Source organism: Bradyrhizobium sp. USDA 3397, assembly GCF_054060965.1.
Genome location: NZ_JBSSDS010000001.1, coordinates 4,340,821 through 4,397,551 on the forward strand (window position 1 = coordinate 4,340,821; position 56,731 = coordinate 4,397,551).

49 protein-coding genes, 1 other RNA gene and 1 pseudogene (2 of these 51 running past the window's edge) are annotated in these 56,731 nt (G+C 65.2%); 26 read left to right on the forward strand and 25 right to left on the reverse strand.

The genetic code is table 11. The features are described from left to right. Positions 1-194 carry the 3' end of a DUF805 domain-containing protein gene (locus tag ACVWYQ_RS20035; protein WP_404544319.1) on the forward strand. Its footprint begins 412 nt before the window's first position, so 194 of the gene's 606 nt are visible here — the last part of the coding sequence; its start codon lies beyond the left edge, outside the window; it ends in the stop codon at positions 192-194. Beyond that, positions 191-1,357 (forward strand): succinyl-diaminopimelate desuccinylase, encoded by a 1,167-nt coding sequence (dapE, locus tag ACVWYQ_RS20040; protein ID WP_271539470.1) that lies wholly within the window; start codon positions 191-193, stop codon positions 1,355-1,357. The genes ACVWYQ_RS20035 and dapE overlap by 4 nt, the downstream gene beginning before the upstream one ends. 173 nt (positions 1,358-1,530) lie before the next feature. Here dapE and truA read toward each other — a convergent pair whose 3' ends face one another. The 3 genes from truA to def all read right to left on the reverse strand — a co-directional run bounded on the left by truA (position 1,531) and on the right by def (position 3,980). Continuing rightward, the gene (gene truA / locus ACVWYQ_RS20045) at positions 1,531-2,268 is read right to left on the reverse strand and encodes a tRNA pseudouridine(38-40) synthase TruA (RefSeq protein WP_198399719.1); all 738 of its coding nucleotides are present in this window, start codon (positions 2,266-2,268) and stop codon (positions 1,531-1,533) included. A 119-nt stretch (positions 2,269-2,387) separates the two neighbouring features. Beyond that, positions 2,388-3,311 carry a methionyl-tRNA formyltransferase gene (gene fmt, locus ACVWYQ_RS20050; protein WP_404544322.1) on the reverse strand — a complete coding sequence of 308 codons (924 nt, stop codon included), beginning with the start codon at positions 3,309-3,311 and terminating at the stop codon, positions 2,388-2,390. 141 nt (positions 3,312-3,452) lie between these two features. After that, a complete protein-coding gene (gene def / locus ACVWYQ_RS20055; protein ID WP_404544324.1) occupies positions 3,453-3,980 on the reverse strand; it encodes a peptide deformylase in 528 nt (175 codons plus the stop codon). A gap of 169 nt (positions 3,981-4,149) precedes the next feature. On the opposite strand from def, the gene ACVWYQ_RS20060 reads away from it, so the two are divergent. The 3 genes from ACVWYQ_RS20060 to ACVWYQ_RS20070 all read left to right on the forward strand — a co-directional run bounded on the left by ACVWYQ_RS20060 (position 4,150) and on the right by ACVWYQ_RS20070 (position 7,341). Continuing rightward, entirely contained in the window at positions 4,150-5,349 is a 1,200-nt protein-coding gene (locus ACVWYQ_RS20060) for a DNA recombination protein RmuC (RefSeq protein WP_157283370.1), read from the forward strand. Positions 5,350-5,494: 145 nt separating this feature from the next. Continuing rightward, complete coding sequence (locus ACVWYQ_RS20065; RefSeq protein WP_271539478.1) at positions 5,495-5,797, forward strand: GIY-YIG nuclease family protein; 303 nt, start codon at positions 5,495-5,497, stop codon at positions 5,795-5,797. A gap of 182 nt (positions 5,798-5,979) precedes the next feature. Beyond that, a complete protein-coding gene (locus tag ACVWYQ_RS20070; RefSeq protein WP_275498334.1) occupies positions 5,980-7,341 on the forward strand; it encodes an AmpG family muropeptide MFS transporter in 1,362 nt (453 codons plus the stop codon). Between the two features lie 123 nt (positions 7,342-7,464). Here the strand turns inward: ACVWYQ_RS20070 and ACVWYQ_RS20075 are convergent, their stop codons facing one another. The 5 genes from ACVWYQ_RS20075 to ffs all read right to left on the reverse strand — a co-directional run bounded on the left by ACVWYQ_RS20075 (position 7,465) and on the right by ffs (position 10,905). Further along, positions 7,465-7,899 carry a hypothetical protein gene (locus ACVWYQ_RS20075; RefSeq protein ID WP_157283373.1) on the reverse strand — a complete coding sequence of 145 codons (435 nt, stop codon included), beginning with the start codon at positions 7,897-7,899 and terminating at the stop codon, positions 7,465-7,467. Positions 7,900-7,926: 27 nt separating this feature from the next. Beyond that, positions 7,927-8,529 (reverse strand): recombination mediator RecR, encoded by a 603-nt coding sequence (gene recR, locus ACVWYQ_RS20080; protein WP_036026497.1) that lies wholly within the window; start codon positions 8,527-8,529, stop codon positions 7,927-7,929. 1 nt (position 8,530) lies between these two features. Further along, entirely contained in the window at positions 8,531-8,851 is a 321-nt protein-coding gene (locus ACVWYQ_RS20085; protein ID WP_157283374.1) for a YbaB/EbfC family nucleoid-associated protein, read from the reverse strand. A 26-nt stretch (positions 8,852-8,877) separates the two neighbouring features. Then, entirely contained in the window at positions 8,878-10,713 is a 1,836-nt protein-coding gene (locus tag ACVWYQ_RS20090; protein WP_456726304.1) for a DNA polymerase III subunit gamma/tau, read from the reverse strand. 95 nt (positions 10,714-10,808) lie between these two features. Next, positions 10,809-10,905: signal recognition particle sRNA small type (gene ffs / locus ACVWYQ_RS20095), an RNA gene on the reverse strand. Between the two features lie 200 nt (positions 10,906-11,105). Between ffs and ACVWYQ_RS20100 the strand changes: the two genes are divergently transcribed. The 4 genes from ACVWYQ_RS20100 to ACVWYQ_RS20115 all read left to right on the forward strand — a co-directional run bounded on the left by ACVWYQ_RS20100 (position 11,106) and on the right by ACVWYQ_RS20115 (position 14,013). Further along, positions 11,106-11,525 (forward strand): HIT domain-containing protein, encoded by a 420-nt coding sequence (locus ACVWYQ_RS20100; protein ID WP_036041788.1) that lies wholly within the window; start codon positions 11,106-11,108, stop codon positions 11,523-11,525. A gap of 10 nt (positions 11,526-11,535) precedes the next feature. Next, the gene (gene nudC, locus ACVWYQ_RS20105) at positions 11,536-12,477 is read left to right on the forward strand and encodes an NAD(+) diphosphatase (protein WP_109145459.1); all 942 of its coding nucleotides are present in this window, start codon (positions 11,536-11,538) and stop codon (positions 12,475-12,477) included. 11 nt (positions 12,478-12,488) lie between these two features. Beyond that, positions 12,489-13,406 (forward strand): sugar kinase, encoded by a 918-nt coding sequence (locus ACVWYQ_RS20110; RefSeq protein ID WP_456726305.1) that lies wholly within the window; start codon positions 12,489-12,491, stop codon positions 13,404-13,406. 97 nt (positions 13,407-13,503) lie between these two features. Beyond that, positions 13,504-14,013 (forward strand): Lrp/AsnC family transcriptional regulator, encoded by a 510-nt coding sequence (locus ACVWYQ_RS20115; protein ID WP_025032510.1) that lies wholly within the window; start codon positions 13,504-13,506, stop codon positions 14,011-14,013. A gap of 168 nt (positions 14,014-14,181) precedes the next feature. Here ACVWYQ_RS20115 and ACVWYQ_RS20120 read toward each other — a convergent pair whose 3' ends face one another. The 4 genes from ACVWYQ_RS20120 to ACVWYQ_RS20135 form a co-directional block, all read right to left on the reverse strand. After that, positions 14,182-15,681 (reverse strand): phosphomannomutase/phosphoglucomutase, encoded by a 1,500-nt coding sequence (locus tag ACVWYQ_RS20120; RefSeq protein WP_456726306.1) that lies wholly within the window; start codon positions 15,679-15,681, stop codon positions 14,182-14,184. A 191-nt stretch (positions 15,682-15,872) separates the two neighbouring features. Further along, positions 15,873-16,385: a TIGR02281 family clan AA aspartic protease gene (locus ACVWYQ_RS20125; protein WP_456726307.1), complete on the reverse strand. Its 513-nt coding sequence runs from the start codon at positions 16,383-16,385 to the stop codon at positions 15,873-15,875. A 250-nt stretch (positions 16,386-16,635) separates the two neighbouring features. Next, positions 16,636-19,110 carry an ATP-dependent helicase HrpB gene (hrpB, locus tag ACVWYQ_RS20130; protein ID WP_456726308.1) on the reverse strand — a complete coding sequence of 825 codons (2,475 nt, stop codon included), beginning with the start codon at positions 19,108-19,110 and terminating at the stop codon, positions 16,636-16,638. A gap of 128 nt (positions 19,111-19,238) precedes the next feature. Beyond that, the gene (locus ACVWYQ_RS20135; RefSeq protein ID WP_404544341.1) at positions 19,239-20,555 is read right to left on the reverse strand and encodes a UDP-glucose dehydrogenase family protein; all 1,317 of its coding nucleotides are present in this window, start codon (positions 20,553-20,555) and stop codon (positions 19,239-19,241) included. A gap of 203 nt (positions 20,556-20,758) precedes the next feature. On the opposite strand from ACVWYQ_RS20135, the gene ACVWYQ_RS20140 reads away from it, so the two are divergent. The 3 genes from ACVWYQ_RS20140 (at position 20,759) to ACVWYQ_RS20150 (ending at position 26,019) form a co-directional block, all read left to right on the forward strand. After that, the gene (locus ACVWYQ_RS20140; protein WP_456726309.1) at positions 20,759-21,826 is read left to right on the forward strand and encodes an acyltransferase family protein; all 1,068 of its coding nucleotides are present in this window, start codon (positions 20,759-20,761) and stop codon (positions 21,824-21,826) included. A 182-nt stretch (positions 21,827-22,008) separates the two neighbouring features. Continuing rightward, positions 22,009-25,101, forward strand: coding sequence for a DNA polymerase I (polA, locus tag ACVWYQ_RS20145; protein WP_456726310.1), 3,093 nt, complete (start codon positions 22,009-22,011; stop codon positions 25,099-25,101). A 282-nt stretch (positions 25,102-25,383) separates the two neighbouring features. Next, positions 25,384-26,019 (forward strand): LysE family translocator, encoded by a 636-nt coding sequence (locus ACVWYQ_RS20150; RefSeq protein ID WP_404654006.1) that lies wholly within the window; start codon positions 25,384-25,386, stop codon positions 26,017-26,019. Between the two features lie 159 nt (positions 26,020-26,178). On the opposite strand, the gene ACVWYQ_RS20155 is transcribed toward ACVWYQ_RS20150, so the two are convergent. Further along, positions 26,179-26,805, reverse strand: coding sequence for a glutathione S-transferase family protein (locus tag ACVWYQ_RS20155; protein WP_404544349.1), 627 nt, complete (start codon positions 26,803-26,805; stop codon positions 26,179-26,181). 184 nt (positions 26,806-26,989) lie between these two features. On the opposite strand from ACVWYQ_RS20155, the gene pyrE reads away from it, so the two are divergent. After that, positions 26,990-27,553, forward strand: a complete 564-nt coding sequence (pyrE, locus tag ACVWYQ_RS20160; RefSeq protein WP_036014130.1) for an orotate phosphoribosyltransferase — start codon at positions 26,990-26,992, stop codon at positions 27,551-27,553. A 247-nt stretch (positions 27,554-27,800) separates the two neighbouring features. Further along, the gene (locus ACVWYQ_RS20165; protein ID WP_198399709.1) at positions 27,801-28,577 is read left to right on the forward strand and encodes a DUF2865 domain-containing protein; all 777 of its coding nucleotides are present in this window, start codon (positions 27,801-27,803) and stop codon (positions 28,575-28,577) included. A 133-nt stretch (positions 28,578-28,710) separates the two neighbouring features. On the opposite strand, the gene ACVWYQ_RS20170 is transcribed toward ACVWYQ_RS20165, so the two are convergent. The 6 genes from ACVWYQ_RS20170 to ACVWYQ_RS20195 all read right to left on the reverse strand — a co-directional run bounded on the left by ACVWYQ_RS20170 (position 28,711) and on the right by ACVWYQ_RS20195 (position 34,822). Continuing rightward, the gene (locus ACVWYQ_RS20170; protein WP_036041807.1) at positions 28,711-29,142 is read right to left on the reverse strand and encodes a hypothetical protein; all 432 of its coding nucleotides are present in this window, start codon (positions 29,140-29,142) and stop codon (positions 28,711-28,713) included. A 270-nt stretch (positions 29,143-29,412) separates the two neighbouring features. Next, positions 29,413-30,084, reverse strand: coding sequence for a ligase-associated DNA damage response endonuclease PdeM (gene pdeM, locus ACVWYQ_RS20175; RefSeq protein WP_271539511.1), 672 nt, complete (start codon positions 30,082-30,084; stop codon positions 29,413-29,415). A 42-nt stretch (positions 30,085-30,126) separates the two neighbouring features. Then, positions 30,127-32,718 (reverse strand): ligase-associated DNA damage response DEXH box helicase, encoded by a 2,592-nt coding sequence (locus ACVWYQ_RS20180; protein WP_456726311.1) that lies wholly within the window; start codon positions 32,716-32,718, stop codon positions 30,127-30,129. 211 nt (positions 32,719-32,929) lie between these two features. After that, positions 32,930-33,295 carry a nuclear transport factor 2 family protein gene (locus ACVWYQ_RS20185; protein ID WP_404544354.1) on the reverse strand — a complete coding sequence of 122 codons (366 nt, stop codon included), beginning with the start codon at positions 33,293-33,295 and terminating at the stop codon, positions 32,930-32,932. A gap of 113 nt (positions 33,296-33,408) precedes the next feature. Next, a complete protein-coding gene (locus tag ACVWYQ_RS20190) occupies positions 33,409-33,759 on the reverse strand; it encodes a RidA family protein (RefSeq protein ID WP_027575148.1) in 351 nt (116 codons plus the stop codon). Positions 33,760-33,889: 130 nt separating this feature from the next. Next, positions 33,890-34,822, reverse strand: a complete 933-nt coding sequence (locus ACVWYQ_RS20195) for an alpha/beta hydrolase family esterase (RefSeq protein ID WP_404654018.1) — start codon at positions 34,820-34,822, stop codon at positions 33,890-33,892. Positions 34,823-35,003: 181 nt separating this feature from the next. On the opposite strand from ACVWYQ_RS20195, the gene ACVWYQ_RS20200 reads away from it, so the two are divergent. From ACVWYQ_RS20200 to ACVWYQ_RS20210, 3 genes are all read left to right on the forward strand, one after another. Further along, on the forward strand, positions 35,004-36,011 hold the full coding sequence (locus tag ACVWYQ_RS20200; protein ID WP_271539519.1) for a PAS domain-containing protein: 1,008 nt from the start codon (positions 35,004-35,006) through the stop codon (positions 36,009-36,011). Positions 36,012-36,499: 488 nt separating this feature from the next. Next, positions 36,500-38,605: a HAMP domain-containing methyl-accepting chemotaxis protein gene (locus tag ACVWYQ_RS20205; RefSeq protein ID WP_404544361.1), complete on the forward strand. Its 2,106-nt coding sequence runs from the start codon at positions 36,500-36,502 to the stop codon at positions 38,603-38,605. 41 nt (positions 38,606-38,646) lie between these two features. Further along, positions 38,647-38,952 carry a hypothetical protein gene (locus ACVWYQ_RS20210; RefSeq protein WP_271539523.1) on the forward strand — a complete coding sequence of 102 codons (306 nt, stop codon included), beginning with the start codon at positions 38,647-38,649 and terminating at the stop codon, positions 38,950-38,952. 36 nt (positions 38,953-38,988) lie between these two features. On the opposite strand, the gene ACVWYQ_RS20215 is transcribed toward ACVWYQ_RS20210, so the two are convergent. After that, the gene (locus tag ACVWYQ_RS20215; RefSeq protein WP_404544364.1) at positions 38,989-40,647 is read right to left on the reverse strand and encodes an FAD-binding dehydrogenase; all 1,659 of its coding nucleotides are present in this window, start codon (positions 40,645-40,647) and stop codon (positions 38,989-38,991) included. 282 nt (positions 40,648-40,929) lie between these two features. Between ACVWYQ_RS20215 and ACVWYQ_RS20220 the strand changes: the two genes are divergently transcribed. From ACVWYQ_RS20220 to ACVWYQ_RS20245, 6 genes are all read left to right on the forward strand, one after another. Next, a complete protein-coding gene (locus ACVWYQ_RS20220) occupies positions 40,930-41,451 on the forward strand; it encodes a Clp protease/crotonase-like domain-containing protein (protein ID WP_198399710.1) in 522 nt (173 codons plus the stop codon). Positions 41,452-41,578: 127 nt separating this feature from the next. Beyond that, positions 41,579-41,773 (forward strand): hypothetical protein, encoded by a 195-nt coding sequence (locus ACVWYQ_RS20225; protein ID WP_404544367.1) that lies wholly within the window; start codon positions 41,579-41,581, stop codon positions 41,771-41,773. Between the two features lie 24 nt (positions 41,774-41,797). Continuing rightward, positions 41,798-42,388, forward strand: coding sequence for an SCO family protein (locus ACVWYQ_RS20230; RefSeq protein ID WP_036014156.1), 591 nt, complete (start codon positions 41,798-41,800; stop codon positions 42,386-42,388). Positions 42,389-42,477: 89 nt separating this feature from the next. Then, positions 42,478-43,413 carry a transporter substrate-binding domain-containing protein gene (locus ACVWYQ_RS20235; protein ID WP_404544370.1) on the forward strand — a complete coding sequence of 312 codons (936 nt, stop codon included), beginning with the start codon at positions 42,478-42,480 and terminating at the stop codon, positions 43,411-43,413. A gap of 197 nt (positions 43,414-43,610) precedes the next feature. After that, a complete protein-coding gene (locus ACVWYQ_RS20240; protein ID WP_057027507.1) occupies positions 43,611-44,528 on the forward strand; it encodes a sulfite exporter TauE/SafE family protein in 918 nt (305 codons plus the stop codon). Beyond that, positions 44,525-45,295, forward strand: a complete 771-nt coding sequence (locus ACVWYQ_RS20245) for a TIGR02186 family protein (protein ID WP_036014162.1) — start codon at positions 44,525-44,527, stop codon at positions 45,293-45,295. Before ACVWYQ_RS20240 ends, ACVWYQ_RS20245 begins: the two co-directional genes overlap by 4 nt. 113 nt (positions 45,296-45,408) lie before the next feature. Here ACVWYQ_RS20245 and ACVWYQ_RS20250 read toward each other — a convergent pair whose 3' ends face one another. Next, entirely contained in the window at positions 45,409-46,320 is a 912-nt protein-coding gene (locus tag ACVWYQ_RS20250; protein ID WP_404544372.1) for a DMT family transporter, read from the reverse strand. Positions 46,321-46,428: 108 nt separating this feature from the next. Here ACVWYQ_RS20250 and ACVWYQ_RS20255 point away from each other — a divergent pair, with 108 nt between their 5' ends. After that, entirely contained in the window at positions 46,429-47,292 is an 864-nt protein-coding gene (locus ACVWYQ_RS20255) for a LysR family transcriptional regulator (protein ID WP_036041864.1), read from the forward strand. A 23-nt stretch (positions 47,293-47,315) separates the two neighbouring features. On the opposite strand, the gene ACVWYQ_RS20260 is transcribed toward ACVWYQ_RS20255, so the two are convergent. After that, entirely contained in the window at positions 47,316-47,549 is a 234-nt protein-coding gene (locus ACVWYQ_RS20260; RefSeq protein ID WP_036014169.1) for a hypothetical protein, read from the reverse strand. Between the two features lie 203 nt (positions 47,550-47,752). Here ACVWYQ_RS20260 and ACVWYQ_RS20265 point away from each other — a divergent pair. Then, positions 47,753-50,270: pseudogene (locus tag ACVWYQ_RS20265) on the forward strand (glycogen/starch/alpha-glucan phosphorylase). A 224-nt stretch (positions 50,271-50,494) separates the two neighbouring features. Further along, the gene (locus ACVWYQ_RS20270; RefSeq protein WP_036041827.1) at positions 50,495-51,310 is read left to right on the forward strand and encodes an acyl-CoA thioesterase; all 816 of its coding nucleotides are present in this window, start codon (positions 50,495-50,497) and stop codon (positions 51,308-51,310) included. Positions 51,311-51,537: 227 nt separating this feature from the next. Here the strand turns inward: ACVWYQ_RS20270 and ACVWYQ_RS20275 are convergent, their stop codons facing one another. The 3 genes from ACVWYQ_RS20275 to ACVWYQ_RS20285 all read right to left on the reverse strand — a co-directional run. Next, positions 51,538-53,154 (reverse strand): phosphoenolpyruvate carboxykinase, encoded by a 1,617-nt coding sequence (locus tag ACVWYQ_RS20275; protein WP_404544374.1) that lies wholly within the window; start codon positions 53,152-53,154, stop codon positions 51,538-51,540. 286 nt (positions 53,155-53,440) lie between these two features. Next, positions 53,441-56,029, reverse strand: a complete 2,589-nt coding sequence (locus ACVWYQ_RS20280) for a CHAT domain-containing tetratricopeptide repeat protein (protein ID WP_404544375.1) — start codon at positions 56,027-56,029, stop codon at positions 53,441-53,443. A 64-nt stretch (positions 56,030-56,093) separates the two neighbouring features. Next, positions 56,094-56,731: the 3' portion of a HugZ family pyridoxamine 5'-phosphate oxidase gene (locus ACVWYQ_RS20285; protein WP_404544377.1), read on the reverse strand. 112 nt of this gene lie beyond the right edge of the window; 638 of the gene's 750 nt are visible here — the last part of the coding sequence; its start codon lies beyond the right edge, outside the window — the gene reads right to left on this strand; the stop codon is at positions 56,094-56,096.

Here is a 56,731-nt window from a genome sequence, read left to right on the forward strand (position 1 = left end):
CCCTAGCCGGCTTCGTCGAGACCGGCTTCCTGCGCGGCACCCGGGGGCCCAATCGGTTCGGTCCGGATCCGTTGGCCCAGAACGACTCCTCGCTGACCCCGCCTGCGAGACGCTGGGACCAGGGCCGCGAGATCGAAATTGTCCCGCTCCATGCTAGCCCACCCGGCGGCATGCATGTTAAGCGGGGCGCATGACCGATGCTCTCTCCATTGCCCGCGACCTGATCCGTTGCCCTTCAGTCACTCCGGCCGATGCCGGCGCGCTCGGGGTGCTCGAAAAAATCCTGGGCGCTGCCGGTTTCACCTGTCACCGCGTGACCTTCAGCGAGCCTGGTACCGCCGACGTCGACAATCTCTATGCGCGGATCGGCACGGAAAGTCCGCACATCACCTTTGCCGGCCACACCGATGTGGTGCCGCCCGGCGACGAGAGCGCCTGGAGCGTCGGGGCGTTCTCCGGAGAGGTGAAAGAGGGCGTGCTGCATGGCCGCGGCGCGGTCGATATGAAGGGCGGCATCGCCTGCTCGGTCGCGGCGGTGCTGGAGCATCTCGCCGCCAACGGCGGCAAGCCGCGCAGCGACGGTAAGGGCTCGATCTCGTTCCTGATCACCGGCGACGAGGAAGACGTCTCGATCAACGGCACCATCAAATTGCTCAAATGGGCCGCCGAGCGCGGCGAGAAATTCGACCACTGCGTGCTCGGCGAGCCTTCCAACGTCGAGACGCTCGGCGACACCATCAAGATCGGCCGGCGCGGCTCGCAATCCGGCACGCTCGTCGTCGACGGCGTGCAGGGCCACGTCGCCTATCCGCACCGCGCCTCCAATCCGGTGCCGGACATCTCGCGGCTGATCGTCGCGATCTCCGACGAGCCGCTCGACCATGGCAGCGCGCAATTCCAGGCGTCCAATCTCGAATTCGTCTCGGTCGACGTCGGCAACAAGGCCTTCAACGTCATCCCCGGCGAGGCCCGCGCAAGATTCAACATCCGCTACAACGACAACCACACCCAGGCGAGCTTGCGTGAATTGGTCGAGACGCGTCTCGCCAAAGCCTGCGGCAACCGCATCAAGGCCCGCATCGTGTGGGAGCCCTCCAACTCGAACGTGTTCGTGACCAAGCCGGGGCCGTTCACCGATCTCGCGGTCTCCGCGATCGAGGAGGTGACGGGGCGCAAGCCCGAGCTGTCGACCTCAGGCGGCACGTCGGATGCGCGGTTTATTTCCTTCTATTGCCCCGTGATCGAGTTCGGTCTGGTCGGGCAGACCATGCACCAGGTCGACGAACGCGTGCCGGTGGCGGATTTGGAGAGGTTGACGAAGGTGTATCGCGGGATCTTGGCGCGGTATTTTGCTTGAGGCACTGTTGCCTCCACAAACACGACCGTCATCGCCCGGCTTGACCGGGCGATCCAGTATTCCAGAGACGGCAGTGATTGAGCCGAGAGGCCGCGGCGTACTGGATGCCCCGGTCAAGCCGGGGCATGACACCGAGGTTTGGCGAGAGCATGCCCGCTCTCTGCGCCGCTCGCCTAATAATCCACCTTCATCAAATACAGGCCCTCGGGCGGGGCGACGATGCCGCAGGCGGCGCGGTTGCGGGCTTTGAGCGCGGCGGAGAGATCGTCGGCGGTCCAGCGGCCCTCGCCGACCCAGACCAGGGATCCCACCATCGAGCGCACCTGGCTGTGCAGGAACGAGCGTGCCGAGGTGATGACGTTGATCTCGCGACCATCGCGGATCACGTCGAGCTGGTCGAGCGTCTTCTCCGGCGACTTGGCCTGGCACTCGGTGTCGCGGAACGTGGTGAAATCGTGCTTGCCGAGCAGGCGCTGCGCCGCCGCATGCATCGCCTCAGTGTCGAGCTTGCGCGGCACGCGCCAGGCGTGGCCGACATCGAGCGCGAGATTGGCGCGGGTGTTGACGATGCGATAGCGGTAGTGGCGCTTAACCGCCGAGAAGCGCGCCTCGAAATCGTCGGGCACGATCTCGGCCTCGAGCACCGCGATCGGATGCGGGCGCAGATGCGCGTTGAGCCCGTCGCGAAAACGGCCCGGCGGAAACTGCTTGTCGACGTCGACATGCGCGACCTGGCCGCGCGCATGCACGCCGGCATCGGTGCGGCCGGCACCGTGCACGCGCAGATCCGCCCCGGTCATCGCCTTCACGGCCGCCTCGAGCGCGCCCTGCACCGACGGCAGCGTGTCCTGCACCTGCCAGCCGAAAAACGGCGCGCCGTCATATTCGATGGTGAGCTTGTAGCGGGGCATCGTGTCCAGTTTCGTCGTCATTGCCCGCGAAGGCGGGCAATCCAGCACTCCGCAGCTTATCCGATTGACCGAGAAGCCTCGGCGTACTGGATACCCCGCCTTCGCGGGGTATGACAGTGTCAGGTGAATTTGGATCCCGCCTTTAACGGCACGCCGCGCAGGAAGTCCGCGGCCTGCATGCGGGCCTTGCCCTCGCGCTGCAGCTCGATGATGCGGATGGCGCCGTCGCCGCAGGCGACGGTAAGCTGATCGTCGAGCACCTCGCCAGGCGCGCCGGAGCCTTGCGCCAATTCGCAACGCAGGATTTTGACGCGCGCATCGTCAAGCTCGCTCCAGGCGCCGGGGAAGGGCGAGAGGCCATGGACGTGGCGCAGCACCGCGCGCGCGGACCTGGTCCAGTCGATCCGCGCCTCGGCCTTCTCGATCTTGGCGGCATAGGTGACCCCGTCCTCGCTCTGCGCCTTGAGCTGGAGCCCGCCGCGTTCGAGCGCGGCCATCGCGCGCACCATCAGGTCGGCCCCCAACCGGGACAGGCGATCGTGCAGGTCGAGCGCGGTCATGTTGTCGGTGATCGCGATGCGCTCGGCCATGGCGACGTCGCCGGTATCTAAGCCGACATCCATCTTCATCACCATCACGCCGCTCTCGGCATCATCAGCCATGATGGCGCGGTTGATCGGCGCGGCGCCGCGCCAGCGCGGCAACAGCGAGGCATGCAGATTGTAGCAGCCGAGTTTTGGCGCATCGAGGATCGCCTTCGGCAGGATCATGCCGTAGGCGACGACGACGGCCGCATCCGCATCAAACGCGCGGAACTCCGCCAGCGCCTGCTCGGTCTTCAACGTCTTCGGCGTCAGCACGGGGATACCCAGCTTTCGCGCGGCTTCCTCGACCGGCGTCGGCTGCAATTGCAGGCCGCGCCGTCCACCCGGCTTCGGCGCGCGGGTGTAGACCGCCGCGATCTCGTGGCCATGAGCGATCAGCTCGAGCAGCGTTGGCACAGAGAAATCGGGCGTGCCCATGAAGATGAGGCGGAGGGGCATGTAGCTGCGTTCGGTGAGAGTTCTGGTTCTCCGTCATGCCCGGGCGTGTCCCGGGCATCCACGGTCTTGGCGACAAAGCAAGCAAGGCGTGGATGGCCGGGTCAAGCCCGGCCATGACGAGGAGAGAGAGCCGAGCCCAGCCTACTCCGCCGCGCGCTTGGCGGCTTTCTCGAACTTCTTCATGACGCGGTCGCGCTTGAGCTTCGACAGATAGTCGACGAACAGGACACCGTTGAGATGGTCGATCTCGTGCTGGATGCAGGTGGCGTAGAGGCCCTCGGCATCCTCCTCATGCACCTTGCCGTCGAGATCGGTGAAGCGCACGCGCACCTTCGCGGGCCGTTCGACCTCCTCGTAATATTCGGGGATCGAGAGGCAGCCTTCCTCGTAGACCGACAATTCCTCGGACGAGGCGATAATCTCAGGATTGATGAAGACGCGCGGCGCGTGCTTGGTCTCGCCGTTCCCGTCGCGCTTGGCGAGGTCCATGGTGATCAGGCGCAGCGGCTGCGCGACCTGGATCGCCGCGAGCCCAATGCCGGGCGCGTCGTACATGGTCTCGAACATGTCGTCGGCAAGCTTGCGGATCTCCGCCGTGACCTTCTCGATCGGCTTGGAGACCAGGCGCAGCTGCTTGTCGGGCAGGATGATGATTTCTCTGAGGGCCATGGCCGCGATTTAAGCCGCGCGCCGGATGCGGTCAATGCGGCCCGGAACCCGTTAACCCCTCGCTAACCATAAAACTTCACCTTTCATTAACCATGAAAATTAAGGGCCGGTTAACCCAGAATGTTCCCTCTTCGTTCGCGAGAGTGCAGCGAATCGGCTACAAGGCGGCATGAACGAGATCATTGTCATGCTGGGCGACTGGCCGGTGCGCATCGTCGATGCGCTGATCGGCTTCGGTGCGCTCGTCCTCATCCTGCTGGTTGTGATTGCGGTCGTGATCGCGCGCTCGGGGCGGCGTGGCGCGGAACTCGCCATGGCGAACGCGATCCGGGCCGACGAGCTCGAGGAGCGCCTCGCCCAGGTGCTGCGCGCCCAGAGCGAGGCCTCGGGGCGGGTTGACGCCATGACCCAGGCGCTCGCGGGACGCCAGGCCGAGATGGCGCGGGCGGTCAACGAGCGGCTTGATTCGGTGACGCATCGGGTCGGCCAGTCCATGGAACATTCGACCCGCAACACCATGGAGAGCCTGCGCGCGCTGCATGAACGGCTCGGCATCATCGACAACGCGCACAAGAACCTCACCGACCTCACCACGCAGGTGACCACTCTGCGCGACGTGCTCGCCAACAAGCAGTCGCGCGGCGCCTTCGGCCAGGCGCGCATGGAGGCGATCGTCCAGGACGGTCTGCCCAAGGGCTCCTACGAGTTCCAGTTCACGCTCTCGACCGGAAAACGGCCGGACTGCGTCGTGTTCCTGCCCGACCAGCGCCCGCTCTGCATCGACGCGAAGTTTCCGCTGGAGGCGATGACGGCGCTGCACGATGCCCGCACCGACGAGGAGCGACGCGTCGCCACGCAGCGGCTGCGCAGCGACGTGATGAAGCATGTCAGCGACATCGCCGAAAAATATCTCGTCGCCGGCGAGACCCAGGAAATGGCGCTGATGTTCGTGCCGTCGGAATCGGTCTACGCCGAGATCCACGACGGCTTCGACGACGTGATCCAGAAAGCCTATCGCGCCCGCGTCGTGCTGGTGTCTCCCTCGCTGTTGATGCTCGCGATCCAAGTGATGCAGCAGATCATGAAGGACGCGCGCATGCGCGATGCCGCCGACCAGATCCGCACGGAGGTGATCAAGCTCGGCGACGATTTGGGGCGACTGCGCGACCGCGTGCTCAAGCTGCAAAAGCATTTTGCCGACGTGAACGAGGACGTCCGCCAGGTGCTGATCTCCGCCGACAAGATCGAGAAGCGCGCAGGGCGAATCGAGGAGCTCGATTTCAGCAAGAGCGATGCGCCGGAGGCACCGCGCCTGGTGGCGACGGGAGCGGCAGAGCTGTTTCCGCGCAAGCTCCAGGCGGGGGAGTGAGATTGGGGCACACTGTCATGCCCCGCGAAGGCGGGGCATCCCGTACGCCGCGGCGGTTGTGATCGAACCGAGACGCTGGTGGTTACTGGATCGTCCGCCCCCCTGCGCAATTGCGCGCGGACGATAAGGGCGGTGAGATGGTCACATGGGTGCACGCCTTTACTACGTCTACATTCTCGCCAGCCGAATTGGCGGCACGCTCTATATCGGCGTGACGAACGATCTCGTCCGCCGAGTGGCGCAGCACAAGTTGAAGGTCATCGAAAGCTTCACCGAAAAGTATGATGTCGTTCGGCTGGTCTACTTCGAGCAATTCGATGATCCCGAGAACGCGATCAGGCGGGAGAAGCGGCTGAAGAAGTGGAACAGGGCCTGGAAGGTCCGCTTGATCGAGCAGCATAACCCAAACTGGGATGATCTCTATCCTGGCATAGCCGGACCACCGTAAGGCGGTCATACCCCGCGAAGGCGGGGTATCTAGTACGCCGCAGCAGTTGTGATTGAACCGAGACGCCGCGGAATACTGGATCGTCCGCCTTCGCGGACGATGACACCGAGAGGGTGGAGAGAGCATCCGCCCCACTGAGCTCGCAAGAGTCATTTCCCCCAGAATCTGCTAACACCCCCTCCATGACCGCACCCGACGCGACCTCCCCCGCCGCGACTTCCGCCGCCTCGCCCTCCTGGCGCGACAGCCTTGCCGTTTACCTGCAGCCGCGGGTGCTGATCGTGCTGTTTCTCGGCTTCTCCTCGGGGCTGCCGCTGGCGCTGTCGGGATCGACGCTGCTGGTGTGGATGGCCGAAGCCGGGGTCGATCTTGGAACGATCGGGCTGTTTGCACTGGTTGGAACACCATACACGCTCAAATTCCTGTGGGCGCCGCTGGTGGATGCGCTGCATGTGCCGTTGTTCACGCAGTCCTTTGGACGTCGCCGCGGGTGGCTGGTGTTTTCGCAACTGCTGCTGATCGGCGCGATTCTGCTGTTGGCGCTGACCGATCCGGCACGTTCGCCGCTACTGGTTGCGCTTGGCGCGCTGCTGGTCGCGACGATGTCCTCGACGCAGGACATTGTGGTCGATGCTTTCCGCGTCGAGAGCCTGCCCGAAAGCGAGCAGGCCGCCGGCATGGCCGCCTATGTCGCCGCGTATCGCATCGGCATGTTGGTATCGACCGCAGGCGCCCTGTTCATCGTCACCGGCTTCGAGGCGATCGTTCCTCGTGGCGCCGCCTGGATGTGGGGCTATGTAGTGATGGCGGCTCTGGTGCTGATCGGCACGGTGACTGCGCTCGCCGCCACCGAGCCCGCACAATCCGCGCGCGCAGAGGCCGCCACGCAGGACGAGGGCGCGCTCACGCGGGTGTTCCATGCGGCGCTGGGCGCGTTCTCGGAATTCCTGCGACGCAAGGAAGCATGGGTCGTGCTCGCCTTTGTCGTGCTGTTCAAATTCACCGACGCGTTTTCCGGCAACATGACCGTGCCGTTCGTCATCGATATCGGCTTCACGCGGAACGACTATGCCGTGATCGTCAAGGGCGTCGGCATCGTCGCGACCCTCGCCGGCGGCTTTGCCGGCGGCTTTGTGGCCCGGCGCTATTCGCTCGCGACCAGCCTGTGGATCGGCGGCATCGTGCAGGCGATGTCCAATTTGTCGTTCTCGTGGCTGGCGCTGGTCGGCGTCAACGAATGGGCGCTGACCCTCGCGATCACCTCCGACAATTTCTGCAACGCCATCGGCACCGTGATCTTCGTCGCCTATCTCTCGGCGCTGTGCCAGAACCCGCTGCACACGGCGACCCAATATGCACTGCTGACGGCGCTCGCCGCAGTAGGACGGACCTATTTGTCGTCGGGCGCAGGCTATCTGGCGAAAGCGACGGGCTGGCCGATGTTCTTCGCGATCTCCGTCCTCGTCGCCATCCCGAGCCTGATGCTGCTGGCGTATTTGCAGAGGCGCGGGCATTTCGAGGCGCTGGGGCCGGTGCGGGTGTAGGACTCACCTCTCTCTTTCGTCATTGCGAGCGAAGCGAAGCAATCCAGACTGTCACCGCTGAGGCAGTCTGGATTGCTTCGTCGCAAGGGCTCCTCGCAATGACGACCGAGGGAGTGGAGCTCCCTACTGCTTCTTGATCAGGCTCCACTTCGTGATCACGGCCTCGCTCATTTGGCCGGGATCGCTGGCGCAGGCGACCTCGTCCACCTTCACGGAGATCTCCTTGCCGACGAAGGATTTCAGCTGCGCGGCCTGCGCCTCGCTGGAGGTGACGAGCTGGAACGTCTCGGGGCCGGTTTCGAGATTGCACAGCCCGTTCGGCGGCGGCAGGCGGCGCGGCTCGGACGTGATCTGGTAGGTCGCGACGCGCTTGCCGTTCTTGGCGTCGCGCACCTTCATCGCGTTCAGCTCGCCGGAGAGCACGTCGCCAGTGTTGATCGGCTTGCCGGGCTTGGACGGCGGCGGCGCCTCGTCACGCTGCTGCGCGGAGATGGCCGGGGTCACCAGCATCAGCATCGTCGCGACCAAAGCGAAGCGTGTGGCGAAAAGTTTCGTCATGTCGTCCGTTCCGTGAAGTCTGGATGGCTAGAACAGGGTGCGCTGCCGCATCGCAGCCGATAGCGTACCTTCATCGAGATAATCAAGCTCGCCGCCGACGGGAACCCCATGGGCGAGCCGCGTCACCTTCACATTGGCGTCCTGAAGCAGGTCGGTGATGTAATGCGCCGTGGTCTGGCCGTCCACCGTCGCATTCAGCGCCAGGATGATCTCGTGCACCTGCGAATCATGAGCGCGCGCCACCAGCGCGTCGATGGTGAGGTCCTGCGGGCCGACGCCGTCGAGCGGCGACAATGTCGCGCCGAGCACATGATAGCGCCCCTGGGTCGCATTGGCCCGCTCCAGCGCCCAGAGGTCGGCGACGTCGGCGACGACGACGATGATCGCCGGATCGCGCTTCGGATCGGTGCAGACGGTGCAAGGATTTTGCGTGTCGATGTTGCCGCAGGTCTTGCAGACCTGGACCTTGTCCAGCGCCACCTGCAAGGCGCTCGACAACGGCATCATCAGTGCTTCACGCTTCTTGATCAGATGCAGCGCCGCGCGCCGCGCCGAGCGCGGACCGAGGCCCGGCAGCCGCGCGAGCAGCTGGACCAGCCGCTCAATCTCGGGACCTGCAACAGCGCCCATTTTATTGGCCGAACAGCCCCGGCGGCAGGCCGAGCCCGCCGGTGAGGGCCTGCATCTTCTCCTGCATGGCGGTCTCGGCCTTGCGGCGCGCATCAGCGAGGGCGGTGACGAGCAGGTCTTCCAGCACCTCGCGCTCTTCGGCCTTCATCAGCGAAGGATCGATCTTGATGCCCTTGACGTCCATCTTCGCGGTCATGCGCACGGCGACGAGACCGCCGCCGGAAATGCCTTCGACCTCGACGTTGGCGAGCTGGTCCTGCATCTCCTGCATCTTGGATTGCAGCTGCGCCGCCTGTTTCATCATGCCGAGAAAATCAGCCATGGGTGCGTGTCCTTGGAAAGAATGGTTCAGAGATCGTCGCCGTCGGAACCGTCGGGCGGATCGTCGCTGCCATAGTCGGCGTTAATATCGGTTTCCGGGGTCTCGGGAGCAAGCCTGCGGACCTCGACGACCTTGGCGCCGGGGAAACGCGACAGCACCTCCTGCACGCGCGGATCGGCTTCCGCGGTACGGGCATGCTCCTGCTTGGCCGCCTGGTTCACCGAACGCAAAGTCGGCTGGCCCTGCTCGTTGGAGACGATCACGGTCCAGCGGCGGCCGGTCCACAGCTCGAACTTCTTCGCAAGTTCCGAGATCATGGTCTTGGAAGCGTTGGGCTCGAGCGCGACTTCCAGCCGCCCCTCCTCGAAACGGACGAGGCGCATGTCGCCTTCGAGCGCGCTCTTGGTCATGATGTCGCGCTTCTGCCCTGCGAGCGCAACCAGCTGGGTGAAGCTCGCGATGCGCAGCTGGGGCGCCGCCCCTTGCGTATCCGGCGCGGGCGCCGCCATCTGCGGCCGGGCGCCACCGCCAAACGCTGGAGCCGAGGCTGTCGGCATGCGCACGGGCGCAGCCGACATCGGCGCTGCGGAGGCAACCGGCGCGCCGGGCGCGCCGCTGCGCGCGCTACTTCCGCCGTTCACGACCGGCGAGCCGCCGCCGTTCTGCTCCAGCATCCTGATCGCTTCGTCGGGCGTCGGCAGGTCGGCGACATAGGCGATGCGCACCAGAACCATTTCCGCCGCGGCCGCGGGGCGCGTTGCGGCCTGCACCTCGGCGATGCCCTTGAGCAGCATCTGCCACATCCGCGACAGCACGCGCATCGAGATCTTGGAGGCGAACTCCTTGGCACGCACGCGCTCGGTCTCGCCATAGGCGACGTTGTCGGCGGTCGCCGGGATAACCTTCACACGGGTGACGAAATTGACGAACTCGGCGAGGTCCGAGAGCACGACGATGGGATCGGCGCCGACATCGTACTGGTCGCGGAACTCCTTGAAGGCAGCCGCGATGTCGCCGCGCGCCAGCGACTCGAACAGGTCGATGACCCGGGTGCGGTCGGCAAGGCCCAGCATCTGCCTGACGGCATCGGCCTTCACCTGCCCCGCCGCATGCGCGATCGCCTGATCGAGCAGCGACAGCGAATCGCGCACCGAGCCCTCCGCGGCGCGCGCGATGATGCCGAGCGCCTCCGGCTCGATCTCGACGTTTTCCTTGGCCGCGATGCTGGCGAGGTGCTTCATCAGCACGTCGGCCTCGACGCGGCGCAGGTCGAAGCGCTGGCAGCGCGACAGCACGGTGACCGGAACCTTGCGGATCTCGGTCGTCGCGAACACGAACTTGGCGTGCTCCGGCGGCTCCTCCAGCGTCTTCAGGAAGGCGTTGAACGCCGCCGTCGACAGCATGTGGACTTCGTCGATGATGTAGACCTTGTAGCGCGCGCTGGCCGGGGCATAGCGCACGCTGTCATTGATCTGGCGGACGTCGTCGACGCCGGTATGCGAGGCCGCGTCCATTTCCAGCACGTCCATGTGCCGGCTTTCCATAATCGCCTGGCAATGCACGCCCAGGGTCGGCATGTGGATGGTCGGCCCTTTCACCGATCCATCCGGCATCTCGTAGTTGAGGGCACGGGCGAGAATGCGCGCGGTGGTGGTCTTGCCGACACCGCGGACGCCGGTGAGAATCCAGGCCTGCGGAATGCGGCCGGTCTCGAACGCATTGGAGACGGTGCGGACCACGGCCTCCTGGCCGATCAGATCGTCGAACGAAGATGGGCGGTATTTGCGCGCCAGCACCCGGTAGGGCGCATTGCCGGCCTGGCCGGCGCTATCGGGATCGGGAGGGGCGCCAGCGTCGGTCATCGGTCGATCCGCAATGAAATGTCTCTTGGCCGGCTTTTGCGGAAAGGAGCGCGCTGGCGGCTGGTGCCGCCGGCGCTGGTTCGCTCGAAAAACAGGTAGGAGACTGACGAGCGACCCGATCCGGACCTCGTTAGGGCTGCTTCCTTCCGGACCTGACCCGGTTGGCGAGTGGCTCGTCCACCGCCAATCTCCCGGTCCCTATTTGGGGCCAAAGGGAGCGGAAAGCAAGCGGGGTCTGGGGCTGTTCCGACGGCGCTTGGGGACTTCCAGCGCCGAATTCGCCCTCATTCGGCCTGCCCCACCGGGTCCGGCGCATAAGGACCATGGCGCATACGGATGTTGTCTGGGGGCGTGGTCTCTGCGACGGTAAGAATCAATCCAGAGAAGCCTTCATGCCCGAACCCGCCTGGTCGCTGCACTCCCGCCTGAAAGAGGACACCATCGATATCGGCGACCTGCCGCTGTCGAAGGTGCTGGTCATCAAGGACGCGCATTATCCCTGGCTGCTGCTGGTGCCGCGACGCGCCGATACGGTCGAGATCATCGATCTCGACGAGGTGCAGCAGGCGCAGCTGATGACAGAGATCTCCCGCGTCTCGCGCGCGCTGAAGGAGATCACCAAATGCGACAAGCTCAACATCGCCGCGCTCGGCAACCTCGTGCCGCAGCTGCACGTCCACATCATCGCGCGCCGCACCAGTGACGCGGCCTGGCCGCGGCCGGTGTGGGGCGTGATGCCGCCGCTGGCGCATGACGCCGCGGAGGTTCAGAATTTCATCAGCGCGCTTCGCCGCAAGATCTGGTTGGGTTGAAAGAACAATAATGTCAGCATTCAACGCGTTTCCGCTGGGGCAGCCGGCCTTCGTCACCAACGTCCTCGACCGCGCCGCGCATCTGCGCCGCGACGACGAAAAGCTGTTCGCGCTGGAGCAGAAGCCGTCCTCGCGCGCCTATGTGGTCTATCGCGACTCGCTGCTGGTGAAGCGCGAGGGCGACAAGGTGCGGGCGCTGCTCGGAATCGACGAGGCGCTGAAATGCGGTGCCAATCCCGGCACGGTGTTCCTCGGGCTTCGCGACGGTGCGGCCGTGTTCGGCATGGGCCTGTCGCAGGCCGCCGCCGAGAAGCTGGTCGGCCGCGAGGATTATACCGTGACCGAGCTGCGCGGCATGGCGATGCAGGGCGCGATCCCGCCCGAGGAGCTCTCGGCCGTCGCCATGGCAAAGTCGATGGTGGGCTGGCATCAGCGCCACGGCTATTGCGCCAATTGCGGCGTACGCACCAGCATGAAGGAAGGCGGCTGGAAGCGCGACTGCCCGAGTTGCAAGGCCGAGCATTTTCCGCGCACCGATCCGGTCGTGATCATGCTGGTGGCGTCCGGCGACAAGTGCCTGCTCGGACGCCAGAAGCAGTTTCCGGCAGGGATGTATTCCTGCCTCGCCGGCTTCGTCGAGGCTGCCGAGACCATCGAGGACGCGGTGCGCCGCGAGATCTTTGAGGAGTCCGGGATCCGCTGCACCGACGTGCAATATTACATGACCCAGCCCTGGCCCTATCCGTCGTCGCTGATGATCGGCTGCAGCGCGCAGGCGCTGAACGAGGACATCGTCGTCGATCGGATGGAGCTGGAAGACGCGCGCTGGTTCACGCGCGAGGAGGCGGCGAAGATGCTGACGCGGACGCATCCTGACGGGCTCGCCGGTCCGCATCCCTTCGCCATCGCCCATCATCTGCTCGGCCGCTGGGTGCACGACAAGAGCAGCTGAGTCGAACGACGATGGCCGGGACCGCGCCGCGCATCCTCTGCATCGGCATGCCGGTGCGCGACCTCATCCTGCGCGTCGAGGCCTTGCCCGAACGTGGCAGCAAGGCGAACGCCAGCCATCTCGCCGAGATCTGCGGCGGCAACGCGCTCAACGCTGCCATCGCGATGGCGCGGCTCGGCGGCCGCCTCGCCTTCGCGGGGCCGATGGGTGATGCGCGGGAGACGTCGAGCGCTTTCATCCTCGCGCAGATGGCGCAGGAGGGCGTCGATAGCACGCACATCGTGCGCATGCCGGGCCTGAGCACGCCGGTCTCGGCGATCATGATCGAGCCCTCGGGCGAGCGGACGCTCACCATTTATCGCGATCCCGCGCTGTGGACCGTGAGGCTACCCGAGGCCGACGCCTTGCTGACCGATTGTCAGGCGGTGCTCGTCGAAAGCCGCTGTGCGGCGTTCGCGACCTCGCTTTGCGCCGAGGCACGCCGGCGCGGCATTCCCGTCATCGTCGGCGTCGACCGCGCGATGGCGCTGCAGGACGGCCTGCTCACGGCCGCCTCGCATCTGCTGTTCGCCAGCGCCCAGCTGCAGGAGACGGCCGGCATCGCTGACGACGGCGCGGCCTTGAAGCGCCTGGCGGAGCTGACGCCCGCCTTCCTCGCGGTCACCCGCGGCCCGCGCGGCACGATCTGGCTGAACCAGGCGGGCGCGCTGGAGGAAACACCAGCCTTCCCGGTCCAGGCGGTCGATACGCTCGGCGCTGGCGACGTCTTCCATGGCGCGTTCGCGCTCGGCCTCGCTGAGGGTAAGGGGTTGCGGGAAGCGATGCGATTCGCCACGGCCGCCGCAGCGCTGAAATGCACCCGCCATGGCGGCGGCCTGGCCGCCCCGCAACGCGTTGAAGTTGAAGGGTTTTTGCGCGATCGCCCGTAGAGCGATTCCATGGAAGCGCCGAGATTATGGGCTTGTCGTGGAAGGATTTTCTCTATATCAGGGAAATCTGCCCCTGAAATGAAACAAAGTTCTTCAAATGACTGATGTCGCCGTCCAAATTCCCGAGACCAGCCGCCGCCTCGACGCCATCGACCGCAAGATCCTGATGGTCCTCCAGGAAGACGCCTCCCTTTCCGTCGCCGAGATCGGCGACCGGGTTGGCCTGTCCTCGACCCCCTGCTGGAAGCGCATCCAGCGCCTGGAGGCCGACGGCGTGATCATCAAGCGCGTCGCCCTCGTCGACCAGAACAAGATCGGGCTCGGCATCTCCGTGTTCGTGTCGGTCGAGAGCTCCGACCATTCGGATGCCTGGCTGAAGCGGTTCGCCGAGGCCGTCAGCGCCATGCCGGAGGTGATGGAGTTCTATCGCATGGCGGGCGACGTCGACTACATGCTGCGCGTCGTGGTCGCGGACATGCAGGCCTATGACGTGTTCTACAAGAAGCTGATCAGCGCCGTGCCGCTGAAGAACGTCACCTCGCGTTTCGCGATGGAGAAGATCAAGTCGGTGACGGCGCTGCCGATCCCGGCGGTGGTGGCGGCGTAGGTTCACCTCTCCCCGCTTGCGGGGAGAGGTCGGATTGCGAAGCAATCCGGGTGAGGGGGTACAGGTCTCGCGACATTCGCATCCGCGGAGAGAAGCCCCTCACCCCAACCCTCTCCCCGTAAGAACGGGGCGAGGGAGCGCACCGCCGTCGCAGCGGGCAGTCACCAATCAGATCTTCTGATTGTACTCGCCGACTTCGGGATGCGTGCGCAGCACGCTGTTCACCATCTCGAACATGTCGTGCATGCGCTGCTCCGAGACCGGGCTCTCGACCACGACGACGAGCTCGGGCTTGTTGGAGGAGGCGCGCACCAGGCCCCAGCTGCCGTCCTCGACCGTGACGCGGACGCCGTTGACAGTGACGAGGTCGCGGATCGCCTGGCCGCCGATCTTCGCGCCCTTGGCCTGCAGGCCTTCGAAGTGCTTCACCACCTTGTCGATGACGCCGTATTTAGTCTCGTCGGCGCAATGGGGCGACATGGTCGGCGACGACCAGGTCTTCGGCAGCGCGTTCTTCAAGTCGGCCATCGACTTGCCGGGCGCGCGGTCGAGCATGTCGCATATCGCGAGCGCCGAGACCAGGCCGTCGTCATAGCCGCGGCCATAGGGCTTGTTGAAGAAGAAGTGGCCGGACTTCTCGAAGCCCGCGAGCGCGCCGGTCTCGTTGGTGCGGCGCTTCATGTAGGAATGACCGGTCTTCCAATAGGCGGTCTTCGCGCCCTGCTTCTGCAGCACGGGATCGGTGATGAACAGGCCGGTCGATTTCACGTCGACAATGAACTGCGCGTCCTTGTGGATCGCCGACATGTCGCGCGCCAGCATCACGCCGACCTTGTCGGCAAAGATCTCCTCACCGGTGTTGTCGACCACGCCGCAGCGATCGCCGTCACCGTCGAAACCAAGGCCGACATCGGCCTTGTGCTGCAACACCGCGTCGCGGATCGCGTGCAGCATCTCCATGTCTTCCGGATTCGGATTGTATTTCGGGAAGGTGTGGTCGAGCTCGGTGTCGAGCGGGATCACCTCGCAGCCGATCGCTTCCAGCACCTGCGGCGCGAACGCGCCGGCGGTGCCGTTGCCGCAGGCCGCGACCACCTTGAGCTTGCGCGTCAGCTTCGGGCGGGAGGTGAGGTCGGCGATGTAGCGCGCCGGATAATTCTCGTGGAATTGGTAGGAGCCGCCGGCCTTATTCTTGAACTCGGCGTTGAGAACGATCTCCTTTAGCCGCGACATTTCGTCGGGGCCGAAGGTCAGCGGGCGGTTGGCGCCCATCTTCACGCCGGTCCAGCCATTGTCGTTGTGCGAGGCCGTGACCATCGCAACAGCGGGCACGTCGAGATCGAACTGTGCGAAATAGGCCATCGGCGTCACCGCAAGGCCGATGTCGTGCACCTTGCAGCCCGCCGCCATCAGGCCGGAGATCAGCGCGTATTTGATCGAGGCCGAGTAGCCGCGGAAATCGTGGCCGGTGACGATCTCTTGGCGGACGCCGAGCTCGGCGATCAGCGCGCCGAGCCCCATGCCGAGCGCCTGCACACCCATCAGGTTGATTTCCTTCTGGAACAACCAGCGCGCGTCGTATTCGCGAAAGCCGGTCGGCTTCACCATCGGCTCGGATTCGAAGGCGTAGGTGTTGGGCAACAATACGGATTTCGGCTTCGGGAACATTGATTCGGTCTCATGGAAAGGGGGCGGGATTTGCTGCAGGCTTAGCGAACGCCAAGCCGCAGCGAAAGGCGGGAATGAAGGCTTATGGCCGATAATTGCGGCAGTTTGGTAACGAAGAAACGTGCCGCGACGGCGGCCAGAGCAATGATATCTTCTTGAATTCGACGACCGCGCAATGGCGCGGGGTGCCTCTACTGCTCCAGCACCATCTGCCCGTTGGCGTATTCAAAACGCTTCAGGCGGGACAGAAAGGAGAGTCCGAGCAGGTTCTCCGACAGCGCCTCGTCGGGCAGCACCATGGCATCGACGTCGCGCACGATCAGGCCGCCGACATCGAGCATGGGGATGCGGGTTCGCGCGGCCTTGATGGTGCCGTTGGCGGTGGAGACGGTGGCGTTGTAGTCGCTGCGCGAGGGACGGAGACCAAAGCGGGCGGCCGAGGTCTCGTTCAGCGCAACGACGGAGGCGCCGGTATCGATCATGAAGCCGATGCGCTGGCCGTCGATGCGGCCCTCGGTCTGAAAATGACCGCGGGCGTCACGGGCAATGGCCAGGCTGCGGCCGCCGGCCGGCGCTGTGGCCGCGACCGCGACCGTCATGCGCGGCACTGACGTGGCGGAAGCCGAGCTCATCTTGTCCGCCATCTGCGCCATGAAGGTGCCGAGGCCGATCATGACGGCCGCGATGATCATAATGTTACGCATCACACCACTTCCGAGCCGAAAGCTCGATTTCATCACGCGACGAGGCCGGCGGCGAGCGCGGGCACGCCGGGGCTCCTGTCATTTTGACGAAAAGGATGAGCGGAGGGTTAATGGGCGCCGTTGCAGCTACTCCAGGCCCTCATCCTGAGGAGCCGCGAAGCGGCGTCTCGAAGGATGGCCGCACGCGAGAGCGGGGCCTGCATGGTTCGAGAAGCGCGTTCCGCGCTCCTCACCATGAGGGTCTACCACCTCACGTCCCGCGCGGCTTCGCCCGCCTTGTCGGCACGGCGCTCGCGGGATCGTCGGGCCAGGGGTGACGCGGGTAGCGGCCGCGCAGGTCGGAGCGGACGGCGGCGTAGCTGCCGCGCCAGAAGCCGGGCAGATCGCGCGTCACCTGCACCGGCCGCTGGGCCGGCGACAGCAATTCCAGCACCAGCGGCACCTTGCCAGCGGCGATCGAGGGATGGGTGTTGAGGCCGAACAATTCCTGGAGCCGGACCGCGATGGTCGGCCCCTGCTCGGCCTCGTAGTCGATCGCGAGCACGCTCCCCGTAGGCGCCTCGAAATGGGTCGGCGCCTCGCGATCGAGCCGCGCGCGCATCTCCCACGGCAGGAGCGCCATCAGGGCATCGGAGAGATCGCCCGCGGAGATGTCCTTGAGCGCGATCTTGTCGTAGAGCGCCGGCACCAGCCAGTCGTCGCGCCGCGCGATCAGACCGTCGTCCGACAGGTCGGGCCAGCTGTCGCCCTCGGCCTTGCGCAGGAACATCACGCGATCACGCCATTGCTTGGCGGCTTTCGACCAGGGCAGCCGGTCGAGGCCCGCGGCGATCAAGCCATCTGCGAAGATGCGCGCGGTCTCCTCCGAGGGCGATACTGAAAGCGTCGCCTCGGACAGCGTGATCGCGTGCAGCACGCGCTTGCGCCGTGCCCGCAGCGCCATCGCGCCGCGATCAAAGGAGATCTCGTCGGCGGTCTCGATATGCTCGGCGAAATGCCGCTCGATCTCGTCCTCGGTGATTTGCGCGGCGAGCAAGATGCGTCCGCTCGCCGCTGTCCCGGTCATCTCACCGATCGCGATGTAGGGCGCACGGGCGAGCGAGGAGGTCTGCTCGATGGAAGCGCCACGGCCGTTGGCCAGCACGAAACTGCCATTGCCGCGATTGCGCGCGACGCGGTCCGGGAACGCATAGGCGAGCATCAGGCCGGTCGAGAGATCCTCCTGCAGCGCCACCATCTCCGAAGCCGCGACCTGCGAGGCCCAGCGGCGCGCGAGATCGCGCGCGCTTGCCGCGCGCGGCGAGCGGTCGCGGCGGAACTGGTCGCGGCGGTGCTCGAGATCGACGCTGTCGCCGCCAAGGCCGCGCTCGGTGATGATGGCCGCGATCTCGGCGGCGGCCTGGCCCTCGCCGGCGCGATGCGAATCCACGATCATGCGCGCCAGCCGCGGCGGCAGCGCCAGCGCGCGCAGGCTTTTTCCCTCGGCGGTGATGCGGCCGTCGCTGTCGAGCGCGTTGAGCTCGCTCAGCAGGCTCTTGGCTTCCTTCCAGGCCGGCTGCGGCGGCGGATCGAGGAACGATAGAGCCGCGGGATCGCTGACGCCCCATTGCGCGAGATCGAGCACCAGCGACGACAAATCGGCGCTGAGGATTTCTGGCTGGGTGTAGGGCGCGAGCGAGGTGGTCTGCGGCTCGTCCCAGAGCCGGTAGCAGACGCCGGGCTCGGTGCGGCCGGCGCGGCCGCGGCGCTGGTCCACCGCCGCGCGCGAGGCGCGCACGGTCTCGAGCCGCGTCAGGCCGATATCGGGCTCGTAGCGCGGCACGCGGGCAAGACCGCTATCGACGACGATGCGCACGCCCTCGATGGTGAGCGAGGTCTCCGCGATCGAGGTCGCCAGCACCACCTTGCGCGTGCCCTTGGGCGCCGGCGCGATGGCACGGTCCTGCACGGCGGCATCGAGCGCGCCGAACAGCGGCACGATCTCGACGGAGGCGTCCTGCACGCGCTCGGAGAGGAAATTCTGCGTGCGGCGGATCTCGGCGGCGCCTGGCAGGAAGGCCAGCACCGAGCCGCTATCGGCGCGCAGCGCAGATGCGATCGCATCCGCCATCTGCCGCTCGATCGGTGCATCCGCCTTGCGGCCGAGATAGCGTGTCTCGACCGGAAACGCCCGGCCCTCGCTTTCGACGACGGGGGCATCGCCGAGCAGCCTTGCCACCCGCGCACCGTCGAGCGTCGCCGACATCACCAGGATACGCAAATCCTCGCGCAAGCCGGTTTGCGCATCACGCGCCAGCGCAAGGCCCATGTCGGCGTCGAGCGAGCGTTCATGGAATTCGTCGAACAGGATCGCGGCAACGCCTGTTAGTTCGGGATCGTCGAGGATCTGGCGGGTGAAGATGCCCTCGGTCACCACCTCGATGCGTGTCGCGCGCGAGATCTTCGAGCCGAAGCGGACACGATAGCCGACAGTTTCGCCAGCGCGCTCGCCGAGCGATTTGGCCATGCGGTCGGCACTGGCGCGCGCGGCGATGCGGCGCGGCTCCAGCACGATGATCTTCTTGTCCTTGGCCCAGGGCGCATCGAGCAAGGCCAGCGGCACGCGCGTGGTCTTGCCGGCGCCGGGAGGGGCCACCAGCACTGCAGCGTTGCTGGCCTCCAGCGTACGCGACAAATCGTCGAGCACGGCATCGATCGGGAGGGGCGTGTCGAAGCTGCGGGGCAAGATCTATCCGTTCGTCATGCCCGGCCCCGTGCCGGGCATTCACGTTCTTTCGTCTGGCAGTGAACAAGACGTGGATAGCCGGGACAAGCCCGGCCATGACGGCTTCGTTCAATGAGAATATGCAGCAATCAGCCCTGCACCGCCGGCCGCCCGACGCTCTCGTAGACGAAGCCGGCAGCTTCCATGTCTTCGGGGCGGTAGATGTTGCGGAGGTCGACGACGACCGGCTGCGCCATGGTCGCCTTCAACCGGTCGAGATCGAGCGCGCGGAACTGGACCCATTCGGTGACGATGACGAGCGCGTCGGCGCCTTGCGCGCAGGCATAGGCGTCCTCGCAATAGGTAATATCGGGCAATTCGCCCTTGGCCTGCTCCATGCCGACCGGATCAAACGCCTTCACCTTCGCGCCCATGTCGATCAGGCCTGTTACCAGCGGGATCGACGGCGCATCGCGCATGTCGTCGGTGTCGGGCTTGAAGGTGAGGCCGAGCACCGCGACGGTCTTGCCGCGCAGATTGCCGCCGAGCGCTTGGGCTACCTTGCGCGCCATCGCGCGCTTGCGGTTCTCGTTGACCGCCAGCACCGATTCGACGATGCGCAAGGAGACGTCGTAGTCCTGCGCGATCTTGATCAGGGCCTTGGTGTCCTTCGGGAAGCACGAGCCGCCGAAGCCGGGACCGGCATGCAGGAATTTCGTGCCGATGCGGTTGTCGAGGCCGATGCCGCGCGCGACCTCCTGAACGTTGGCGCCGGCCTTCTCGGACAGATCGGCGATCTCGTTGATGAAGGTGATCTTGGTCGCCAGGAACGCGTTGGCGGCGTATTTGATCATCTCGGCGGTGCGGCGCGCGGTGAACATCAGCGGCGCCTGGTTCAGCGACAGCGGGCGGTAGATGTCGCCCATCACCTTGCGGCCGCGCTCGTCGGAGGTGCCGACCACGATGCGGTCGGGGAATTTGAAATCGCGGATCGCCGCGCCCTCGCGCAGGAACTCTGGGTTCGAGGCGACAACCACGTCGGCCTTGGGATTGGCCTCGCGGATGATGCGCTCGACCTCATCGCCGGTGCCGACCGGCACGGTCGATTTCGTCACCACCACGGTGAAGCCCTGCAGCGACTGCGCGATCTCTTTTGCGGCGGCATAGACGTAAGACAGGTCGGCGTGTCCGTCGCCGCGGCGCGAGGGCGTGCCGACCGCGATGAACACGGCATCGGCATCGGCGACCGGCTGCTTCAGGTCAGTGGTGAAGTCGAGCCGCTTGGCTTTCACGTTGTTCGCGACCAGTTCGTCGAGCCCGGGCTCGTAGATCGGGATCTCGCCGCGATGGAGTGCCGCGATCTTCCTCTCGTCCTTGTCGACGCAGGTGACGTCGTGGCCGAAATCCGCAAAGCAGGCGCCGGACACCAATCCCACATAGCCCGTGCCGATCATCGCAATTCGCATGAAAAATCCTGTTCCAGCTTGGTTAACGGACGTCCAACTCAGCCCAATCCGGGGCGGTTTAGCATTTTCCCGAGGTCATGGAACAGTCCGCATGCAAAAACCGGCCCGCGATTTGAACCAGTAAAGAAGTCGGAAACCACTGGGCTCCAAACTGTCCCAGGCCCGCACAGGCACGGGCGGAACGCGCCTCGAAAAGGGACACCATGGCACGATCAGGCACAATCGCGGCGGCCAGCCCCTCCACGGCCGCTTCGGCCGCGCGTATCGACTGGGTCGACTACGCCAAGGGCATCTGCATCGTCATGGTGGTGATGATGCATTCGGTGCTGGGGGTGGAGCTTGCCGCCGGGCAGACCGGGTTCATGCACGTGCTCGTAGCCTTCGCAAAGCCGTTCCGGATGCCGGATTTCTTCCTGATTTCGGGCTTGTTCCTGTCTCTGGTGATCGATCGGGACTGGCGAACCTATCTCGACCGCAAGGTGGTGCATTTCACCTATTTTTATGTCGTCTGGGTGACAATCCAATTCGGCTTCAAGGCCCCGGCCTTTGCGGCCGAGACCAGCTGGCAGCATGTTGGCCTACTGTATCTCGAATCCTTCATCGAGCCGTTCGGCACGCTGTGGTTCATCTATCTGTTGCCGGTCTTCTTCGTCGTCACGAAACTGGCACGCAAAGTCCCGCCGCTCGCGGTCTGGCTCGTCGCCGCCGCGCTGGAAACCGCGCACATCACGACCGGCTGGACCGCCATCGACGAGTTCTGCGCACGCTTCGTCTATTTCTATTCGGGCTATTTGTTCGCGCCTTACGTGTTCGCCCTGTCGGATCGTGCGCGCAAGCATCCGGCGCTGGCGCTTGCAGCGCTCGCTACCTGGGCGCTGGCCAATGCCGGCCTCGTCGCAGCGGGCGCCAGCGAGTGGGCGATCGTCTCGCTCGCGCTCGGCTTCGCCGGCGCCTGCGCCATCATCGCGGCGGGCACGCTGCTCGCGCGGGCACACTGGCTCAACTTCCTCCGCTTCTGCGGCGAGCATTCGATCGTCATCTATCTCGCCTTCTTCCTGCCGATGGCGGCGACGCGGACGCTGCTGCTGCGCACCGGCGTCATTGCGGATATCGGCACGGTATCGCTTCTCGTCACCGTCGCCGGCGTGCTCGGTGCGCTGGCGATCTGGCAGGCCGCACTGCGGCTCAATGCGCGCTTCCTGTTCGAGCGGCCCGATGCGTTCTGGATCGCGCCGAGGAAAACGGGAGCGGTGTTGCAGGCGGCGGAGTGACCGTCATGCCCCGCGAAGGCGGGGCATCCAGTATTCCAGAGACAGTCGTTGTCGATCGATGGGGCGCAGCGTACTGGATTCCCCGCTTTCGCGGGGAATGACAGTGGGGATAGCGGCGTCACCACGCCAAAAATCCGCCTCCGAAGGCTGTCAAAGCCCGCAAAAATTCATACATTGCGGCCATGCCCAAGACATCGCAGAAGACCACCGCCAAGGCTGAGACCAAGATTGCCGAGCCGAAGGCGGCCGCCGATAAGCCTGCTGCCAAGGCGGCACCCGCGACAGCTGCTGCCAAACCGGTCGCGGCGAAGGCGGCCGGCAAGGGCGACCACGTCTTCCTGGTCGACGGTTCCTCCTATATCTTCCGCGCCTATCACGCGCTGCCGCCGCTGAACCGCAAATCCGACGGGCTCCAGGTCAACGCCGTGCTCGGCTTCTGCAACATGCTGTGGAAACTGTTGCGCGAGATGCCCGAGGACAACCGGCCGACGCATCTGGCCATCATCTTCGACAAGTCGGAGATCACCTTCCGCAACAAGATCTATCCGGACTACAAGGCGCACCGGCCGCCCGCCCCCGACGATCTCATTCCGCAATTCGCGCTGATCCGCGAAGCCGTGCGCGCCTTCGACCTGCCCTGCCTGGAACAGATCGGCTTCGAGGCCGACGATCTCATCGCGACCTATGTGCGACAGGCCTGCGAGCGCGGCGCCAGCGCCACCATCGTGTCGTCCGATAAGGACCTGATGCAGCTCGTCACCGATTGCGTCACCATGTACGACACCATGAAGGACCGCCGCATCGGCATATCAGAGGTGATCGAGAAGTTCGGCGTGCCGCCGAACAAGGTGGTCGAGGTGCAGGCGCTCGCGGGCGATTCCACCGACAACGTGCCGGGCGTACCCGGGATCGGCATCAAGACTGCGGCGCAACTGATCACCGAATATGGCGATCTCGACCAATTGCTGTTCCGCGCCGGCGAGATCAAGCAGCCCAAGCGGCGCGAGGCGCTGCTCGAGAACGCGGAAAAGGCGCGCATCTCGCGGCAGCTCGTGCTGCTCGACGACAAGGTCGAGCTGGAGGTGCCGCTGGACGACCTCGCCGTCCACGAGCCCGACGCGCGCAAGCTGATCGCCTTCCTGAAGGCGATGGAGTTCACGACGCTGACGCGGCGCGTCGCCGAATATGCGCAGATCGATCCCGCCAATGTCGATGCCGATCCCGGCTATGCCAGCGGCGCCAGCGTGTTCACGACGCTGCCGCCCTCGGACGTGGTGCCCGCACCAGGCGCGGGAACCCCGGCGCCAGCCCGGCCGAACCAGCCCAACAGATCGGCGGGCAAGGACGACAAGGCTGCGAGCCCGAAGGGGGCACCGATCTCCCTCGCCGCCGCGCGCGAAGAGGCGCTGCGCAAGCTTCCGGTCGATCGCGGCAAATACCAGACCATCAAGTCCCACAAGGAACTCAACGCCTTCATCGCACGCATCCATGATGCCGGCCATGTCGCGATCGAGACCAGAGCGAACTCGATCGATCCGATGCAGGCCGATCTGTGCGGAATCGCGCTGGCGCTGGCGCCGAACGAGGCCTGTTACGTGCCGCTGGCGCATAAGCAATCCGGCGGCGGCGCCGGCCTGTTCGATGCCGGCCTCGCGCCGGACCAGGTCAAGCATGACGACGCGCTGCAAGCGCTACGGCCGGTGCTGGAATCGGCGGGCATCCTCAAGATCGGCTTCGACGTCAAGTTCACCGCCGTGATGCTGGCGCAGCACGGCATCACCCTGCGCAACATCGACGATGCGCTGCTGATCTCCTACGTGCTTGATGCCGGCCGCGGCTCGCATGCGCTGGAATCGTTGTCGGAGCGCTGGTTCGGCCATGCCATGCTGAAGGAAAGCGAGCTGCTCGGCAGCGGCAAGGGCAAGATCACCTTCGACCAGGTGCCAATCGACAAGGCCGCACCGCTGTCAGCCGAAGGTGTCGACATTGCGTTGCGCGTGTGGCGCGTGCTGAAGCCGCGCCTCGTTTCCGAACACATGAGTGCGGTCTACGAGACGCTGGAGCGGCCGCTGGTGTCGGTGCTCGCGCGCATGGAGCGGCGCGGCATCTCGATCGACCGCCAGGTGCTGTCGCGTTTGTCCGGCGACTTCGCCCAAACCGCGGCGCGTGTCGAGGCCGAGATCCAGGAGATCGCGGGCGAGCCGGTCAATGTCGGCAGCCCCAAGCAGATCGGCGACATCCTGTTCGGCAAGATGGGATTGCCTGGCGGCACCAAGACCAAGACCGGCGCGTGGTCGACCACCGCACAGGTGCTCGACGAGCTCGCCGAGCAGGGCCACGACTTCCCGAAGAAGATTCTGGAGTGGCGCCAGGTCTCCAAGCTGAAATCGACCTACACCGACGCGCTGCCGACCTACGTCAATCCGCAGACCCACCGCGTGCACACCACCTACGCGCTGGCTGCGACCACGACGGGGCGCTTGTCGTCGAACGAGCCGAACCTGCAGAACATCCCGGTGCGCACCGAGGACGGCCGCAAGATCCGCCGCGCCTTTATCGCCACGCCCGGACACAAGCTGGTCTCGGCCGATTATTCACAGATCGAGCTGCGGCTGCTGGCCGAGATCGCCGACATTCCCGTGCTGAAGCAGGCGTTCCGCGACGGGCTCGACATTCACGCCATGACCGCATCGGAAATGTTCGGTGTGCCGATCAAGGGCATGCCGAGCGAGATCCGCCGCCGCGCGAAAGCGATCAATTTCGGCATCATCTACGGCATCTCCGCCTTCGGCCTCGCCAACCAGCTCGGCATCGCGCGCGAGGAAGCCTCCGCCTACATCAAGAAGTATTTCGAGCGCTTCCCCGGCATCCGCGCCTATATGGACGAGACGCGCGACTTCTGCCGCAACCACGGCTACGTCACCACGCTGTTCGGCCGCAAATGCCACTACCCCGACATCAAGGCCTCGAATGCCTCGGTGCGCGCCTTCAACGAGCGCGCCGCGATCAACGCGCGGCTTCAGGGCACCGCCGCCGACATCATCCGCCGCGCCATGACGCGGGTGGAGGATGCGCTCACCGAGAAGAAGCTCTCGGCGCAAATGCTGCTCCAGGTGCATGACGAGTTGATCTTCGAGGTGCCGGACGACGAGGTCGAGGCAACGCTCCCCGTCGTGCAGAAGGTGATGCAGGACGCGCCGTTCCCGGCCGTGCTGCTCTCGGTGCCGCTGCATGTCGACGCCCGCGCCGCGAACAATTGGGACGAGGCGCATTAGCGCTCTCTCTCCCTTCACCTCTCCCCGCTTGCGGGGAGAGGTCGGATCGCTCTTGCGATCCGGGTGAGGGGGTACAGGTCTATCGACGACCGCCCGTGTGAAGAAAGCCCCTCACTCCAGCCCTCTCAGGGCGAGCGAAGCTCGTCCCGGCCCCGTAAGAACGGGGCGAGGGAGCGCACTGAATTCGCGGCGCAAGCGCTCAATTGCCCTCCGAGCAATTGCACGATGGCCCCACGATCCCGCGCATATTAGAACCGTGCCGTCTCCCGCACCGGTTCAACCATGCCCCACACCTCCGCCTTGCTCGGCTTTGCCCTCGTCAGCCTCGGCCTCGTGCTCACGCCGGGACCGAACATGATCTATCTGATTTCGCGCTCGATCACGCAAGGCGGCGCGGCCGGCATCGTCTCGCTCGGCGGCGTGGCGCTTGGCTTCGTGTTCTACATGCTGTGCGCGGCGTTCGGCATCACGGCGCTGTTGCTCGCCATTCCTTTCGCCTATGACGCGCTGCGCTTTGCCGGCGCCGGCTATTTGCTGTGGCTTGCCTGGCAGGCGGTGAAGCCGGGTGGGCGTTCGCCGTTCCAGGTGAGGAAGCTCGCCATCGACAGCCCGCGCAAATTGTTCGCGATGGGCTTCGTCACCAACCTGCTCAACCCGAAGATCGCGATGCTGTATCTGGCGCTGCTGCCGCAGTTCATCGATCCCGCGGCCGGCAGCGTGCTGATGCAGTCGCTGGTGCTGGGCGCGATCCAGATCGCGATCAGCGTCAGCGTCAACGCGATGATCGCACTCGCGGCCGGATCGATCGCCCTGTTCCTGGCGAACCGGCCGAGCTGGATGCTGGTGCAGCGCTGGCTGATGGGCACCGTGCTGGCCGGGCTCGCGGTGCGGATGGCGGTGGAAGCGAAGAGGGTGTGAGGATGGTTTTCACCTCTCCCCGCCTGCGGGGAGAGGTCGAATTCGATCGCAGATCGAATTCGGGTGAGGGGGTACAGGTCTCTCGACCATCTCGCATGGGGAGAGAGGCCCCTCACCCCAACCCTCTCCCCGTAAGAACGGGGAGAGGGAGAAGAGAGATCAATCCAGCTTCGCCTCCATCCCCCGCTTCACGGCCGGGCGTGCCATCAGGGCGTCGTACCAGCGCTTGACGTTGGGGAAGTCGGCCAGATCAACCTTGTGGCGAGGATGGCGCCAGGCCCAGCCCAGGATGGCAAAATCCGCAATCGAGAGCTCGCCGGCGACGAAGTCGCGCCCCTCGAGGCGGCGGTCGAGCACGCCGTAGAGCCGGCGCGTCTCGGCCATGAAGCGCTTCAGGCCGTAGGCCCGGTCCTGCTCGTTTTCGAGTGCGATGAAATGGTGCACCTGGCCGGGCATCGGGCCGAAGCCGCCCATCTGCCACATCAGCCATTCGTAGACCGGGATGCGCTGGATAAGCGATTTCGGCAGGAATTTGCCGGTCTTTTCGCCGAGATAGAGCAGGATCGCGCCGGATTCGAAGATGCTGACGGGCTTGCCGTCGGGCCCTTCGGGGTCGACGATCGCGGGGATCTTGTTGTTGGGCGAGAGCTTGAGGAACTCGGGCGCCATCTGCTCGCCCTTGGTGATGTTCACCGGGATCACCTTGTAGGGCAGCCCCATCTCCTCCAGCGCGACCGAAATCTTGCGGCCGTTCGGCGTGTTCCAGGTATAGAGCTCGATGGTCATTCCGTGTCCTTCCCCAAGAGGCTTGCCCGAAGGCTTGCCCCCTCACCTACTCCAGAAGGTTGCGCCCTCACAACCTGCGGACCGGGATGGCCGATCCCTGTTGACGGGAGACGCCCCCTCTGGAATGTCGCGTCGGTCGCGGATAAATTCCGCCCCCACCAAAAACGCTGTTCGAGGGACCGCCGTGTCGAAATCCGCCTCCCGCGCCCGCCTGTTCGAGATCATCCGCCGGCGCTCATTCGGCCGCGGCGAGGTGACGCTCGCGTCGGGCCGCAAGAGCGATTTCTACTTCAACCTCAAGCCGACCATGCTCGACCCCGAGGGCGCAACGCTGCTCGCCGAGCTAACCTACGAGGCGCTGAAGGACGACCAGCTCGATTTCATCGGCGGGCTCGAGATGGGCGCGGTGCCGCTCGCCGGCGCGCTGGCGCAGATCTCCTGGATCAAGGGTCATCCGATCGCGGCCTTCTTCGTGCGCAAGAAGCCGAAGGAGCACGGCGCCAAGCTCGCGATCGAGGGCCTGCCCAAGGGCGAGACGCTGGCGGGCAAGCGCGTCGTGATCGTCGAGGACGTCACCACCACGGGCGGCTCGGCGATGAAGGCGGTGGAATCGGTGCGCGAGGCCGGGGCCAATGTCGTGCTGGTGCTGACCATGGTCGATCGGGAGGAAGGCGCCACCGACACGTTCGGTGCGGCCGGCCTGCCGTTCCGTTCGCTGTACAAGGCGTCGGAATTCTTGAAGGGGTGAAGTGGCGGAAATTTCTCCGCCGTCATGCCTCAATGTGTCCCGGTAGCAACCATCGGTCCAAAGCTGCGCCCGGCCTTAAAGAGGCCACCGCCTCGTCTTGAAACCGCCTCTGCTCAACTGCTCATTTACCATCCCGCTTTATGGTGAATCGCGTGCTGAGACCTCTCGGTCCCAGCCGGTTCAGTAGCGTCGGGTGGAGTAAGCATTGCGTACAGTCATGTCCCATGCGCGCCGGCGGCGTCGCGCGATGCTTGTGGCCGCCATGCTGGCGGCGCCGCTGCTCGCAGCTCCTGCCCCGGTCTCGGCAGAAGGTCTGTTAGATTTCCTCTTCGGCGGAATGCAGCAGCAGCGGCCGCAGCGCGAGGTGCCGCCGGCGAACTCCTATGTCGATCCCTTCAGCAGCCAGCAGAATGGCGCCACGCCGCAATATGTGCCGCCGACTCGCTCGGCCGCGGCCGGCGGCTCGGGCCCGGCCTTCTGCGTACGCAGTTGCGACGGGAAATACTTTCCGCTGATGCGCGGCCTCGTCTCGCCCGCGCAGATGTGTCAGGCATTCTGCCCTGCCAGCGCGACCAAGGTCTATTTCGGCTCGTCGATCGATGGTGCCTATTCCCAGACCGGCGAGCGCTACGCCGACAGCGAGAACGCGTTCGCCTACCGCAAGGCGCTGCGCGCCGATTGCACCTGCAACGGCCGTGAACCCGTCGGCCTGGCCCCGGTCGACCTTGCGCTGGATTCCTCGCTGAAGGCCGGCGACGTGATCGCCACCAGCGACGGCCTCGTTGCCTATACCGGCGTCCGCGTCGGCAACGACCAGGCTGCGGATTTCACCCCGGTTGCCTCCTATCCCGGTCTCACCGCGCAGGTTCGCGCCCGGCTTGGCGAGATGAAGGTGGCGCCGGTGCGGGCCGAGACGGTGTCGGCAGATGCGCCGGCGTCAAACGAGATCGTGCGTGAACCGCTGCCGGACGTGACAGTGCCGAAGACCGCCGCGAAGCCGGCGAAGCGGGCGGGGTTGGAGTAGCAGTTTCGTGTCCCGGACGCGGCGCGGCACGCAGTGACGCGACGCCGAGCCGGGACCCAGCATGCTGCGAGATGGGCCCCGGCTCTGCAGCGCACCGCTGAAAAGCGCTGCGCTGCGTCCGGGGCACGAGAGCTCACCTCCCGATGATCACCCCGATCACATTGGGCGCGGCCAGATATTTCTCCTCGATCGCGGCTCGCGCGGCGGCGCGGTTCTCCGGCGTCAGGAGGCCGCGCTTCTCGGCCAGGATCATCCAGCAGAAGCCCCACCAATCGGTCAGCATGCCTTGATCGCCGACGAGGTCATAGCCCTGCTCGGCCGCGAAGATGCGCGCATGCGCTTCGTCCAGCGTGTCCAAAAACAGATGGTCCTCGGGCGAGAACAGATCGTCGCTGACGTCGTCGATGGTGTAGCCCCAGATCGACTGGCACACCGCGTTGAACTCGCGGTCGAACTGGTCGTCATCGACCCTCTGGCGCCGCGCGGCCTGATGCAGCCGTGACAGCGAGCGCGCGAAATCGGCGATCCGGGTGAGGGCAAACTGGTCGAAGGCAATCGTGGACATGTAGTCCTCGCAAAGTCGGACAGACGCTAGATGTTGTATCGGCAAGGCGCCGAATCACAATGATATATCAAAGACTTGCTAAAGTGTTCTTAATTTGTTCTAAGCGTGCGTGGAATCGAAAGGGGCCGCCCGAGGCGACCCCTTGCCGGTTGCAATCTTGTTCGGGATGAAATTCCAGCCCCGGCGAGGGCGGACCTTAATACCGACAACGGGCCTTGCGCGATTCCGGAAAAATACCGATCGTGGTGCTGTCCTAATTCGGCCGGCACCTTAACAGCAGCGCGAGGCCGCAATGGCGTGGACGCGGCGGTCGCCGAGGAGATGGGCGACAAAGCCGTTCTCCGGAAAGATTTTGGCGAAGGCGGCGTCGCGGATACTGAGGCCCCCCGCGTAAGCACCGAATGCCGGCATCACCGCCCGCATCCCGTCGCTCGCGAAGCAGCGGCGCTCCATCGAGCGGCCACGTGCCGAGACACGCGCCTTCGGATGCAGATGGCCGGCGATCTCGCCGTGGGCGCCGGTGGGCTCGTGGCGGAAGGTGATCGGGCCGATCGCGACTTCGACCGCGATGGTGCCGCCGAGATCGCGCGGCAGCATGGGATCATGATTGCCCGAGATCCAGATCCAGTCGCGGCCGCTCTGGAGTGCGGCCACCGCGTCGCGGTCCTCGGCGGACAGCCGCTCATGCGCGCTGCGGTCGTGAAAACTGTCGCCGAGCGCGATGACGATTCGAGGATCATGGCGGGAGATGACAGCAGCGAGCCGGCCGAGCGTCGCAATGGTATCGTAAGGCGGCAGCAGCACGCCGCGCGTGGCGAAGCTCGACCCTTTCTCCAGATGCAGGTCGGAGACGACGAGCAGGCGCTGCTCGTCCCAGAACAGAGCGCCGGAGAGATCGGCCGCGAAGGTCACATCGCTGATCGTGACTCTGGAAACGCGCATGTCCTCGACATCTCCCGAAATCAGCGCGCCTGCCGTCACGTCTTACCCGCTTCTATCCATCGCCTCTTTGACGAGCTCGTCGGCGGCTTCGGCCAAGAGCTCGTCTGCAGCTTCGCCATAAACTGACTCGCGGCCGATTTCCAGCATCACGGGTACGGCGAGCGGAGAGACGTGGTCGAGTTCCCGGTGCGTGATGCGGCCGTGGATGCGCATCAGCATGTCGCTGAGGCGGCGCAAATCGAGCAGGCCGGTGGCGGCATCGGCGCGCGCAGCGCGGAGCAGGACGTGATCGGCCTGGTGCTTGCGCAACACGTCGTAGACGAGATCGGTCGAGAACAGCACCTGGCGGCGGCTCTTCTCTTCGCCGGTGTGGCGGCGGGCGATCAGGCCGGAGATGATCGCGCAGTTGCGGAAGGTGCGCTTCATCAGCGCGGATTCGGCGAGCCAGGCTTCGAGATCATCGCCGAGCATGTCAGGATCGAACAGCGCGTTGAGGTCGATCCGCCCGTCGCGGATCATGAAGGAGAGATCACCAAGGCCCCAGATTGCCACGGCATATTCATTGGCGACAAAACCGAGCGGCCGCGCGCGGGCGCGCTCCAGCCGCCTCGTCAGCAACATGCCGAGGGTCTGATGCGCGAGACGTCCCTCGAAGGGGTAACAGACCAGATAATGCTTGTTGGCGCGTAGAAAGCTTTCCACCAGGAGCTCGCGGACCGCCGGCACTCTGCTGACATCCTTCTGCAGCGACAGCCAGTCGCGCACCTGCTCCGGCAAGCCGCCCCAGGCGCGGCCATCATCGAGCAGGCGGCGCACGCGCTCGGCGAGATAGGTCGAGAGCGGAAACTTTCCGCCCATGTAGGACGGCACCTTGGGGTCCTTGTCATGTGCGCGCGAAACATAGACCTGGTCCTCAACCAGGGTCTCGTAGCGCACCACCTCGCCTGAGAACACGAAGGTATCCCCGGGACTCAAGCCCTCGATGAAGGCTTCCTCGATCTCGCCGAGCAGCCGGCCGCCGCGCGCGATCACGCCCGTGGATCCTCCACCGCTGCCGCGCGAGCGCACCAGCCGCACCTTCAGCATGTCGTCCTCGACGATGGTGCCGACATTCATGCGGTAGCTCTGCCGCACCTTTGGATTGGCGACGCGCCAGCGTCCCTCCTTGTCCTGCTTGATGCGGGCGAAGCGCTCATAGGTCTTCAGCGCATAACCGCCGGAGGCGACGAAATCGACGACGTCGTCGAAATCCTGCCGCGACAGGCTTGCGTAAGGCGCGGCTGTACGGACCTCGCCGTAGAGCTCGTCGCTCAAGAACGGCTCGCCGCAGGCGCAGCCCAGCACATGCTGCGCCAGCACGTCGAGGGCGCCCGTGCGCAAGGGCGGCGTGTCCTGCGCATTCTCGGCGATGGCGTCGATGGCGACACGGCACTCCAGCACTTCGAAACGGTTGGCGGGCACCAGCACCGCGCGCGAGGCCTCGTCGAGGCGGTGATTGGCGCGGCCGATGCGCTGCATCAGGCGCGAGGATCCCTTGGGCGCACCGATATTGACGACGAGATCGACGTCGCCCCAGTCGACGCCGAGGTCGAGCGAGGAGGTGCAGACCACGCCGCGCAGCCGGCCCGCCGACATGGCGTCCTCGACCTTCCGGCGCTGGGCGACGTCGAGCGAGCCGTGATGCAGCGCGATGGCAAGGCCATCGTCGTTCATGCTCCAGAGATTCTGGAACAGCATCTCGGCCTGGCTGCGGGTGTTGACGAAGACCAGCGTGGTCTTGTTGGTCTTGATCAGCTCGTAGATTTCAGGAAGCGCGTGACGCGCGCTGTGGCCGGCCCAGGGCAGCCGCTCGCGCGTATCGAGCATCTCGACCACGGGCGGCGCGGCACCGCCGGCGAGGACGATGTCGGCTGCCCGCTCCTTGCCGTCGGGCTGCGGCACCAGGAAGCGCGCGAGCTGCTCCGGCTCGGCTACGGTCGCCGACAAGCCGATCGCGCGCATCTGCGGGGCGAGGCGCCACAATCGCGCCAGCCCGAGCGAGAGCAGATCGCCGCGCTTGGACGTGACCAGCGCGTGCAGCTCGTCGAGCACGATGCGCTTCAGTGAGGAGAACAGGAACGGCGCGTCGTCCGAGGAGAGCAGCAGCGCGAGCTGCTCGGGCGTCGTCAGCAACACGTCCGGCGGATAGCGCCGCTGCCGCTGACGGCGCGAGACCGGCGTATCGCCGGTGCGGGTCTCGACCTTGATGGGCAAGCCCATCTCGGCGATCGGACGCTCGAGGTTGCGCGCGATGTCGACGGCGAGCGCCTTGAGCGGCGAGATGTAGAGGGTGTGCAGGCCGCCGCTGCGCTGCACGCTGCGGCCGGTGGAGACGAGGTTCTTCTTCGCACCCGCCTCGCGTGTCAGCGGCTGCATCGACAGCTCGACCAGCGTCGGCAGAAATCCCGCGAGCGTCTTGCCGGCGCCGGTCGGCGCTATCAAGAGCGCCGACCGGTCCTCGCGCGCCTTTTCCAGCAGCGCCAATTGATGCGCACGCGGCGACCAGCCGCGGGCTGCGAACCAGGCCCGAAAGCGATCCGGCAGCAGGGCGGCCGGCTCGGTCGATGTCTGGAGGATACGGGGGCGGCACGGCATGACAGGTAAGCCGTAGGGATGGCTTCGTCGAGGGGGACTATGGCCTGCGACAGGGCGATCGCTCACGCGCTGTCCATTTGAGGCACGATAGCCTCGACATCGTCATGGCCGGGCTCGTACGTGGATGCCCGGGACAAGCCCGGGCATGACGACCGCTTGTGAGGTGCAAATTTCGGTCCTCTCCTCGCCTGCGCGACGAGGGCCAGCGCTCTCACGCCCCGGCCGGGACCTGATCGAGAAATCCGGTCACGCTCCTGATCCGGCCGTCCTTCAGCACGGCGAAATCGGTGCCCTTGATCGGGCTGTCGGCGCCGTCAGGGCCAAGTCCCCACGAGAAGCGGATGTGATCGCCGTAGCCGTTGGGCTCGCCGATCAGCTTGAATGTGAAATCGGGAAAGCGCTGCTGCACACCTGCGATCAGCGCCTCGATGCCGTCCTGGCCGTCGCCCTTCATCAGGGGGTCGACGTAGCTCGCATCCGTCGTCCAGCCTTCGCTCAGCAGCTCGCGGCGGCGGCCGGCGGTGCGCTCGTTCCAGAGCTCGATGTAGCTGCGGGCGATGGTGACGGGGTCGGTCATGGTTCTCTCCTTCGATGGCGCCGTGCTGTCCGGCTGACCGTCACTATCGAAGGTTCACGCGCGTTGATCGATTACCTCGGAGGTCATCAACGCGCGTGAGGTGTTCGCAAAAATTACTTCGCCGCCGTCACCATGATCTCGACGGTGTATTGCGGGGCCGCCAGCTTGGCTTCGACGGTGGCGCGCGCAGGCGTATTGCCGGGCGAGACCCAGGCGTCCCACACAGCGTTCATCTCGCCGAAGGTCTTCATGTCGGTGATGTAGATCGTGGCCGAGAGCAGCTTCGACTTGTCGGTGCCGGCCTTGGCGAGGTGGCCGTCGATGGTCGCCAGGATGTCCTGGGTCTGCTTCGTCACGCTTTCGCCGGCCGCCTTGTTGGCGACGACACCGGCGAGATAGACGGTGTTGCCGTGCACGACGACCTGGCTCATGCGCGGGCCGGTTTCAAAACGCTGAATGCTCATCTGGGATCTCCTGACTGGAATGGCGGCCCTGTCTAGCCCAGCGATTTGCACTGTGCCAGCCCTGGCACGCATGCGTTGCCCGGCACGCATGCGCAGCCCTGCACGCATGCGTTGGCCAACATTGCGCCGCTCACGGAAACCGACTGAAGAACGTCCAGATCGTTTCTGCGCCGTCGATGTCGCCGTTTTGCGATCCGAGCAGGTTCCTGGCGACCTTCGGGAAGCGGGCATCCGGAGCGAAGCCTGGCATGCGGTGGCCACCATGATTGATGCGATAGAGCACGACGTCGTGCCCAGCCGGGCAGCGCGAGCTGATCCGCGTCACCGTGGACTGGTCCGCCGGCGCCGCATCGGGCATGTCGGTGATCCCGGCGTCGTCGGTCTCGCAGCCATTGAGCCTGCGCCAGAACGCCAGCGTCTCGTCCGTCGACCAGAATCCCTCTGCGGCAAAATAGCTCGATCCGCGCCCGCCCTCATAAGGGACCAGCGGATCGGCGGTCCCGTTCATGAGCAGCATCGGCAGCGGCCGCGACGGATGACAGGTGACGGCGGCTTCATCGTTGAGATTCATGATGACACTCGCAACCGCCGCAAACAGATCGGCGCGCGCGCAGGCCAAGGTCATCGCCATGGCACCGCCATTGGAGACGCCGGCGACGTAGACGCGCTTCGCATCGGCCGTGCCGTCGGCCACCAGCTTCTCGACCAGCCTTGCGATGAAGGCGACGTCATCGGTGCCCGCCGGTGGTCCGCGCAGGGCCGGCCCCGCCTTGGTGCGCGCGTCCGCCCATGCGTTGTTGAGCCCGTCCGGAAACACCACGGCGAGGCCCTCGCGCTTGGCAACCTGCGGCCAGGCCGTCCGTGTAACCATGTCGGCGCCGCGCTGGGTCTTGCCATGCAGCACGATTACGAGCGGTGCGGGCCGCTTGGCCGGCAGCTGCGCGGTGTAGGAGCGCTTCACCCCGTTGACGTCGACCGTATCGGCGGACGCGCGAAAACCGCAGCAGATTATTATCGTCAGGCAAAGAAGCGGAGACAGCCAGCTGGGGCGTGAAAAGGCCATGGTTGGCACCCGGTCGAGGCTCAATGCGGCGCGTCCTGGTTTGGAGTTTCAATAATGCCATCACGGACTTGCATGGCGGTCGCAGGTTTTCCGCTCAAATCTTAAGCTCCGTGTATATCGGGGATTGAGTTTGTCCCAACTAAGGGTTGAAATAGGTCATTGTTAGTTTGGGGGCACTGACTTGCTCCAGTTTCAAGATCATCTCGATCCCTGGGATATACTTCGCTTTTTTGAAGACAAGGTCGGAGCTGGTCTGTGGCGCTACGACGCCGAGGGCCGGATGCAGTGGTCTCGCGGCTTCTACCGCCTGCTTGGGCTCGATCCGTTCACGATTGCGCCCTCCTACGCGGAGATCGAGAAAAGGATTCATCCGGAGGATCGCCGGCCGAAGCGCGATCCACGCGAGTTCATGTTCGACCGGTCCTTGCTCAATGGTGAGATTAGGATCGTGCGGCCGAATGGTGCGCTGCGCTGGATTCGTATTCAGTCGGAGGTGTTGCTGGATCCTGCCAGCGCGAAAGAATCCGTGCTTGGCCTTGCTATCGACATCACCGAGCAACGAAGATTGCTGCAGCCGCTCAAGATGGACTCCGACCGCTACGCTGCGCTGATTGATATCACGGGTGGAGTGCTGTGGATTGGCACCCAGGACGGTCGGATTACGGCTCTTCTGAAGGCCGACGACAATGCGGAAGCGCAGCGATTGTTCGGCAACGGTTGGATCGATCTCCTGCCCGAAGAGGAGCGCGAGACGGCGTTGCGCAACTGGCTGGTGGCGGCTGAAACGGGGCGGCCCTACGATGTCGAGCACCGGCTGCGCCAGCCCGACGGCTCCTACCGCTGGTACCGCTGTAAGGCCGTACCGGTCCCGGAGGCGGACGGCGTCATTCGGGAGTGGCTCGGCATTTCCATGGATGTGCACCAGGCAAAACTATCGCTTCAGCCTGCGGGAGCTGCGAAACTTACGGGTGCGCAACTGCGGGCAGCCCGCGGCATGCTGAACTGGTCGGTCAAGCAACTGGCTTCGCGAACGGGACTCTCCGCCGCGGTGGTCAGGCGGCTGGAGGAGCAGAATGGCATGCTGCGAATGCCCGAGGGGACGATCAACCAGCTTCGCGATACACTTTCGGCCGCGGGCGTCGAGTTCATTTTTCCCGCGGTGGGCAAGCCGGGCGTGAGGCCACGATGATCGGAGAAAAAAATTCGAAGATGGCCTGCGTACTTCCTGCGCCTTGAAGATGAAACTAAGTTCGTCTTACCCGCAATTCTTGAATGGTGGTGCGCCACGATCTGGCGAACCGAGCCGAAATTGCGCTCCCCTGCCGCCGCACTGAGGCGCTTGCGGCCGTAAGCGCAAATTTTGCGTGTCCGTCGAATGTCGCCGGCAAATCTTTCTTAATATCGCGATAAGCACCTTCTTCCACCCTCCCGATACACGTAATGATCGGGGTCGGGGCTGTTATTAGACCGGCGGTGGCATCGGCAAATTTGCAGCGGCAGAACGGGATGGATCAGCCTCGAAGGAGCGGCTCCATTCATTGCTGTGGCAAGCGCTGTCACGCTGATCTGCCTCATTCCCTGTGGACGGTGGAAGGGATCATCGCCTGCTGCCCGATCGGCACGTGTGGCCTTTCGACGCGTGTCAAAGAGATACTCGGATATTGAGGAGTATTGCCTATGTCCTTCTTTCAATTTCGTATTCGCGGCAGATTGATCGCTGGTTTTGCGGCGGTATGCGTGATCATTGCGGCTTCGGTCGGCTATACGGTATTTGCGGTGGGGGGAGTTGCCATGACCGTCGATCGGATGGCGAACCTGCGCGTGCCGGTCGCGCTCGCGAGCACCGAACTCGTCGGCAATCTCTATTCCACGCTGGCGACCCTGCGAGGCTATCTGCTCACCGGAAATCCGCAAGGCAAGCTCGACCGCGCCGCGATGTGGAAGGAGATGGATGCGACGGTTGCTGCTTTCGACGAGAAGGCCGGTCAGTTCACCAATCCAGAGAACAAGCAGAAATGGCAGGAGGCCAGAACGCTGCTCGGGGAGTTTCGCGCCGCGCAGGACAAGGTCGAAGCGATCGCCTTCACCTCCGACGCGTATCCGGCGACCAAGCTCTTGACGACCGAAGCGGCCCCGCGTGCTGAAACGATCTTTTCCGAGATCACCAAGATGATCAATGAGGAGGAAGGTCTGGAGGCCACCGCGGAACGAAAGAAGCTGCTCAAGGCGATGGCCGATACGCGCGGCAATTTTGCTGCCGCAACGGCCCAGCTCCGCACGTATCTGCTCACGGGCGATCAGGCCGATAAGGAGAGATTTTTCAAGCCCTGGGAGGCTTTCGAGAAGGGTTATGGCGGAGTCCATTCGCGAAAGGACCTGCTTACGACCGGACAGCATGCCGCCTTCGACAAGATCGCCAAGGCCAAGACCGAGTTCGCGCCGCTGTTTGAGAAGATCTTCGCTCTTCGGGAGTCTCCCGCCTGGAATGCGCCGGTCTACCTGTTGGTGACCGAGGCAGCGCCTCGTGCGGCCAAGCTTCTCGACCTGCTTGACGGCGCAAGAGGTGGCGATAGTACGCGCTCGGGTGGAATCAAGTCCAACCAGAAGAAGATGCTGATCCAGGAAGCCATCGACGTTGCGTCGGGCATTTCGCTGTTGAAGCTGGTCTTGTGGGTCTTGCTTGTGCTCGGACTCGCGCTTGGCGCAATCATCGCGCTGCTCACCTCGCGTTCGATCGCAATCCCAATTCAAGGAATGACCTCCGCCATGGGCAAGCTCGCTGCCGGCGACATGTCCACGGCAGTCCCCGGCGTGGGTCGCGCCGACGAGATCGGCGAGATGGCCGATGCGGTCCAGGTGTTCAAGGAGAGCATGATCGAAACCGAGCGTCTGCGCGCCGAGCAGGCGCAGGCCCAAGCCCGTGCCGCCGCTCAGCGCAAGGCGGAAATGAACAAGTTTGCCGGTCAGTTCGAGGAGACGGTCGGAGACATCGTCAAGACGCTCTCGTCGTCCTCGACGGAGCTTGAAGCCGCCGCCAGGACCCTGACCAAAACGGCCGAGACGACGCAGGAGCTGTCCGGCATGGTCTCCGCCGCGTCCGAGGAGGCCTCGACCAACGTTCAGTCTGTTGCCTCCGCCACCGAGGAGATGAGCTCGTCGGTCAGTGAAATCAGTCGCCAGGTCCAGGATGCCGCCAGGATCGCCAGCGCAGCCGTTGAACAAGCGCACCGGACCAATGACCAGGTCAACAAGCTGTCGCAGGCCGCATCCCGTATCGGCGACGTGGTCGAGCTCATCAACACGATCGCGGGACAGACCAACCTGTTGGCCCTGAACGCGACGATCGAGGCGGCGCGCGCCGGCGAAGCGGGGCGCGGCTTTGCCGTGGTCGCCTCCGAGGTCAAGGCACTGGCCGAACAGACCGCAAAGGCAACCGGAGAGATTGGCCATCAGATCTCAGACATCCAGGCGGCCACCCAGGACTCGGTGATCGCCATCAAGGAGATCAGCGGCACAATCGCTCGAATCTCCGAGATATCGTCTGCGATCGCCTCCGCGGTGGAAGAGCAGGGAGCGGCCACGCAGGAGATAGCCCGGAACATCCAGCAGGCAGCCCAAGGCACCGACCAGGTGGCCGCCAACATTACCGAGGTGAAGCACGGCGCGACGGAAACCGGCTCGGCTTCCAATCAGGTGCTTGCCTCGGCGCAAATGCTGTCGAAGGACAGCGCGCGGTTGCACTCCGAGGTCGAGCAGTTCCTGACCACCGTGCGCGCGGCCTGACCCTGGGACAGGTCTCCGCCGTGACCACATGAGCGAACGCGATGACCGATCGAAACACGCAAGAGTCGCTAGCGGGCGCGCGCGACAACGTCATCCCGTTGCCGCTTCGCCAAACCAGCCTGGTCGCCAGCACCATGAGAGACTGCAACTTGCTGCGGCAAGGCATCGTGGCGATGCAGCAATGTCTCAGGGCGCTCCGCGACCTTGTCCGAAATCTCGATGACAGACCGGAGGAGGCCGAGCGACTTCGAGCCCACATGGCTGAGCTGAACGAGCTGTTGTATTTGCGGCTCGATCAGCTCTCACTGACTGAACGCCTGTTGCAGGAGATGCTTCGCCGCCGTTGAGGCCGGTGCGAGGCCGTGCACGGCCAACCTCGTCGGTCACCCCACCGTCTTGGCGGCGGCCCGGCCCGCATTGCGGCCCGAGAACAGGCAGCCGCCCAGGAAAGTCCCCTCCAGCGAGCGATAGCCATGCACGCCGCCGCCACCGAAGCCGGCGGCCTCGCCGACGGCGTAAAGGCCGGGAATGACGCGGCCCTCCTCCCCGAACACGCGGGAGTCGAGATCGGTCTCGAACCCGCCCAGCGTCTTGCGGGTGAGGATGTTGAGCTTCACCGCGATCAGCGGTCCATGCGCGGGATCGAGGATGCGGTGCGGGGAAGCGGTGCGGATCAACTTGTCGCCGATATAGCGGCGCGCATTGTGGATGTTCATGACCTGCGCATCCTTGACGTAGGGATTGGCGATCTCGCGGTCGCGCGCCTCGATCTGCATCCTGATGTGCTCGAGCTTGAGGAGATCGCTGCCGGCGAGCTTGTTCATGGCCGCAACGAGCTCATCGAGCTTGTCGCGGACAATGAAGTCGACACCATGGCTCTTGAACGCCTCCACCGGCGCCGGCGCGCCCTTGTTGGTGGCGCGGCGAAGCGTCATGCGCCAGCTCTTGCCAGTCAGGTCCGGGTTCTGCTCCGAGCCCGACAGCGCAAACTCTTTCTTGATGATGCTCTGGGTCAGGATGAACCAGGAATAATCGTAGCCGGTCGACATGATGTATTTGAGCTGGCCGAGCGTGTCGGAGCCCGGGAATAGCGGCGCCGGCAGCCGCGTGCCTGTGGCGTCGAACCACATCGAGGAAGGACCCGGCAGGATGCGGATGCCGTGGCGCGGCCAGATCGGGTTCCAGTTCTGGATGCCCTCGACGTAGTGCCACATGCGGTCGCGGTTGATCAGCCGCGCGCCGGTCTTTTCCGTGATGCCGATCATGCGCCCATCGACATGCTCGGGCACGCCGGAGATCATGAACTTCGGGGGCTCACCGAGCCGCTTCGGCCAGTTCTGCCGCACCAGTTCGTGGTTGCCGCCGATGCCGCCGGAGGCGACAATCACGGCCTGCGCCTTCAACGCGAAGTCGCCGACCACGTTGCGCGAGGAGCTCTTGCCGCGCTCTGCATCATCGGGCGCAAGAACGACGCCGCTGACGCCATCCACGGTGCCATTGCTGATAGAGAGCGCATCGACGCGATGACGGAATCGGAAGATCAATCGGCCGGTCTTCATCGCCTCGCGCGCGCGGCGCTCGAACGGCTCGACGATGCCCGGGCCGGTGCCCCAGGTGACGTGGAAGCGCGGCACCGAATTGCCGTGGCCCATCGCGTCATAGCCGCCGCGCTCGGCCCAGCCGACCACGGGAAAGAAGCGATGGCCCATCGCGCGCAGCCAGCCGCGCTTCTCGCCGGCCGCGAAGGCCACATAGGCTTCGGCCCATTGGCGCGGCCAGAAATCATCGTCGCGGTCGAAGCCGGCGGTGCCGAGCCAGTCCTGCATGGCAAGCTCGTAGGAGTCCTTGATGCCGAGCCGGCGCTGCTCGGGCGAATCGACCAGGAACAATCCGCCGAACGACCAGAACGCCTGGCCACCGAGCGACTGCTCGCCTTCCTGGTCGACAACTATCACGCGCTTGCCCGCATCAGCGATCTCGGTGGCGGCGACGAGGCCCGATAGTCCCGCGCCGACGACGATGACATCCGTTTCTTCAACCATGCGTTTCCCCCTCCAAGTTCTTCTCCTCCCCAAGGGTTCCCCCCTGTAGTTGCCCGGATTGAAGCCAGCGGTGGCAACTGAGATCAAGGGTATGGCGCGCAAGACCTCGTTAACTTGTTCCACTTTGGGATGGAGACCGGCCGGGTGCAGCGCGGACGCAACACTGGATTTGAATTTGTTTTGAGCCAGCAGGCCTGCCTAGACAAAACCTCGGTTACGACCGACGCTAGCCGTGCATCACCACCTGACACACAGATTCGAATTCGACTGGGGCGGGGGAAAATGAAGTTTCTGACGGGGTTGCTTGCGGCGGTTCTCTTGATCGCAGGCATGGGGGCTTCTCACGCGGTGGTTCGGATCGCGGACGACCGCGGCGGCCGGATCGGAACCTACGTCGACAAGTACCAGGACCTCAGGCAATCGGGCGAGACGGTCATCATCGATGGCCTCTGTGCCTCGGCCTGCACCATCGTCCTCGGTGCTATCCCGCACGACCGGATTTGCGTGACCTCGCATGCGACGCTGGGCTTCCACGCCGCCTGGGATTTCGGCGCCAACGGCCGCGCCATCACCAATCCCGAAGCGACCCAGATGCTGTACGCGATGTATCCCTCGCAGATCAGGCGCTGGATCGGCCAGCGGGGCGGCCTCACCCCGCGGATGCTCTTCCTGAGGGGCAAGCAGCTCCAGGCCATGTACAAGCCGTGCTACCTTGACGCGCAGGCCTCGACGACCAGGCCGTCGCGCCGGTCGCTCCCGCAAGCGGACCCGCTCGAATCCGCCCGGGGCCAGCTCCTCCACTGACATCCACAGGCTGGCGGCGTCCTTTGGCGCCGCCGCGGCGTCTTGCCTGCTGGCGGCGCCTTGCCCGCAGCCGGCGCAAAGCCTATCTGAAAGCCAGGGAACCGGGGCCTTCGTCCCGATCGTTGTCATGGCTCAACCGCTGCACCCGGCACATCGGCTATCGGACAATTCGCCCACTGCCGGGCGGATGCCATCCGTGCTGCTGTGGGCGGGCGCTACAATCGGCGGACTCGCCGTGATCGGCGCGCTGGCGCTCTGGTTCCACTATGGCAGCCAGGTGTTCTTCGAAATGATCAGGACCGGCTTTGCCGCCTGCTTCTGACCTGCGACAGGAAGTTTTCCGCCAATGAGCTCCGCCACCCGTCCGCTGGTGATCGCGACCGCCTTCGCTACAAGCCTCGTCGTCGGCCTCCTGATCATGTTCTGGGCGATGGGCGGGGTCGGCAAGGTGGCACAGCCGGCCGCGATCGGCGGCCCGTTCCAGCTGACCGACCAGAACGGCAAGGCCGTCACCGACAAGAGCCTGAAGGGCAAGCCGACCCTGATCTTCTTCGGCTACACCCATTGCCCCGACGTCTGCCCGACCTCGCTGTTCGAGATCTCGGAAGTGCTGCGCGCGCTGGGCAAGGACGCCGACAAGGTCAATGCCATCTTCATCTCGGTCGATCCCGAGCGCGACACGCCGGCGACGATGAAGGATTACCTGTCGAGCTTCGATCCGCACCTCCAGGGCCTGTCCGGCGACCCCGCCGAGACCGCCAAGGTGATCTCCTCCTACCGGGTCTATGCCAAGAAGGTCCCGACCAAGGACGGCGACTACACGATGGACCACACCGCGCTGATCTACCTGATGGACCGCGAGGGCAGGTTCGTCTCGCCGTTCAATTTGAAGCGGACGCCGGAAGAGGCAGCGGTTGATTTGAAGCGCTATCTCTGAGCTTCACGCTGGCTACAATCGGCGCTCGCGTTCCCGGCGGGATGGTCTATAAGGCCCTCCGATCCCGACGAAATTCATTCCTTCGGCCGATGGCTCCATCGCAACAGGCGAAATCGCTCAAATCTGTCCGTGACTTGCTGGCAGGGCTGGTTGCCGGCCTTTGCCTGCTCGGCGGCCTCACCGAGGCGAACGCGCAAGCCCCCGCCAAGCGGCCGCCGACGGCACCTCAGACCACCCCTCAGGCGGCGCCCCAGGCCGCCCCGCAGGCGGTGCCCGGGTTTTGGGACCCGCGCCGGCGCCCCGAACGGCCTGACCTGTCGCGCCTCACCGTGATCCGCTTCCTGACCGAGACCGATTATCCGCCGTTCAACTACACCGGTGCGGACGGCAACCCGGCCGGCTTCAACGTCGATTTCGCCCGCGCCCTGTGCGAGGAGATCAAGGTCACGTGCACGGTGCAGATGCGGCGTTTCGAGACGCTGGTCGATGCGCTCACCTCCAACCGGGGCGATGCCATCATCGCCTCCATGGCGGTGAGCCCGCAGCTGCGCGCCCGCGTCGACTTCACCGATCCCTATTATCGCGTGCCGGCGCGCTTCGTCTCGCGCAAGGATGCGGTGATGCCGGAGATCCGCCCCGAATATCTCGAGGGCAAGAAGGTCGGCGCCATCGCCGGCTCGGCGCACGAGGCGTATCTCAAGGCGATGTTCACCGACGCCGAGCTGCACGCCTACCCCAATGACGATGCGATGCGCGCAGCTCTGCGCAGGGGCGAGGTCGACTTCATCTTCGGCGACGCCATCTCGCTGGCGTTCTGGATCAACGGCACGGATTCGGCCGATTGCTGCGCCTTCTCCGGCGGTCCGTTCGTCGAGAGCCGCTTCTTCGGCGAGGGCATCGGCATCGCCGTGCGCAAGGGCAACGACGTGCTGCGCCAGGCCCTGAACTGGGCGATGTTCCGGATCTGGGAAAAAGGCCGCTACACCGATCTCTGGCTACGGTATTTCTCGGTCAGTCCGTTCTGACCTTTCGCCTCTCCGCCTGCAGCGGGAGTGCGGACGATCGCAGAGATCATCACGCGCGCGTCATACCCATTCACCACGCCTGAAATTTCCCGGTCCCGCCCGCCGGCGAATTCCGCTATTGAAGGACGCGGTAATCGTTCCGTCCTCTCCGCGAGCATTCCGCGTTCGTCGATCCGTCTCGCCGGTGCGCAGGTTCAATGCAGCTTTACCTCCCGATCGCCGATCTTCCGGTCAACGTCTTCCTGGTGCTCGCCATGGGCGCTGCGGTCGGCTTCGTCTCCGGCATGTTCGGAATCGGCGGCGGCTTCCTGATGACGCCGCTTTTGATCTTCATCGGCATCACGCCGGCGGTCGCGGTGGCCTCGGTGGCGAGCCACATCGCGGCCTCCTCCTTTTCCGGCGCCCTCTCCTATTGGCGGCGGCGCGCGATCGATCCGGCGCTGGCGAGTGTGTTGTTATGCGGCGGCGTGACCGGCACGACGCTCGGCGTCTGGACCTTCACCCAGCTGCGCGCGCTCGGCCAGCTCGACCTGATGATCGCGCTCTCCTACGTCGTGCTGCTCACCACGGTCGGCAGCCTGATGTTCTCGGAAGGATTGCGCGCCTTGATGCGGACCCGGCGCGGGGCGCTGCCGCCGCGCCGCACCCACAACTGGATCCACGGCCTGCCGCTGAAGATGCGGTTCAAGCGCTCGAAGATCTATCTCTCGGTCATCCCCGTGGTGATCGTCGGCATAGTGATCGGTTTCATCGGCGCCATCATGGGTATAGGCGGCGGCTTCATCCTGGTGCCGATCATGATCTATCTCTTGAGGGTGCCGACCTCGACGGTGATCGGGACCTCGATGGTTCTCACCGTCGTCACCATGCTGTTCGCGACCATGCTGCACGCGGCGACCAATCACCTGGTCGATGCCGTGCTGGCGCTGATCCTGATGGTCGGCGGCGTCACCGGCGCGCAGTTCGGCGCCCGTGCCGGCCAGAAGATCCGCGGCGAGCAGCTGCGGCTGCTGCTGGGCTTGCTCATCCTCTCGGTCGGAATCCGCTTCGCGATAGAGCTGGTGATCCAGCCCTCCGATCTCTTCACCATCCGCGAGCTCGGAGCGAGCCGATGAGGCGCATGCTTCTCGCCATCGTCCTCGTCCTGCTGCTCGGCGGCGCTGCGCGGGCCGAGCGGCTGATCGTGTCGGTCTCGAATCACCGCGTCACGGTGACGCCGAACTATTCCGGCGAGGAGCTGGTGCTGTTCGGCTCGGTCGAGAAGGATACGACGACGCCCGCGGACCGCACGGCCTACGATCTCGTCGTCACCGTGATGGGCCCGCGCGCCGACATGGTGACGCGGCGGAAGGAGCGCACCTTCGGCATCTGGATCAACACCGACTACCGCCAGTTCCTGCAGGTGCCGAGCTATCTCGCGCTGTTCGCCAACCGCCCGCTCGACGCCATCACCTCGCCCGAGATCGCGCGGCGACAGCAGATCGGGCTCAACAACGTGCTGCTGACGCAGCGGGTCAGCGGCGACTTTGCCGACGTGGTGCCGAACGATGCGTTCCGCTCGGCCTTCATTCGCCTGCGCACCCAGCGCGGGCTCTATCGCGAAGACGGAAGCGCGGTCACGTTCTTGACGCCGACGCTGTTCCGCACCGGCATTCCGCTGCCCGCGGAGGTGCCGATCGGCACCTATGAGATCGAGATCAAGCTGTTTGCCAACGGCGCGTTCATCGGCAAGACCGAGACCGCCTTCGAGATCGTCAAGGTCGGCTTCGAGCAGTTCGTCGCCACCACCGCCCGCCAGAACGGCCTGATTTACGGCCTCGCCACCGTGGCGATGGCGCTGATGACGGGGTGGATGGCCTCGATCGTGTTCAGGAAGGACTAGCCCCGTCATTGCGAGCGCAGCGAAGCAATCCAGACTGCCTCCGCTGCGGCAGTCTGGATTGCTTCGTCGCAAGAGCTCCTCGCAATGACGGTAGTGAACAGCGGGGCCTCCACCTACACCACCGCCTTCGCCGGCCGCGTCACCAGATAGATGCCGAGCGCGACCGGAATGATGCCGAGCAGGTCGCGCGCCTCGATGTGCTCGCCGAGGACGAGGAATGCGAACAGCATGCCGAGCGGCGGCATCAGGAAATGATAGGCGCTGGCGGCGGTGGCGCCACACGTCTTCAAGAGACGAAACCAGAGCCAAGAAGCGATGATCGAGCCGCCGAGCACGAGAAAGGCGAAGGCGCCGATCAGGCTCGGCGTATAGTCGATCGCGTCGACATCGGCGAAGGTGAGCGCGACCGGTGTCAGCACGATGCCGGCCGCGAGGTTCTGCACGCCATTGCCGATCCACAGGGATCCCTTCGGCGCCAGCAGCTTGAACAGGATGGTGCCGGCCACGATCGAAGCGAGCGAGGCCAGCGTGAAGACGACGCCGTGCAGCGAATCGGTGCCGACCGACAGGCGGTGCCAGACGATTGCGGTCACGCCGATGATGCCGAGCAAGAGGCCGCTCGCCTTGCGCCAGGTCATGCCTTCGCCGAGCAGCAGCGCGGCAAGGCCCGCGGTGAACACCGGATTGGCTGACACGATCAGGCCGCCGAGGCCGGCGGAGACCGATTGCAGGCCGGTGTAGCCGAGGCCGAGATAGAGCGCGTTGTTGGCGATGCCGAGCACCGCGAAGATCGCGGCATCGCGCCACGACAACGACCAGGCTTCGCCGCGGATCAACGTGGCGCCCAGGATCAAGATACCCGCGAGCGAGAAGCGCGCGGCGAGCAGGATCAGCGGCGGGCAATGGGTGACGCCGATCTTGCCAGCGATGAAGGCGTAGCTCCAGAGCAGGCAGAACAGGCCGATCGCGAGCGGCAATGTGTTGAACCGGCTGCGGGGGGCGGGAAGCGAGGTCGCGAGCGACATGAGGGCATTCTCGGATGTTTTCTTCTGCCCTCGATCTAGGGAGGCTGCTTGTCATTTGGAAATTAAATGATTAACTCATGCCAAGTGGATTTCTTAATGGAGGCGGCCATGCTCGATCTCGAGCTGCTGCGCAGCTTCGTCTCGGTGGTCGAGGCCGGCGGCTTCACCCGCGCCGGCGAGCGCGTCCACCGCACGCAATCGACCGTGAGCCAGCAGATCAAGCGGCTGGAGGAGGATGTCGGTCAGGTGCTGCTGCACCGCGACGGCAAGGACGTGCGCCCGACCGAGGCCGGCGAGCGGCTGCTGTCCTATGCGCGGCGATTGCTCTCGCTGGCCGAGGAGGCGCGCGACGTGCTGCGCCAGCCCGATAGCGAAGGCGCGATCCGGCTCGGCATCCCCGAGGACTTTGCCGCGTACCGGCTGGCAAAACTGCTGGGAGCGTTCTCGCGCTCGCATCCGGGATTGCGGCTGGACGTGCGCGCCGACCAGAGCAAGCATCTCGCCCGCGATCTCCAACGCGGCGAGCTCGACCTTGCGCTCTACAAGCGCGAGGCTGGCGCGAAGGACGCGATCGCGGTGTGGCCGGAGCGGGTGCACTGGGTCACCAGCAAGAGCCATCCGGTCGACGTCAACGTGCCGTCAGTGCCGCTGATCGGCTTTCCGCTCGGCTGCATCTACCGCGCCGGCGCCATCCACGCGCTGGAAACGGCCGGCCGCGCTTGGCACACCGCCTACACCTCATCGAGCCTCGCCGGCATTCAGGCCGCGGTCGCCGCCGGCATGGGCCTCAGCATCCTGTCGGAGATGGCGATCCAGACCGACCACCGCGTGCTGACGGCGAAGGACGGCTTTGCGCCGATCAACAAGACCGAGGTTGCACTGATGGCTTCACCGGATGCGAGCCCGGCGACGCTGCGGCTTGCGGACCGTCTCGCGGAGTTTTGCGATGCGGTGCAGAGCAAGGCGGCTTGAGCTCGCCAAAGCTCCTACGGCTCTCAATTCGCTGCGGATATCAGCTTGTCGCCGCACGCGCTTGCGTAGAACTTGCCGCCGCATTGGCGCTTGATCGCAGCGCAGCGGGCTGCGGGCGACGCCTTCTGCGGCACTGTGAAGCCGCAGCTGAGGCCATCGGCGCTGCGACCGGTCGTGCCGGCGGCAAACGCCGCACTGGTGGCGCTGATGCAGACGACGAGCAGGGCCGCAGTGGCGATCTCGATCAGCAGTCTCACGGTCCGCTTCTCCACACTGATGGCTGAATCTTTCGTAATCTAGCACCGAATCTGGGTTTCTCCGTGCTCCTCCGGGTTCCCAATTCGGCCCATTCCTTGCATAAATTTGCGCCAGCGCAGTGCACGGCCACGCGGGCGACAGTTCCGGTGCAAGGGCAAGACGCGTACAGTTAAGAGTTGTTTCGACCTAGGAAGTAACGGCTTTGCAGGATTCATCGTTCCAGCCCAGTTTTCCGGCCCCCGGGCAGCCCATCGACGAACTCGCGCTGGCCGAGATCAAGGGCGCAATCCTGGCAAAGCTGCGCCTTGCCATCGGCAAGGACGCTGGCATGGCGACCAGGCACGATTGGTACCAGGCCGCGGCGCTCGCGCTGCGCGACCGCATCGTGCATCGCTGGCTCACGGCCGAGAAGCACAGCTACGACGCCGGCCGCAAGCGGGTTTACTATCTCTCGCTCGAATTCCTGATCGGCCGGCTCTTCACCGACGCGCTCAACAACATGGGCCTGCTCAAGATCTTCGAGGTCGCGCTCGGCGATCTCGGCGTCTCGCTGCCGGAGCTGCGCAAATGCGAGCCGGATGCGGCGCTCGGCAATGGCGGTCTCGGCCGGCTCGCCGCCTGCTTCATGGAGAGCATGGCGACGCTGTCGATCCCCCGCGATCGGCTACGGCATCCGCTACGATTACGGCCTGTTCCGTCAGATCATCAATCAGGGCTGGCAGCAGGAATATCCCGACGAATGGCTGAGCTTCGGCAATCCCTGGGAATTGCAGCGGCCCGAGGTGATCTACGACGTCAATTTCGGCGGCGGCGTCGAGCATGTCGACGACAAGGGCCGCGACCGCTCGATCTGGCATCCTGCTGAGACCGTGCAGGCGATCGCCTATGACACGCCGATCGTCGGCTGGCGCGGCCAGCACGTCAACGCGCTGCGGCTGTGGTCGGCGCGCTCGCCCGATCCGCTCAAGTTAGATGCCTTCAACAAAGGCGATTACGTCAGCGCCAGCGCCGAGCAGGCGCGCGCGGAGGCGATCTGCAAGTTCCTCTATCCGAACGACGAGAGCCCGGCGGGCCGCGAGCTGCGGCTGCGCCAGGAATATTTCTTCGTCTCCGCCTCGCTCCAGGACCTGGTGAAGCGGCATCTTTCCTCCGACGGCCAGCTGCGCAACCTCGCCGGCAAGGTCGCGGTGCAGCTCAACGACACCCATCCGAGCCTTGCCGTCACCGAGCTGATGCGCATCCTCGTCGACCTCCACAATTTCCGCTGGGACGAGGCCTGGAAGATCACGGTCGCCACCCTCTCCTACACCAACCACACGCTGCTGCCGGAGGCGCTGGAGACCTGGCCGGTCGAGCTGTTCGAGCGGCTGCTGCCGCGGCATCTGGAGATCATCTACCGCATCAACGTGCAGCATCTGGCGCTCGCCGAAGCGCGCTGCCCCGGCGACATCGACTTCCGCGCCTCGGTCTCGCTGATCGACGAGAAGAGCGGCCGCCGCGTGCGCATGGGCCAACTCGCCTTCGTCGGCTCGCATCGCATCAACGGGGTCTCGGCGATGCATTCGGACCTGATGCGCGAGACCGTGTTCCACGACCTCAACCATCTCTATCCCGGACGGATCACCAACAAGACCAACGGCATCACCTTCCGACGCTGGCTGATGCTGGCGAACCCGAAGCTGACCGATTTGTTGCGCGAGAGCTGCGGCGATGCCGTGCTCGACGATCCGACCCAGCTCTCGCTGATCGAGGCGCGCGCCAGCGACGTCGAGTTCCAGAAGAAGTTCCGCAGCGTCAAGCACCACAACAAGGCCCAGCTCGCCCGCCTGATCGGCGAACGGCTCGGCATCAGGGTCGACCCGGGCGCATTGTTCGACGTGCAGATCAAGCGCATCCACGAATACAAGCGCCAGCTGCTCAACGTCATCGAGACGGTCGCGCTGTACCAGGCGATCAAGGACGAGCCCAACGGCAATTGGGTGCCGCGGGTGAAGATCTTCGCCGGCAAGGCGGCGGCGAGCTATCGCTACGCCAAGCTGATCATCAAGCTGATCAACGACGTCGCCGAAATCGTCAACAACGATCCCGCGATCGGCGGCAAGCTCAAGGTCGTGTTCCTGCCCGACTACAATGTCAGCCTCGCCGAGGTGATCATTCCCGCCGCCGATCTGTCCGAGCAGATCTCGACCGCGGGCATGGAAGCCTCCGGCACCGGCAACATGAAGCTGGCGCTGAACGGGGCCATCACCATCGGCACGCTCGACGGCGCCAATATCGAGATCCGCGACCATGTCGGCGCGGAGAACATCGCGATCTTCGGCATGGAAGCCGGCGACGTGATGATCCGGCGCAAGCAGGGGCTGGATGCCTCCGACGTGATCCGCCGGTCGCCGAAGCTGCAGCGTGCCATCAACGCGATCGGCGCCGGCGAGTTCTCGCCCGGCGACCCCGGCCGTTTCGAATCCATCGCGCACGCGCTGCGTTATCTCGACCATTACATGGTCAGCGCCGATTTCGATTCCTACTACGAGGCGCAGCGCGCGGTCGATGCGCGCTGGCAGGTGGCGCCGGCCTGGACCCGCGCCTCGATCCTCAATGTCGCGCGCATGGCCTGGTTCTCCTCGGACCGCACCATCCGCGAATATGCCGAGGAGATCTGGAACGTGCCGGTCAATCCGACCACGCCGCTGCTGCCGAACCTGCGCGACGCCGCAGGCTGATTTTTCCGCGGCGTGGAAGCGGCGTTACCTGCGAGGTTATTGCATCCTTCGCGAGGGATGATGATATGATCGTCATCATCCCCTAAGCGGCGTTGTGACACGACGCCGCAACCTCAACCGCCGTCATTGCGAGCGCAGCGAAGCAATCCAGAATCTTCCGCGGAGACAGTCTGGATTGCTTCGCTACGCTCGCAATGACGGCTGTGGAGGCATCGAGGACCAACATGCACGCCAAGCTCCCGCACCCCTTCGACGAGGCCACGCGCGTCACCGCCGGTGACTCTAGCTGGCAGGGACACACCAGCGACGATTACTGGGCCTTTGTCGGCCCGTTCGGCGGCGCCACCGCCGCGACCATTTTGCGGGCGCTGATCGAGCATCCGCAAGCCGCCGGCGATCCGCTCGCGCTCACCGTCAATTATTGTGCGCCGATCGCCAAGGGTCCGTTCGATCTCGACGTGCGCCTCGTCAAGGCCAACCGCTCCAGCCAGCACTGGAGCGTCGAGCTCAGCCAGGGCGGCGGCGAGGTCGCAACGCTCGCCACGGCGGTGTTCGCCGAACGCCGTCCGTCCTGGGAGCACAGGGTGGCGCAATATCCGGACGCCAAGCCGTTCGAGGAGACGCTGCCGTTCCCAAAAATCTCGGCATCCTGGGCCAACCAGTACGAATTCCGCTTCGTCGAGGGCGAGATGCGGATCGGCCCACCGCAAGCCGAGCCCGCCAGCACCTACTCGAAGATCTGGATCAGCGACCGCACGCCGCGCAAGCTCGACATGCTGTCGCTGATGTCGATGTCGGACGCCTTCTTCGGCCGCATCTTCCACGCAAGGCGCGAGCTGGTGCCGTTCGGCACGGTGTCGCTGACGACCTATTTCCACACCGACGCCGAGGAGCTCGCGGCTGAAGACATCACGCGCGTGCTCGCGACGGCGGATTCGAAGATCATGCACAAGAGCTACGCCGACCAGAACGCGGAGCTGTGGTCGCCGAACGGCCGGCTGCTCGCGACCACGACGCAGATCGCGTATTTCAAGGCGTGAGCTTTCTCCTCCCCCTCTCCCCGTTCTTACGGGGAGAGGGTTGGGGTGAGGGGCTGCATCCGCAAACTCGCTGACAGACAGACTCGCGGAGGGTCCCCCTCACCCGGATTGCATCTCCGATGCAATCCGGCCTCTCCCCGCACGCGGGGAGAGGCGCAGAGCCCGTCCCCGCGCACACAAAAAGGGCGGCCCCGCGGCCGCCCTTTTGCATTTCAAGCGATGGAGCTTTACTCCGCCGCCAGCTTCACGTCCGGCGCGGCCGCGCGGACCTCGGCGTCCACCTGTGCTTCGAACTTGGCAAAATTCTTCTGGAACATGCCGACCAGCGCGCGGGCGGTCTTGTCGAACTCGTCCTTGTCCTTCCAGGTGTTGACCGGGTTGAGGATCTCGGCCGGCACGCCCGGCAGCGCGGTCGGGACCGCGAAGCCGAAATATTTGTCGGTGCGGAATTCGACGTTGCGCAGCGAGCCGTCGAGCGCCGCGGTGAGCAGCGCGCGCGTCACCTTGATCGGCATGCGGCTGCCGACGCCATACTTGCCGCCGGTCCAGCCCGTGTTGACCAGCCAGCAATCGACATTGTGCTGGGCAATGAGGTCGCGGAGCATGTTGCCGTAGACGGATGGATCGAGGGGAAGGAAGGGCGAGCCGAAGCAGGTCGAGAATTCCGGCTGCGGCTCGTTGCCGAGACCGCGCTCGGTGCCGGCGACCTTGGCGGTGTAGCCGGACAGGAAGTGATACATCGCCTGCGCCGGGGAGAGCTTGGCGATCGGCGGCAGCACGCCGAAGGCGTCGGCGGCCAGCATCACCACGTTCTTCGGCTGCGGCGCGCGGCCGGTGCGCGAAGCGTTCGGGATGAAGTCGAGCGGATAGGCCGAACGCGTGTTCTCGGTCTTGGAGCCGTCGTCGAAATCGACGACGCGGGTGTCCTCATCGAGCACGCAGTTCTCGAGCACCGCGCCGAAGCGGGTCGAGGCGGCATAGATCTCAGGTTCGGCTTCCTGCGACAGCTTGATGCACTTGGCGTAGCAGCCGCCTTCGAAATTGAAGACGCCGTTCGGGCCCCAGCCGTGCTCGTCGTCGCCGATCAGGGTGCGGTTGGGATCGGCCGATAGCGTCGTCTTGCCGGTGCCCGACAGGCCGAAGAAGATCGCGGTGTCGCCCTTGGCGCCGACATTCGCCGAGCAGTGCATCGGCATCACGCCGCGCTCGGGCAGATAATAATTCAGGGTCGTGAAGACCGACTTCTTCATCTCGCCGGCATAATAAGACCCGCCGATCAGGACGATCTTGCGGGCGAAATCGATCGCGACCACGTTCTCCGAGCGGCAGCCATGGCGTTTAGGATCGGCGCGGAAGCTCGGCATGTCGATGATGGTGAGCTCCGGCACGAAGGTCGGCAGCTCGATCGCCTCGGGGCGGATCAGCAGCGTGCGGATGAACAGCGAGTGCCAGGCAAGCTCGGTGAAGACGCGCGTCTTGATCCGGTAGGCCGGGTCGGCGCCGCCATAGAGGTCCTGCGCGAACAGGCGCTTGCCTTCGGCGTGCTTGAGGAAATCCTGGTAGAGCGTCTCGAATTGCTCGGCGGTGATCGACTGGTTGCCGGCCCACCACATCTTCTTCTCGGTGGTGGCGTCGCGCACCGTGAACTTGTCCTTCGGGCTGCGCCCGGTGAACTCGCCGGTGTCGGCGCAGAGTGCGCCATCGGCGGAGAGCACTGCCTCACCCGCTGCGAGCGAGTATTGATAGAGTTGCGGCGCACCCAGGTTCCAGTGAACCTGCTTGAGATTCTTTAAGCCGAATTTGTCGGCGCCGAAGGCACCGTTGCGCACGCCCGTCTCTTGCACGAAGAAATCCTCCTAGAACCCGCGACATCAAGCGCGGCCAAGTTTGGCGCCGTCGCGATCACCGTGAATATGGGCCGTTCGGCCTCGGCTGAACGACCTAATACTGATGAACGCTGGCGTTGCCAAGCTGATCCCGCAGGATTTGGTTTATTCAAGGACCGCGCCAAACGTCGCGCATGTCAGCTCTGAAAGGCCGCAGCGAGAAAGTGCGGATGATCGCGCAACCAAATGCACATCTGCGCGTTATGTCTGGTTATTGCGGCGCACAATCACTGCGTCAACACCCCTATCTTACCTCGCCCTCGCCGATCAACGCGAACGGTCCCCACATCGCGGGATAGGCGTTGCGCGGCGACGAGGCGTCGTCGAGATAGGCTAACATCGCGCGGCGCAAGGCTTCGGCGCGGCCGAGCTTTGGCTCGTTCTTCAGCAGCTCGAACGTCGACGTGGTCAAGCGGGTCGCAGCCTCCGAATCCACGGCCCAATGGGACACCAGGAGCGCGCGAGCACCTGCGTAGAAGAACGAGCGCGCCAATCCCGACAACGCCTCCGCACCGGGCTTGTCGCCCGCGATGGTGTTGCAGGCGGACAGCACAACCCAATCGGCATTGAGCTTGAGCTGGGCCACTTCGCTCGCGGTGAGAAGTCCATCGTCGAGCTCCGTCGGCTGGTCGGGGATGGAGAGCGCCAGCGAGGGCTCCCCCAATCCCTTGACGTCGCCGGCGACAAGGCCGTGGGTGGCAAAGTAGATGATGCCGTATTGGGCAAGCGCTGCACGCTTGAGCGTCGTTTCGCTGGCGTCGCGGCCGAGATGGATGTCAGCCTCGGCAGCGCCGACGTCCCTCGCCACCGCGTTCAATTCGTCGGCGGTATCGGGCAGCTGCGGCAGCGCCTGGGCCAGCCGCGCACGATCCACGCCCGCGCCGCGCCAGAAGTCGGCATAGGCCATCGTCGCGATGCTGCGTGCCGCGACCTTGCCGTTCGCGGCGCGCCGGTCGGCGGGCCCTTCGGCTGCAGGGTTGAACACGGGATCGCCGAAACCGGTCATCGGCTTGACGCTTTGATCCCTGCGGGCGAAAGCGCGCAGCGATTTCAGGCTGATCACCGACGGCAGCACCGAGACGGCCTGTCGCCGCAGCAGCCAGGCAGCGCTGCGATAGCCCTCGAGCCGGTCCGGGATTGCAGCCTGCGGCCTCTCCGTGACCAGCAGATGAAACGGCAATGCGGTCAATGCCGCCGACGGCACGACCAGCAGGTTGCGCTTGTCCCTGGTCAGCGCCTCAACCGGGCCGAGCAGTGCGACATAGAGCTCGTTGGCAAGACCGAGGTCGAACAATCCCGATTTGCCGGATGCATCGCGCGCCTTGCCAACATCGAGCCCCCTGCGGAAAGCCGTGACCTTCTGTGCGACCGCGTCCGCTCCGAGCGGAATCTCCTTCCAGTCGACGCTCTCGCGCGTGATCGCGACGACATAGCTCCGCCTGTCGACGACGGAATAGACCACCATCGCCTCGTCGGACGCCAGCAGCGGCTGGATGTCCTTGATGGTCAGCGGCAGCGGGTTGGACAGCGAGGAATAGTCGGGAAACTCGACGGCGAGCGTCTTCTGCAATCCGTTGCGCTCGCCCGCGATCGCCGCGATCCGCACGCGGCTGCGCTGCTCGGCCGCGACGTCGCGCTGCGCCGATGGCTTCGACACTGCAGCGATGATCGCCTTGTCGAGCGCTTCGGACTCGGCCGCGAGATCCTGATCCTTGCGCACGAGCTCGGCGAGCCGGTCGCTGCCGGCGGCGAGCCGCACCGCGAGCTTGTTCACGGCAGAAGCGGCAGAGGATTGCGTGCCGCGCTGGATCGCAGCGAGCGCATCGTCGAGCGCCTTTTCGCTCGAAAGCAGCGATTGCTGCCGTGCCGCGAACAGGATCGGCAGCACGACGCGCAGCTGCGCACGATTGGCCGCGAGCGTCTTCTGCGCCAACGGCAAGGCGTCCGCCGTCCGTCCCGTCGCCTGCAGAAAATCGGCGAGATTGCTCGTCGAGGTCGCGACATCAGGGTGATCAGGCCCGAGCGCACGCTCGCGGATCGCCAGCGCGCGGCGATACAGCGGCTCGGCATCGGCATGACGCTGCTGGTGCTGATAAAGCCCGGCGAGGTTGTTGAGCGAGCGCGCGACGTCGGGGTGTTCAGGCCCCAGCACCTTTTCACGGATCGCGAGCGAGCGCTTGATCGGCGCTTCGGCATCGGCGTCGCGATTAAGGTCGCGCTCGACCTGTCCGATGTTGTTCAGGACCGTGGCGACCGCGGGATGCTCGGGACCGGCAGCCTTCTGATAGATCGCGAGCGCACGGCGGAACAGTGGCTCGGCATCGGCCGGACGCTGCTGCTTGGCGTAGAGCGTGGCGATATTGTTGAGGGATTGACCGACGTCGGGATGCTCGCGCGGCAGCGCCTTCTCGCGCACGGCAAGTGCACGCTTGAACAGCGGCTCGGCCTCTGCGAAGCGACCCTGCCGCTGATAGAGCGCGGCAAGGTTGGTCAACTCGGCCGCAACCAGGGCGTTGTCGGAGCCGAGCGATTTTTCCATGAGTGCGATCGCGCGCTTGTAGAGCGGCTCAGCCAGATCGTCCCGTCCCTGACCGGCATGGACCTGGCCGAGATTGTTCAACGCGCCCGAGAGATCGCGGCCGTTGTCCTTCTCCAGGCTGGCGACCATCGCCTGCGCCAACGGCAGCGCTTCCGAATATTTTCCGGCACCGATGAGCGCGTTGAGCCGCGCGCTCTCCGCGGCGAGACCTTTCTGCGCAAGGGCTGGCGTGGCGAGCAAGGTGGTGATGGCGAGCGCGAGAGCCGCCGTCCATGCCAAACGTTGACGCGTCATGACCCCTCTCGCTGCGAGCCCGAAAACCATCACGGTCATGGGTCGCGGCGATCGGTAGCCGCGTTCAAGCGGTTGCGCCCTGGTCCACCTTCGTGCGCGCTTCGCCAGCGAGACGGACCAGCATCTTGCGAAGCGCCGTGCCATCCGTCACCCGCTCCGGGAAGTCCAGTCGCAGCGTGGCCTGGCCGACCTGCATGTCGAGGCCTTCAGGATCACAGCCGGTACAGCGCCAGTCGCCCTCGGCGGCGCCGAGCAGCTTCGTGGCATAAAGATTGAGGGCGTCGCGATGGTCGGCGTTCATGTGCTCGACGGCGCTTGCCTCCGCCGCCAGCAGGTCCTCGGCGCCGGTGAGGTCCGTCAGGAATTGCTCCGGCTTGAGGTCGACGATCCGGCCGAAGCCGGCGACCAGATGGGTTCCCGTGGGCCGGATCCGGAAGAAGGAGAAATCCTTAAAGGAAACAAAGCCTTCTGCCGGAGGATGGGCACTCAGATACCGTCGCTGGAGCAGATCCTTGTCGGAATCGACCTCCGCCGCCCGGCCGGACAGCATGATCCGGGCGCCTTCCAGGGGATCGCCGGCCACGCGCTCGTCCAGCATCAGCGAGACCCTGGAGTCCGCAAGGATGTTCTTGGTGTGCACGGCAAGGCGCGAGATCAACAGGATCGGCGAGCCGTCGGGATGGCTGGCCAGATTGACCAGGG

Bases quoted from the DNA above. Each gene is read 5' to 3' on its own strand.
- dapE (WP_271539470.1), top strand. From the start codon at position 191: ATGACCGATGCTCTCTCCATTGCCCGCGACCTGATCCGTTGCCCTTCA.
- truA (WP_198399719.1), bottom strand. From the start codon at position 2,268: ATGCCCCGCTACAAGCTCACCATCGAATATGACGGCGCGCCGTTTTTC.
- fmt (WP_404544322.1), bottom strand. From the start codon at position 3,311: ATGCCCCTCCGCCTCATCTTCATGGGCACGCCCGATTTCTCTGTGCCA.
- def (WP_404544324.1), bottom strand. From the start codon at position 3,980: ATGGCCCTCAGAGAAATCATCATCCTGCCCGACAAGCAGCTGCGCCTG.
- ACVWYQ_RS20060 (WP_157283370.1), top strand. From the start codon at position 4,150: ATGAACGAGATCATTGTCATGCTGGGCGACTGGCCGGTGCGCATCGTC.
- ACVWYQ_RS20065 (WP_271539478.1), top strand. From the start codon at position 5,495: ATGGGTGCACGCCTTTACTACGTCTACATTCTCGCCAGCCGAATTGGC.
- ACVWYQ_RS20070 (WP_275498334.1), top strand. From the start codon at position 5,980: ATGACCGCACCCGACGCGACCTCCCCCGCCGCGACTTCCGCCGCCTCG.
- ACVWYQ_RS20075 (WP_157283373.1), bottom strand. From the start codon at position 7,899: ATGACGAAACTTTTCGCCACACGCTTCGCTTTGGTCGCGACGATGCTG.
- recR (WP_036026497.1), bottom strand. From the start codon at position 8,529: ATGGGCGCTGTTGCAGGTCCCGAGATTGAGCGGCTGGTCCAGCTGCTC.
- ACVWYQ_RS20085 (WP_157283374.1), bottom strand. From the start codon at position 8,851: ATGGCTGATTTTCTCGGCATGATGAAACAGGCGGCGCAGCTGCAATCC.
- ACVWYQ_RS20090 (WP_456726304.1), bottom strand. From the start codon at position 10,713: ATGACCGACGCTGGCGCCCCTCCCGATCCCGATAGCGCCGGCCAGGCC.
- ACVWYQ_RS20100 (WP_036041788.1), top strand. From the start codon at position 11,106: ATGCCCGAACCCGCCTGGTCGCTGCACTCCCGCCTGAAAGAGGACACC.
- nudC (WP_109145459.1), top strand. From the start codon at position 11,536: ATGTCAGCATTCAACGCGTTTCCGCTGGGGCAGCCGGCCTTCGTCACC.
- ACVWYQ_RS20110 (WP_456726305.1), top strand. From the start codon at position 12,489: ATGGCCGGGACCGCGCCGCGCATCCTCTGCATCGGCATGCCGGTGCGC.
- ACVWYQ_RS20115 (WP_025032510.1), top strand. From the start codon at position 13,504: ATGACTGATGTCGCCGTCCAAATTCCCGAGACCAGCCGCCGCCTCGAC.
- ACVWYQ_RS20120 (WP_456726306.1), bottom strand. From the start codon at position 15,681: ATGTTCCCGAAGCCGAAATCCGTATTGTTGCCCAACACCTACGCCTTC.
- ACVWYQ_RS20125 (WP_456726307.1), bottom strand. From the start codon at position 16,385: ATGCGTAACATTATGATCATCGCGGCCGTCATGATCGGCCTCGGCACC.
- ACVWYQ_RS20135 (WP_404544341.1), bottom strand. From the start codon at position 20,555: ATGCGAATTGCGATGATCGGCACGGGCTATGTGGGATTGGTGTCCGGC.
- ACVWYQ_RS20140 (WP_456726309.1), top strand. From the start codon at position 20,759: ATGGCACGATCAGGCACAATCGCGGCGGCCAGCCCCTCCACGGCCGCT.
- polA (WP_456726310.1), top strand. From the start codon at position 22,009: ATGCCCAAGACATCGCAGAAGACCACCGCCAAGGCTGAGACCAAGATT.
- ACVWYQ_RS20150 (WP_404654006.1), top strand. From the start codon at position 25,384: ATGCCCCACACCTCCGCCTTGCTCGGCTTTGCCCTCGTCAGCCTCGGC.
- ACVWYQ_RS20155 (WP_404544349.1), bottom strand. From the start codon at position 26,805: ATGACCATCGAGCTCTATACCTGGAACACGCCGAACGGCCGCAAGATT.
- ACVWYQ_RS20165 (WP_198399709.1), top strand. From the start codon at position 27,801: ATGCTTGTGGCCGCCATGCTGGCGGCGCCGCTGCTCGCAGCTCCTGCC.
- ACVWYQ_RS20170 (WP_036041807.1), bottom strand. From the start codon at position 29,142: ATGTCCACGATTGCCTTCGACCAGTTTGCCCTCACCCGGATCGCCGAT.
- pdeM (WP_271539511.1), bottom strand. From the start codon at position 30,084: ATGCGCGTTTCCAGAGTCACGATCAGCGATGTGACCTTCGCGGCCGAT.
- ACVWYQ_RS20180 (WP_456726311.1), bottom strand. From the start codon at position 32,718: ATGCCGTGCCGCCCCCGTATCCTCCAGACATCGACCGAGCCGGCCGCC.
- ACVWYQ_RS20185 (WP_404544354.1), bottom strand. From the start codon at position 33,295: ATGACCGACCCCGTCACCATCGCCCGCAGCTACATCGAGCTCTGGAAC.
- ACVWYQ_RS20190 (WP_027575148.1), bottom strand. From the start codon at position 33,759: ATGAGCATTCAGCGTTTTGAAACCGGCCCGCGCATGAGCCAGGTCGTC.
- ACVWYQ_RS20195 (WP_404654018.1), bottom strand. From the start codon at position 34,822: ATGGCCTTTTCACGCCCCAGCTGGCTGTCTCCGCTTCTTTGCCTGACG.
- ACVWYQ_RS20205 (WP_404544361.1), top strand. From the start codon at position 36,500: ATGTCCTTCTTTCAATTTCGTATTCGCGGCAGATTGATCGCTGGTTTT.
- ACVWYQ_RS20210 (WP_271539523.1), top strand. From the start codon at position 38,647: ATGACCGATCGAAACACGCAAGAGTCGCTAGCGGGCGCGCGCGACAAC.
- ACVWYQ_RS20215 (WP_404544364.1), bottom strand. From the start codon at position 40,647: ATGGTTGAAGAAACGGATGTCATCGTCGTCGGCGCGGGACTATCGGGC.
- ACVWYQ_RS20220 (WP_198399710.1), top strand. From the start codon at position 40,930: ATGAAGTTTCTGACGGGGTTGCTTGCGGCGGTTCTCTTGATCGCAGGC.
- ACVWYQ_RS20225 (WP_404544367.1), top strand. From the start codon at position 41,579: ATGGCTCAACCGCTGCACCCGGCACATCGGCTATCGGACAATTCGCCC.
- ACVWYQ_RS20230 (WP_036014156.1), top strand. From the start codon at position 41,798: ATGAGCTCCGCCACCCGTCCGCTGGTGATCGCGACCGCCTTCGCTACA.
- ACVWYQ_RS20235 (WP_404544370.1), top strand. From the start codon at position 42,478: ATGGCTCCATCGCAACAGGCGAAATCGCTCAAATCTGTCCGTGACTTG.
- ACVWYQ_RS20240 (WP_057027507.1), top strand. From the start codon at position 43,611: ATGCAGCTTTACCTCCCGATCGCCGATCTTCCGGTCAACGTCTTCCTG.
- ACVWYQ_RS20245 (WP_036014162.1), top strand. From the start codon at position 44,525: ATGAGGCGCATGCTTCTCGCCATCGTCCTCGTCCTGCTGCTCGGCGGC.
- ACVWYQ_RS20250 (WP_404544372.1), bottom strand. From the start codon at position 46,320: ATGTCGCTCGCGACCTCGCTTCCCGCCCCCCGCAGCCGGTTCAACACA.
- ACVWYQ_RS20255 (WP_036041864.1), top strand. From the start codon at position 46,429: ATGCTCGATCTCGAGCTGCTGCGCAGCTTCGTCTCGGTGGTCGAGGCC.
- ACVWYQ_RS20270 (WP_036041827.1), top strand. From the start codon at position 50,495: ATGCACGCCAAGCTCCCGCACCCCTTCGACGAGGCCACGCGCGTCACC.
- ACVWYQ_RS20280 (WP_404544375.1), bottom strand. From the start codon at position 56,029: ATGACGCGTCAACGTTTGGCATGGACGGCGGCTCTCGCGCTCGCCATC.